Below are 55,301 nucleotides of genomic sequence, written 5' to 3'. Positions count from 1 at the left end.
GCGCGCGCGAGCCTTCCGGCACTTTCGTGGAACTGTTGTGCGGGCAGCCGGAGCAGAAGAACGGCGTGCGGTCCTTTTGCGGATCGGGTTTCACGCTGATGGCCTTGAGGACGTTTTCCTTCGCTTCCAGGTAGGCGATGCGTTCCTTCACGCGCTGCTCGACGGGGTGGCCCGCGTAGTAGCGCGAAATACGGCTGGCGATGGCGCGGGCGATCATGGCCGGGTTCAGTTCATACGTGGCCGGCAGCAGCCAGTCGCCGTGACCGGTGCCCTTCTGGTTGCTCCACTCGCCCGTGTCGTCGAACTTGCCGACCACGCGCGGACGCTCGCCGTCTTTGAGGTTGTAGAGTTCTTCCTTCAGCGCGTATTCGAGGATTTGCCGCTTTTCTTCCACCACGAGGATTTCATCGAGGCCCTTGGCGAATTCGTGCACGCCGTCCGCTTCCAGCGGCCAGGTCATGCCGATCTTGTACAGGCGGATGCCGATGTCGGACGCCGTCTGCTCGTCGATGCCCAGGTCGGCCAGCGCCTGGCGCGTGTCCAGGTAGGATTTGCCGGCCGTGATGATGCCGATGCGCGCCTTCGGGCTGTCCCAGATGATTTTATTGAGCTTGTTGGCACGCGCATATGCCAGCGCCGCATACCATTTGTAGCTGTTCATGCGCACTTCTTGTTCCAGCACCGTGTCGGGCCAGCGGATGTTCAAGCCGCCGGCCGGCATCTCGAAGTCGGTCGGCAGGGTGATCTGTACGCGGTCCGGGTCGAAATCGACGGCGGCGCCCGACTCGATGATGTCGGTCACGCATTTCATCGACACCCACAAGCCCGTGTAGCGGCTCATGGCCCATGCATGCAAGCCGTAATCGATGTATTCCTGCACCGACGACGGGTACAGCACGGGGATGCCGCAGGCATTCAGGATATGGTCGGACTGGTGCGCCGTGGACGAGGATTTCGCCGCATGGTCGTCGCCGGCCAGCACCAGCACGCCGCCGTGCTTGGCGGAACCGGCGTTATTCGCGTGCTTGAAGACGTCGCCGCAGCGGTCGACGCCGGGGCCCTTGCCGTACCACATGCCGAACACGCCGTCGTATTTCGCGTCTTCGAACAGATTCGTTTGCTGCGTGCCCCAGACGGCCGTAGCGGCCAGGTCTTCGTTCAGGCCCGGGTGGAATTTGACGTGGTGTTCATCGAGGTATTTCTTGGCCTTGATCGCCGTCATGTCGACGGACGTCACAGGCGAACCGCGGTAGCCGGTGATGTAGCCGGCCGTATTCAGGCCAGCTTTTACATCGCGCTCGCGCTGCAGCATGGGCAGGCGGATCAGCGCTTGCGTGCCCGTCATGAAGGCGCGGCCACGCTCCAAGGTGTATTTGTCGTTCAGGGAAATTTCGGACGCGTGCGCGCCCGGCTCAAGACTCGAGCCCTTGATTGGTGCATTCATTACTTGTCTCCATTATTCTCTGTGCTACGCGTGCAAAGTCGGTTGAACTCACACGTACCGGCCGCGCTTTGTGAGCATGCCGGTGCGGAAAAATGACTTGTTTGTCGTAGACTACCACAGGAAGGCGCGCAGTTCTTTGCTGCGCTGCACTCCCGGGCCGGTACTTTTTTTACTACTATTTATTACAAAGCAACATTACGCCGCGTTCGTATCTTTCAGCACGCCGCGCTTGATCTGGTCCAGCTCGATCGATTCGAACAGGGCGCGGAAGTTGCCTTCGCCGAAGCCCTGGTCGCCCTTGCGCTGGATGATCTCGAAGAAGATCGGGCCGATCACCGTCTGCGTGAAGATTTGCAGCAGCAGTTCGCGTTCGTTTTCCGTGCTGTGGCCATCGATCAGGATGCGCAGGCGGCGCAGTTCTTCCAGCTGCTCGCCGTGGTTCGGCAGGCGGCGGTTGACCAGCTCATAGTAAGTTTCAATCGTATCCTGGAAATCGATACCCGTATCGCGCATGCCTTGCACGGACGCGTAGATATTGTCCGTACCCAGCGCGATGTGCTGGATGCCTTCGCCGTGGTACTGATCCAGGTATTCGGCGATCTGCGACTTGTCATCCGACGATTCATTGATCGGGATACGGATCTTGCCGCATGGCGAAGTCATGGCCTTCGATTTGAGGCCCGTATGCTTGCCTTCAATATCGAAGTAGCGCACTTCGCGGAAGTTGAACAGGTTTTCATAGAAGCTCGCCCATTCCTTCATGCGGCCACGGTGCACATTGTGCGTCAGGTGGTCGATGTAGGTCAGGCCATGGCCGACCGGGTTGGCGACGGCGCCGGGAATGGCGACGAAATCGACGTCATAGATGCTGATGTCGCCGATGCCGCCCGGCGCGGCCGCGTCCGGCTTGTCGGCGCCCTTGCCGCGCCAGCGGTCGACAAAGTACAGCAGCGAATCGCCCACGCCCTTGATGGCGGGAATATTCAGCTCCATCGGCCCCGTCTTATTGTCGAAACCCCAGGCGCCCAGTTCCAGCGCGCGACGGTAGACGAAGGCCGCGTCGTCGACGCGGATGGCGATGGCGCACACGGACGGGCCGTGATGACGGGCAAAACGCTGCGCGAACGAATCTTGTTCGGCATTGATGATGAAATTGATGTCGCCCTGACGGTACAGGGTCACATCCTTGTGGCGGTGGCGCGCGATGGCCGTGAAGCCCATGTTCTCGAACAGCTTGCCCAATGCTTTTGGGTCTGGTGCTGCATACTCGACGAACTCGAAACCATCGGTACCCATCGGGTTGTCCCAAGGCTGAAATTGCATGATGTCTCCTCCAAGAAGTAGCGCACAGTATAGGCGTGGGTCACGGGCATTAAATGCCAAAGATCTCCCGAACAATCATGATTTGCGCAATAATATTGCGTGAAACAAGAACCACCGGAGGAAGCATGAGCAAAATTACGCTGGATAAAACGGATCGCAAGATCCTCTCCGTCCTGCAGGCCGATGGCCGCCTGTCGAATCAGGACGTGGCCGAGCAGGTCAGCCTGTCGCCGTCGCCATGCTTGCGCCGCGTCAAAAGGCTGGAAGAAGCGGGCGTGATCCGCCAGTACGTGGCCCTGCTGGACCCGGAAAAGATCGGCCTGGGCTTGCTCGCCTACGTCAATGTGCGGCTGGAAAAGCACAGCGACGCCACGGCCCACAGCACGGCGCGCGTACTCGCGCCGAATCTGGTGACGAACACGTCGCCGCGCGCCGACTTCGCCGTGGCCGTGGCGCAATGGCCGGAAGTGGTGGCCTGCTATGCCATGACGGGCGAAATGGATTATCTGTTGCGCGTGCACGTGGAAGACATGGAGCATTTCTCGCGCTTCATGATGGCCACCCTGCTGCGCCACCCGGCCGTGCTGGACGTCAAGTCGAGCTTCGCCTTGCAGCGCATCAAGGATACGACGGCCCTGCCCTTATTGTGATGGCGGCCCGGGCTGCTTCTTGCGCCCTGGCAAGCGCTCGAACAGTTTGCTGGCGGCGCGCGCATTCGCCTTGAATGTGTAGTCGAACATGGCGAACTGCTCCTGCACGGCTTCCTGCAGCATGCTCGTCGGGTTCGGCGGCAATAGTTTTAGGTAGGCATCGGCTTCGCCATAGTCGCGCTGGATTTCCATGCCCGCCTTCTTGGCGATATGCATCATCGTCTTGTTGGACGACAAACAATGCATGTACAGGGTATCGACATCGTTGTTGCGGCAGTGAATCGCCGCCCGCTCGAACAGTTTCGAACCGACGCCCATGCCGCGCATCGATTTCGACACGGATACGCCAAACTCGGCCACCTGCTCCTTGTCCGTCACCACGCTTTTCGCCGGCGACTGGTCCTTCGGCGCGAACGCCAGATGGCCCACGCCCACCAGTTTGAACAGGCTGTTGTAGACGCCGTAGATCATGTCGCGCGAGAAATCCATCTTTTGCACGTACTGCGCGACGAGTTCATCGGGCAAGGCGCTGCCGAAGCGCAGCAGACGGTCGCTTTTCTCGAGCGACAGGAAATGCTTCATCATGCGGCGCCGGTCGCGCTCGTGCAACTGCTTGACGAGCACGGTCGGACGCCCGCCTCCGCTACGGCTGAGCCAGCGGCGAAACGGGTTTTGAAACAGCTTGGGTAAGGTCACGTCGACTCCTGGGGGCGGTGCTGCGGCACGTCAGGCCGTTATTGTGCAGTGCAACATCATGGCGCCATTGTAGCCTATCCGCGCCATTCAAGCCTGGGCCAGGAAGGCCGCCACGGCCGCCACCCGCGCCGCATGGATGACTTCAGGGATGCGTTTCGGCTCCGCACAGCCTTGCGCCAGCGCACCCGCATGCACGCCGCGCGCCGCGTCCAGCCCGCCCTGCAGCCGCGCCGCCTGGGGAAAGTCGCCGGTGACCAGTCCGTCGCAGGCGACGGCTTGCAGCAGTTGCACGAAGCGCTGCGGCTTGCGCAAGCCGTCGCAGCGTTCGCACAGGGCGACGATGGCTTCGGCGCCCAAGTCCAGCGCGCCATTGATATGGTCCCGCTCGCGCGCCGCCATGACGGCCAGTTCGCGGCACTCGTTGGGCACGCGCAGGCGCTCGCTCAACTGCTCGATGGCATCCTTGCTCATATGCAGCGTCAAGGCGGCGAAGCGCACGGGCAAGTCAAGGCCTTGCGCGGCGGCATGGTCGATGACCTGCAGCAAGCGCTCGCTCAACGTGATTTCCCCCATGATGCGCGCCAGGGCGCCGCATTCGTGCAGCACCGTCAGCATGCGCGAAGGCCGCGCTTCCATCAATCCTCTCGCCACTTCCTGCCACACGCGCTCGGCCACCAGGGCGTCGACTTCGCCGTCCTGCACCATCTCGCGCATCAGTTCCATGGTCGCGGGCGCGACAGTGAAAGTATGAAAGCGGGCGGCAAAGCGGGCCAGGCGCAAGATGCGCACGGGGTCCTCGCCAAAGGCGTCGGAAACGTGGCGGAAGATCTTGTTCCGGATATCCTCGACGCCGCCGAACGGGTCGGTCAACGTCCCGTCCTCGGCCCGGGCGATGGCGTTGATGGTCAGATCGCGGCGCACCAGGTCGTCTTCCAGGGTGACATCGGGCGCCGTGTGGAAGACAAAGCCCCGGTAGCCGGGCGCCGTCTTGCGTTCCGTGCGGGCCAAGGCGTATTCTTCCTGCGTCTTCGGGTGCAAAAACACGGGGAAATCCTTGCCGACGGGGCGGAAGCCCTGACGCAGCATGTCTTCCGGCGTGGCGCCCACGACGACGTGGTCGTGATCTTTCACGGGCAAGCCCAGCAGTTGGTCGCGCACCGCGCCACCGACCGTGTATATCTTCATAACACTCTTTTCTTAATCAGGCAATTCCGCGTCGTGCTTGGCAGCAATTTCCGTCTCCGCCAGCGCTTCCGCGATCCAGCGCGCGACGGCCGGGTGCGCCTGGACGCGCTCGCAGTAGGCGTTCAGCGCCGGCGCCAGCGACACGCCATAGGTGCGGAAACGCATGACGACGGGGGCAAAGTACGCGTCGGCGATGGAAAAGTCGCCGAACAGGAACTGGTGGTGGCCAAAGCGCGACAGGCACTCTTCCCAGATTTCGCTGATGCGGCCGATGTCCGCCTGCGCGGCGGCCGTGCGGCCACGGCCAGGCAGCTTCGCCTTGATATTCATCGACATGTCCGTGCGCAAGCCGGTAAAGCCCGAATGCATTTCCGCGCAGACACAGCGCGCCATGGCGCGCGCGGCCACGTCTTGCGGCCACATGTGTTTGTCAGGAAACTGCTCGGCCAGGTATTCGCAGATGGCCAGGCTGTCCCAGATCGTCATTTCTCCCGCCAGCAGCACGGGCACCCGGCCGCAGGCCGAATATTCGGCGATTTTCGTCGCCGTGTCGCTCTGGTCGAGCAGCACGCGCACTTCCTGGAACGGGATGCCGAAGGCCGTCATGGCCACCCACGGGCGCATCGACCACGACGAGTAATTCTTGTTGCCGATGATCAGGGTCAGGCCCGGCTCGCGCGCGGCGGCCAGGGTTTGCGTCAGGCTGGGGTCAAGGATGGTGGTTTGCATGGTCAGCGATCTTTAATTGGATGATGGCAAATCGGCCGCGACGGCGCTGTTTTTCGGTCCCACGGTGCCCAGGCGCGCTTTCAGCGACTGCGGGCTCTTCTCGAACAGGGCCGCGTAATAGGTGGCGTTGGCCATCACGTTCTTCACGTAGCCGCGCGTTTCCGTGTACGGAATGATCTCGGCAAAGACGGCGCCTTCCAGCGGACGCGTCATGGTGGCGCGCCAGATGCGCAGGCGCCCCGGTCCCGCGTTGTAGGCGGCGCTGGCCAGTACTTGCGAACCGTCCAGGCCGCCGAGCACCATGTTCAGGTAATTCGTGCCCAGCAAGACGTTGGTGCGCACGTCGCTCAAGGTTTCCGTCACAAAATCGGTGAGACCGATCTTCTTGGCGACATAGCGGGCCGTCGACGGCATGACCTGCATCAAGCCGGATGCGCCGACGTGCGACTGCGCATCCATGATGAAGCGCGATTCCTGGCGGATCAGGCCGTACACCCAGGCCTTATCCAGACCCAGGGTTTGCGTGGCCGGATGCATGACGTCGTCGTGCGGCGTCGGATAGCGTTGCGTATAGTCCACCTCCAGGCGCGTGCGGTCCGAGGTGTTGACCATGCGGTCAAGCACATTGTTCTGGCGCGCAAATTCCGCAGCGGCCAGATGTTGCCTGTCCGTCATCGAACGCAATTCCCAGTTCCACTCGCGCGTGCCCTCGAAGCGCAAGCGCATGTTGAAGAATTTCAAGGCACGCTGCAGTCCCGGATTGGCGGCCATGGCGGCGATTTCCGTCGGCGTGACGGGTTGGCCCGGCGGCGGCAAGACCAAGTGGTTGCCCAGCTCTTCATTGGCCAACAAGCCGTAGAAATTCGATTGCTCGGAAATCGTGCGGTACAGGGCATCGGCCTGCGCATTCGGGCGGCCCGGCGTTTCCGCCTGCTGCGCGCGCGCCAGCCAGTAGACCCAGGTCGGGTCCGCGCGCAGGGAGGCCGGCATGGCCTGGATCGCCGTCTTCACCTGGGGCCAGTTGCCTTCACGCAAGGCGATACGCGCCTTCCACTGCATCTGCTCCTGGGTCAACGGTGCGCCATTGGTTTTCTGCCAATACTCGAACGCTTCCGGTGCCAGTGAATACGACGCCTGCAAGGCCAGGCTGGCCCAGCCGATGGCCTGTTCCTGCGCCGTCAGCTGCGCGCTGGCCTTTTGCAGCGCCACCACGCCCAGTTTCAAGGTGCTTTTCGCCATGCGGCCGACGGCCACCAGGTACATCTCGTGGTCGGCGCGACTTAGACCGGGCCCCTTGGCCAGCACCAGCGCCGGCAAATCGATCGCTTGCGCCATCTTCGCGTCGGAGGCACCCAGCAGCAGCGCGATGCGGCGCGCCGGGCCCGTGGCGTTGGTCTGGCCCGCCAGACGGATCTGCGCCCACAGGTCGTTCGTGTCGAACTGGCCGTTTTGCGCCAATGCGGCGATCAGGCTGCCGCACGCTTCGCCATAGCCGGGCGGCGAGACGAGCAGGTTGCGCGCCTCGGACGCCACGTTCTGGCCCTTGGCGGCGCGCGACATCAGCGCATAGCACTTGAGCTGGGTGTCGTCATCGAGGGCGAATTGCGGATATTGCTCGTCGAACACGACCCAGTCGCGCTTGCGGCCCAGCTCCAGCAGCCAGTCGTTGCGGAAGCGGTCGGCGATGGCGCTGCCCTTGTAGCGGTTCAGGTAATCGCGAAATTGCGCTTCGGTCAGCAGTTTGATGCGCGGTTTCAGCCGATAATAGTCAACATACGAGGGAATCTGGTAATTCGTCAGGCGCCCCGCATAAAAGTCGGCTTTTTCGACGTCATCCTTGCGCGCGGCGTCGCGCAGCAGCAAGAAGGCATCGTCCTCGCTGCGCGTGTCGGGGGCGGCTGGGGAGACGGTGGTCGATACCTGGGCCAGGGCGGCCAGGGGAGACAAGGCCGATGCAACACACAGCATCGTGCCGGCAATCCATTTCAGTGGGGAAATCAATGTACGACTCTCAATCTTAACTTGATGGTGATATGAATAGCGACCCTAGAATAACATGCGATCCGGCTGCACGGCCACCCATTGCGCCACAGGAAAAAGCCGGCTTGCGCAAAGCCTTGCTGGCGGCCCGCCGCGCCCTGCCCGACGCCACGCGCACGGGGTGGGATGCGGCCATCGCGCAGCGCCTGCTGGACTGGTGCGCGCAAGAAAACGTCAAGGAACTGGGCGTGTACTGGCCCCTGCACGGCGAGCCGGACTTGCACGGCGCGTATGCGCAGCTGACCGCGCGCGGCGTGCAATTAAGCTTGCCGGTGGTGCTGGAAAAGCATGCGCCGCTGGCATTTTCCGACTGGACGCCGGGCGAGCCCATGGTGAAGGATGGTATGGGCGTGGCCGTGCCCGCGCAATTGCGCCTGCGTCCGGCACCTGCCACCCTGCTGGTGCCCTGCCTGGGTTTTAACCAGGAACGCTTTCGCCTCGGCTATGGCGGCGGCTATTACGACCGCACCCTGGCGGCCACGCCCCGTCCGCGCACGCTCGGCGTCGCCTATGCCTGCCTGGCGGCAAGTTTTCCCAACGGCGAATACGACATCGCCCTCGATCACATCGTGACCGAGGGCGATCTGTTTTAACGCGTCAAAACGGTTTATTTCACCAGGCGCTGCCACAGTGCCGTCGTGGGCGCCGCCTGGTTCATGCTATAGAAATGCAAGCCTGGCGCGCCGCCTTCCAGCAAACGCTCGCACAAGCCCGTCACCACGTCCAGGCCAAAAGCCTTGATGGATGCGCTGTCGTCGCCGAAACTGGCCAGTTTCAGACGCACCCAGCGTGGAATTTCCGCGCCGCACATGTCCGAAAAGCGCATCAGCTGCGTGTAGTTCGTGATCGGCATGATGCCGGCCACGATGGGCACGTTGATGCCCATCTTCTGCGTCTGCTCGACAAACTGAAAATACGCGTCGGCATTGTAGAAGTACTGGGTGATGGCGGCATTGGCGCCGGCCTGCACCTTGCGCGCGAACGCGTTCAGGTCGTCCTGCGGCGAACGGGCTTGCGGGTGCACTTCCGGATAGGCGGCCACTTCGATATGGAAATGGTCGCCCGTCTCGGCGCGGATGAATTCCACCAGCTCGTTGGCGTAACGGAACTCGCCCGAAGCGCCGTAGCCGCTCGGCAAGTCGCCGCGCAAGGCCACGATGCGGCGCACGCCGGCCGCCTTGAAGTCGGCCAGCACGGCGCGGATCGATGCACGCGAACCGCCCACGCAAGACAAATGGGGTGCGGCCTGTTCGCCAGCCGCCAGGATTTCGCGCACGGTGTCCAGGGTGCCCTGCTGCGTGGTGCCGCCCGCGCCGAACGTCACCGAGAAATACTTCGGATGCAACTCAGACAATTTGACGCGCGTGGCGCGCAGCTTTTCCGCCCCTTCCGGGGTTTTCGGCGGGAAAAACTCAATACTGAAGTTATGCTTTTCCATCGTCGTTACTCAAAAGTAAGGTCGACAGGGCCCAGGAAATGATGCTGTACAGAATGGCACCGCCCACGGCCGACCAGAAACTGGCGACATGGAAACCATCGATCACCTGCGCCACCAGCCAGAACAGGAAGCCGTTGATGATCAAAATGAACAGGCCCAGCGACAGGAACGTCACGGGCAGGGTCAAGAGGATCAGCAGCGGGCGGATCAAGGCATTGACCAGCCCCAGCACGGCAGCGGCCAGCAGCGCGGTCCAGCCGCTGCTCATCGTCACCGAGTGCATCAAATACGGGACGGCAAACAGGGCTGCCGCATTGATAAACCAAATCAGTAGCAAGCGCATTTCTCTAGCCTGTCAAAAGTAGGGTCAGGCCGGCGGCAGGCGCCGGCCCTCAGAGGGTGAGTTACAGCCCCGGACTACCGATTAATAACGGTAGTGCTCTGGCTTATAAGGGCCTTCTTGACGCACGCCAATGTAGTCGGCTTGCTCTTGCGTCAGTTCCGTCAGCTGCGCATTCAACTTTTTGAGTTGCAGGCGGGCGACTTTTTCATCGAGGTGTTTTGGCAAGGTGTACACGCCGACCGGGTAGTTGGCCGTGTTGGCGTACAGCTCGATCTGGGCGATCGTCTGGTTGGCGAACGACGAGCTCATCACGTACGACGGATGGCCCGTGCCGCAACCGAGGTTGACCAGACGGCCTTCGGCCAGCAGGATGATGCGGCGGCCCGACGGGAAGATGATGTGGTCGACTTGCGGCTTGATGTTTTCCCACTCGTATTGTTTCAACGAAGCGACGTCGATTTCATTGTCGAAGTGACCAATGTTGCAGACGATGGCCTGGTCTTTCATGCGCGTCAGGTGATCGTGCGTCAGGATGTGATAGTTGCCCGTGCAAGTGACGAAGATGTCGCCGTGTTCGCACGCGTAATCCATCGTCACCACGCGGTAGCCTTCCATCGCCGCCTGCAGTGCGCAGATCGGGTCGACTTCCGTCACCCACACTTGCGCCGACAGGGCGCGCATGGCTTGCGCCGAACCTTTACCGACGTCACCGTAACCGGCGATGACGGCCACTTTACCGGCGATCATCACGTCGGTGGCGCGCTTGATGCCGTCAACCAGCGACTCGCGGCAGCCATACAGGTTGTCGAACTTCGATTTCGTGACGGAATCGTTGACGTTGATCGCAGGGAAAGCCAGCTTGCCTTCCTTGTGCATCTGGTACAAACGGTGCACGCCGGTCGTCGTTTCTTCCGTCACGCCGAGGATTTCCGGCAGGCGCTTCGAGTACCAGGTCGGGTCGGCCAGCAAGTGCTTCTTGATCGAGTTGAACAGGCAAATTTCTTCTTCCGAACCCGGGTTGGCCAGCACCGACAGGTCGGTTTCCGCGCGCACGCCCAGGTGCAGCAGCAGGGTTGCGTCGCCGCCATCGTCGAGGATCATGTTCGAGTAGACAGCCTTGCCGTCCACGTTCGGCCATTCGAAGATGCGGTGCGTGTATTCCCAGTAATCGTCCAGCGACTCGCCCTTGACGGCGAACACGGGCGTGCCGGCGGCGGCGATGGCGGCGGCGGCGTGATCTTGCGTGGAGTAAATGTTGCACGATGCCCAACGCACTTGCGCGCCCAGTGCTTCCAGGGTCTGGATCAGCACGGCGGTCTGGATGGTCATGTGGATGGAACCGGTGATGCGCGCGCCCTTCAAAGGCTGCGCTGCCGCGAATTCTTCGCGGATGGCCATCAGGCCAGGCATTTCCGTTTCAGCAATCTTGATTTCTTTGTCGCCCCATGCGGCCAAGGTGATATCGGCGATGGTGTAGTCGTGTTGCGATTTGAGTACGGCGTTCATCACGCCCTCCTTTCAGTTGAAAAAGGTACGTGAGCGCGGTTGCAGGATATTCCGAGCCTGGCGAATTTCTTCGTCGCAACGCTCCTCGGACGGGGGATTTTAACATTGTCAAGGCTGGCGCGCCAGCTTGTTCGCCATACATTGCCACGTAACAACACATAAAAAAAGCGCCCGCAGCCATGAGGCCGGGGCGCTTTTCTTGCACATCCGACCAGATTACTTCAGGCCGGCGGCGTCGCGCAGCAGGGCGACCTTGTCCGTGCGCTCCCACGTGAATTCCGGCTCTTCGCGGCCGAAATGGCCGTAGGCGGCGCTCTTCTGATAGATCGGGCGCAGCAGGTCGAGCATTTGCACGATGCCTTTTGGACGCAAATCAAAGTGCGCCAGTACCAGCTTGGCGATTTCCGTGTCGGGAATCACGCCCGTGCCTTCCGTGTAGACGGTGATGTTGATCGGCTTGGCCACGCCGATGGCGTAGCTGACCTGCACCTGGCATTGGCGCGCCAGGCCGGCCGCGACGATGTTTTTCGCCACGTAGCGGGCCGCGTAGGCTGCCGAACGGTCGACTTTCGACGGGTCCTTGCCCGAGAACGCGCCGCCGCCGTGCGGGGCTGCGCCGCCGTAGGTATCGACGATGATCTTGCGCCCGGTCAAGCCGCAATCGCCTTGCGGACCGCCGATGACGAAACGGCCCGTCGGGTTGACGAGGAATTTGGTTTCCGTCAGCCATTCGCGCGGCAAGATGGGCTTGATGATTTCTTCGATGACGGCTTCTTCGATCTGCTTGTGCGAGATTTCCGGCGCATGCTGGGTCGACAGCACGACCGTGTGCACGCCGACGGGGCGGCCGTCGACGTAGCGCAGCGTCACTTGCGATTTCGCATCCGGACGCAGCCATGGCAGACGGCCATCCTTGCGCAGCTGCGACTGGCGCTCGACCAGGCGGTGCGCGTAGTGGATGGCGGCAGGCATCAGCTCGGCCGTTTCATCGCAGGCGTAGCCGAACATCAGGCCCTGATCGCCGGCGCCTTGATCCAGGTCAATGCCCGCACCTTCATCGACGCCTTGCGCGATGTCCGGCGACTGCTTGTCGTAGGCCACCAGCACGGCGCAGCCCTTGTAGTCGATGCCGTATTCCGTGTTGTCGTAGCCGATACGTTTGATGGTTTCGCGCGCAACTTGAATATAATCCACATTGGCGTGCGTGGTAATCTCGCCAGCCAGCACCACCAGACCCGTGTTGCACAGGGTTTCGGCAGCCACGCGGGCGCTCGGATCCTGGGTCAGGATGGCGTCAAGGATGGCGTCGGAAATTTGATCGGCAACCTTGTCGGGATGGCCTTCCGAAACGGATTCGGAAGTGAAGAGATAGTCGTTTGACATTGCAAGCTCCTGTTTACTATGTGAATGTTCTGTCGCAGTAAAGAGGATTTTGCCTGCGACGCTTTAGCGAGATTTATATTCCGCATCGCAAGTTGTCTATTAACTCAGCGGTTACTGCATACGTGGTATTTTACGCTTCTTAAAAAATTTTGGCACGGCAACACGCCATTCCTGGAAACAGCTTATACATGTTAGTCCCAATTTTCCGCTTCCTGTCCCTCTTTCCACTGCCCGTCCTGCATGGCCTTGGCGCTGCGCTGGGATGGGTGATTTACGCCATTTCGCCGTCCTACCGGCGCCGCATGCGCGAGAACATGCAAGGTGCGGGGTTTTCGCAACACTTGCACACGGCCGTGGCCGAAGCGGGCAAGAGCGTGCTGGAACTGCCCTTCATCTGGTGCGCGCCGGCCGAACGCGTGGCGCGCCATGCGACGGTGGAAAACTGGGAACTGGTGGAAAAAGCGCTGCAGCACGGCCGCGGCATCGTCTTCCTCACGCCGCACCTGGGCTGCTTTGAAATCGTCGCCCAGCAGATCGCCCTGCGCACGCCGCTCACCGTGATGTACCGCCCGCCCAAGCGCGCCGCCCTGAAACCGCTGATCGAAGGCGCGCGCGCGCGCGAAAACCTGATGCTGGCGCCGGCGAACATGTCGGGCGTGCGCATCTTCGCCAAGTGCCTGAAAAAGGGACAACCGATCGGTCTGCTGCCCGACCAGGTGCCGCAGGAAGGCGAAGGCGTGTGGGCCGATTTCTTCGGCCGCCCCGCCTACACCATGACCCTGCCCGCCAAGCTGGCGCAGATGGGCGGCGCCGAAGTCATCATCACCTACGCGGAACGCCTGCCGGGCGGACGCGGCTACGTCGTGCATTTCGTGCCGTTCACCGAATCCCTCGACAGTACCTCGGCCGAGCAGGCGCGCACCATCAATGCGGCCATGGAACAATTGATCGCGCGCAGCCCCGCGCAATACCTGTGGAGCTACAATCGCTACAAGGTGCCGCGCGGTGCGCCGCCGCCCACGCCAGCGACGCCCGAGGCCGCCAAGGAGCAGGCATGAGACTGCTGATCGCCTTCATGTGGCTGCTGCACTGGCTGCCCTTGCCCATCCTCGGCCGCTTCGGCGTGGCCGTCGGCAGCCTGCTGTTCATCGCCATGCCCACGCGGCGCAGGATCGCCCTGACGAATCTGCGCCTGTGCATGCCGGAATTGACGGAAGCCGAGCGCGTGGCGCTGGCGCGCCAGCATTTCCAGGCCTACTCGCGCAGCGTGTGGGAACGCAGCATCCTGTGGTGGTCGTCGGAAGCGCGATTGAACCGCCTGATCAAAAAAGTGCCCGCCTTCCCGGGCCAGCAGATCGCCGCCAAGCCCACCATTTTGCTGTGCCCGCACTTCGTCTGCCTCGACGTGGCCGGCGCCGCCACGGCCATGGAAATTTCCGCTTCGTCGATGTACGTGCAGCAAAAGAATGCCGCCTTCGACCAGGCCTTGCGCAACGGCCGCTCGCGCTTCAAGCCGCCCAAGCTGTTTACGCGCCAGGACGGCATCAAGACGATTCTGCGCGCGCTGCGCGACGGCTTGCCCTACTTTATGTTGCCGGACATGGATTTCGGCGAAAAGGATGCGGAATTCGTGCCCTTCTTCGGCGTGCCGGCCGCCACCCTGACGGCCACGGCGCGCCTGGCGCTGGCCGCCAAGGCGCAGGTGATTCCCGTCATCGCCACTTTTTTGCCCAACTACCAGGGCTGGCAAGTGACCTATTACCCGGCCTGGGACGATTATCCCGGCGACGACATCACGGCCGCCACGCGCCGCATGAACGAGTTCATTGAGGAAAGAGTGCGCGAAGCACCGGCCGAGTATTTCTGGACGCATAAACGCTTCAAGACGCGTCCGGAAGGCGAAGCCTCGTTCTATAACCAGCACAAGTGATACGGCAGAACATGAAACTCCACTTTACCAAGATGCATGGCGCAGGCAATGACTTCATCGTCATCGACGCCATCAATCAGGACATCGACTTTACGCCGGCCCAGTGGCAGCGCCTGGCCGACCGCCGTTTCGGCATCGGCGCCGACCAGATCCTCGTGGTGGAAAAGCCGCGTCTGCCCGGCTGCGACTTCCGCTACCGCATCTACAACAACGATGGCGGCGAAGTGGAACAGTGCGGCAACGGCGCGCGCGCCTTCGTCAAGTTCGTCAGCGAAAAAGGCTTGTCAAACAAGGCCAGCATCCGCGTGGAAACCATGGCCGGCGTCATCGCGCCGCGCCTGGAACCTGATGGCAGTATCACGGTCGACATGGGCGCGCCCGTGCTCGAACCCGCGCTGGTGCCGTTCGACGCCAGCGGCCTGGACGGCGTGGCGGAAGGCAGCGGCACCCTGTGGCCGCTGGACCTGGCGTTGCCGGGCGAGAACGCCCCCGTACTGGTGTCCGTCGTTTCGATGGGCAACCCGCATGCCGTGCAAGTGGTCGACGACGTCGACGCGCAAGACCTGGAACAGTCGGGCCCGCGCATCGAGCACCACCCGCGCTTTCCCCGCCGGGTCAACGCCGGCTACATGCAGGTCGTCGACCGCCAGCACGTGAAACTGCGCGTGTATGAGCGGGGCGCGGGCGAAACGCTCGCCTGCGGCACGGGCGCCTGCGCCGCCGCCGTGGCCGGCATCCTGCGCGGCCGGCTCGATTCCCCCGTGCGCATCAGCGCGCGCGGCGGCGAACTGTCGATCGCCTGGCAAGGCCCCGGCCACCCCGTCCTGATGACGGGCCCGGCCGTGACCGTGTTCGAAGGCACGATCGAGCTGTAGACGGGTGAAGGTCAGAAGTAAAGGTCAGGCCGCCAGGAACTGCTGTTCCTGTGCGACACCGAGTTCGGCCAGGTAGCACTTCAGGCGGTACAAACGCTGCCGGTAATTGCCTTCCGGCCCCGCCACGCCGCAATCGACGCGCTCGAACAGGCGCACCACCTGATCGAGCAGCTGGCGCTCCTGCGCCGTGCGGATCAATGCCAGACGCCGCTTGCCGCGGCCATGCGTGGCGCTGATATCGATCAGCAAACAATGCCCCTGGTCGGCCGCATGGATATCGAGCAGCAGCGCCTCGGCACGCGACAGATGGAAGCAGCGCGCCAGTTCCAGGCGCGCCGCCAGCAGGGGGTGGCTCTGGCCCAGCTGGCGCAGCGGCTCATCGGCGTGCAGGGCGGCGCACTGGCCCCAGTCGCCGGGCTCGCCGCGCGGCGCGATGCGCGCCAGCGCCGCCTCCGCTTCACGGCTGCCTTGCGCCTGCGCCTGCAGCAGCCAGTACACGGCGCGCACATCGTTGTTGACGCCGTCGCGGCGATTACGCCAGGCATGCATGCCGCATTCGAGCTGGGCCGGGCCATGCCCCAGGTCGGCGGCACGCTCGAGGCAGAAATGCGCTTCGACCACATTGCGCTGGGAAAATTCCGGTTTCGTGTAGATGCGTGAGAGCACGAACCAGGCTTCGGCCAGTCCCTGCTCGCCCGCCTGCGTCAGCCAGCGCACGGCACGCTTGAAATTGGCCGCGCCATTGCGCGTGGCCAGCCGCTGGCCATGCGCATCCATGCGCGCATAGCCGAGTCCCAGCTCCAGCTGCGCCGTGCGGTCGCCGCCATGCGCGGCCAGCTCGCAGCACTGCCAGCCCTCCGCATCGCCGCCAGGCGCCAATGCCTGGGCGCAACGCGACAGCAACAGCACCTGCTGCGCGTCGAGGGCGATCGTGCGCGCACCGGCCGCCGCCTGGCGCTGCAGCAGCGCGCGCGCCAGCGGCAAGCCTTGCGACAGAAATCCCGCATGGTTGCCCTGGCTCCATGCCTGCTCCAGCCAGGCGTGCAGCGGCGCATCGCCATCGGGGGCTGGCTCGCCGGCGAGGCTGGCGTCCGGCCCGGACGCTACGGATGATCCTTCTTGCAGGGACAACAACCATTGCGCATCGGGCAAGCCGGCACGCACGGCGGCGTCCAGCGCCACGCGCGCCTTGGCGCGCAAGGCTTCACTGTGGCTGGCGGCGTTGCCCAGCACCAGTTGCGCCAGCACCAGGCCCGCCTGCACCAGGCCCGCATCGAACGCCTGCGCGTAATACGGGATCAGCGCCTTGGCTGCCGGTTGCGCCACGTCGAACGGCACGTGCGTGCCAATCAGCAAGCACGCTTCCTGGCTATCCTCCTGGGCCGCCCGCGCCAGCCAGTGCAAGGCAGTCGGCAGGCTTTGCGGCACCCCCTGTCCAAACAGGTACACCCGTCCCAACGCCAGCTGGCAAGCGACATCGCCAGCCCGTGCGCCCTTGATCAATCCTAATGTTTCGCGATTTGCCATCGATTCTCGATATTGAGTCAATGATTCTAATAATTAGTGGTCAGCCATCTCCAGGCCCATCGGTTCAGGCCCGCCCTTAGTGTAACGTCCTTGTGTCGTAAATCCGCCAAAGCGGCCTCAGGAACTTGATTCAGCGCAACAATGTCCTGGCCAAAACATGCAAATATCACAATACGCCGCTACGGTGGCGATGGGAAAACGCGTGCCATCGGTGCGGGACTGGCGGAAACCGCGCGTTACAAAAATACAACAGGGGCATGCAGTTATGCCGCTTTTCACCAATCTTTTCACGCACATTTGACCAATCCCGCACGTCTTGCGCGCCGACGAATTAAGGTTCATTCATCGAAACGCGACAGTTAGCGCATTTCAATCTGCTCGGATCTCGGACGGAACTCACTTTTAATAGGGAATAAGACATGAAAAAATCACTCGTTGCCCTCGCACTCTTCGGCGCCTTTGCCGCAACCGCACAAGCGCAGTCGTCCGTCCAAATCTACGGCACGATCGATGCAGGCCTGGGCAAAGCGACTGGTTCGACCACCGCCGTCACCAAGCGCGACAACAACAAACTGGGTTTCAAGGGTACGGAAGATCTGGGCAATGGCTTGAAAGCTATTTTCCAACTGGAAATTCGCTATGAATCCGATACCGGCACCGTAGAAAACACCTCGGGCGCCAATTCGCGTCCGCTGTTCCAGGGTCAAAGCCGCGTCGGCCTGCAAGGCGACTTCGGTACCGTGCGCCTGGGCCGTGGCCTGACCGCGTTCCAGGAAACGAGCACCGGTTTCGAACCATGGTCGGGCATGCCTACGCCAGCCGGTTTCCAGACCGACCTGACCGTGGCCGGCTACACCAGCGATCCGCTGAGCGCGCCAGGCAACTCGCGTAACCGCTTCTCGAATGCCGTGTTCTACAACTCGCCAGTCATCAGCGGCTTCCAGTTCAACGCCACCGTGGCCGCCAAGGAAGCGAACAACAATAATGCCTTCCTGGCCACCGCACCGAACGCAACGACGAATGCCTCCGGCAACTTCGGCGTGCCAGCCAATGTGGCGCCTGCATCGAATCCATACTCGGTATCCGTGACGTACGCCTCGCCAGGATTTGCCGCCATGGCCGCCTACGAGCGCAATGGCTTGCAAGCCAAGCTGTGGTCGGTCGGTGCGTCGGTCAATCCGATTCCTGAGCTGAAAGTCATGCTGTCGATCCAACACCAGAAAGATGACGACTTCAAGATCATCAATACCGGCACCAAATCGTGGGTACTGGGCGCCAACTACGACGTCGGCCCAGGCAAGGTCCGCGCTGGCTACGGTCAGAAAACGCCGGATGGCGTAGTCAAAACCAAGCAGGCATCGCTGGGCTACGACTACAATCTGTCGAAGCGTACTTACCTGTACGCAGATATTTCGAACAAGAAAGCAGCCAGCACGACCAACTACAACGTTTCGACTACGACCAACTACATCGGTCTGGGCGTGCACCACAACTTCTAATGCCTCGCCTGTCACCCTTCGCGGGTGATTGCTGAGCAACGAATACAAAGCGGCATGGGCAACCATGCCGCTTTTTTCATGGGCGCGCGGAAAATGCACGGGCGCCGCGCCCTTTGCGCCTATGCCGCCGCACTCTCGGTTAGAATGAAGCGTTCAACTTTCACTGACAGATATTCTCAATGACCGCCACACTCGATTCCAGCACCGTCGCCCAGTACCTGAGCGAGCATCCGACGTTCTTCGAAGAGCATACCGCGCTGCTCGGCGAGGTCAAGCTGAGCAGCCCGCTGACGGGACGCACCATCTCGCTGCAGGAGCGGCAGATGGAAGTGATGCGCGACAAGTACAAGGCGCTGGAGTTGCGCATGTCCAAGCTGAGTCGCCTGGCCGAGGAAAATGGCGACATCGCCAGCAAGTTCCACGGCTGGAACCAGGCCATGCTGCAAGTACGCCACGATGCGGACATGCCGCGCGTGCTGGTCGATGCCTTGCAAAGCAATTTCGACGTGCCCTACGTCAGCCTGCGCCTGTGGCAAGTGCTGCCGGAACACGCTGACGGCTGGTTCACGGAAGATGTCACGGCCGACGTGCGCATGTTCGCCAACAGCCTGCAAACGCCGTACTGCGGCAGCAACCGCGATTTCGAAGCCGTGCACTGGTTGCAGGCGGACAAGATCGAATCGACCGTCATGATCGCCCTGCGCGCCCCGAACACCACGGGCACCTTCGGCTTGCTGGTGCTGGGCTCGCCCGACAGCGAACGCTTTACGTCGAGCATGGGCACCGATTTCCTCGTGCATATCGGCGCCACGGCCAGCGCCGCCCTGGCCGCGCTGCGCGCCGGTTCGCCTGCCTGAGTCAGCCATGGGAGAGGCGCGCGGCAAGGCCGAGTGGCTCGACGCCTACCTGGCGCAGCTGGCCACGCAGCGCAAGCTGTCGCCGCATACCCTGGACGCCTACGGGCGCGACCTGCGCGCCCTGCTGGAACTGAGCGGCAATACGCCGTGGACGGCGCTGGCGCACAACGAAGTGCGCCGCTACACGGCCAAGCTGCATGCCGGCGGCCTGGACCCGCGTTCGATCGCCCGCAAGCTGTCGTCGTGGCGCGGCTTCTTCAACTGGCTCAGCGGTGAAACGGCGCTCGACGCCAATCCCGTCGACGGCATCCGCGCCCCCAAGCGGGCCAAGACCTTGCCGAAAGCCCTGTCAGTGGACGACGCCGTGCGCCTCGTGGCGCCCGCGCAACACCAGCAAGGCGCTGCCGAGCCGGAGCAACTGTGCAACCGCGCCATGTTCGAGCTGCTGTATTCGAGCGGCTTGCGCGTCTCCGAACTGACCAGCCTGGACACCCATTACTGCAAGGCCGAGAATGGCCAGCCCGCCTCGCTGGGCTGGCTCGACATGGCCAGCTTCGAAGTCATCGTCACGGGCAAGGGCAGCAAGATGCGCAAGGTGCCGGTCGGCAAGGCAGCCCTCGTCGCCCTGACTGCCTGGCTGGCCGTGCGCCCGCCTGCGGCCGATGGCAGCGCCGCCTTGTTTCTCAGCACGCGCGGCACGCGCATCTCGCCCCGCGTGCTGCAGCTGCGCCTGAAGGCGCATGCGCTGACGACGGAAATCCCCGCCAACGTGCACCCGCACGTGCTGCGCCACTCGTTCGCCTCGCACGTGCTGCAATCGTCGGGCGACTTGCGCGCCGTGCAGGAAATGCTGGGCCATTCCAGCATCACCTCGACCCAGGTCTACACGGCCCTCGATTTCCAGCATCTGGCCCACGTGTACGACCAGGCGCACCCCCGCGCCAAGGCGAAGTAGACAGCCGCGCCCGTTGGCCGGCCTGATCCATATCAAGCGGATGGGCGCGCATTTGCAAGCTTTTGCAAAATTCCGGCATAATCGTCCGCATTCTTCCGCTTGCGCGGCGGCACCACCGATTACAGCATAGGCATCTCATGGCACTGATTCCAACCACCATCCTCACCGGTTTCCTGGGCGCAGGCAAAACCACCTTGCTCAACCGCATACTGCAGGAAGACCATGGCATGCGCATCGCCGTGATCGAAAACGAGTTTGGCCAGGAAAACATCGACAATGACATCCTGGTGCAGGATAGCAACGAACACATCATCGAGATGAACAACGGCTGCATCTGCTGCACCGTGCGCGGCGACCTGATCGTCGGCCTGTCGGAACTGGCGCGCAAGCGCGACGCCGGCCTGCTGGCGTTCGACCGCGTCGTCATCGAAACGACGGGCCTGGCCAATCCCGGCCCCGTGGCGCAGACCTTCTTTGTCGATGAGGAAGTGGGCAGCCACTACATGCTCGACGCCATCATCACGGTGGTCGATGCCCGTCATGCCATGAAGCAACTCGATGAATACGAGGAAGCCCAGCGGCAAGTGGGCTTTGCCGACAAGCTGCTGCTGTCGAAAACCGACCTCGTCAGTGAAGACGACGTGGCCGTCCTGACGCGCCGCCTGAAGCGCATCAATCCCCGCGCGCCCATCGCCAAGGTCGATTTTGGCCGCGCGCCGCTGGCCGAGGTGCTCGACATCCGCGGTTTCAACCTGAATGAAAAACTGGAACTGGACCCGGATTTCCTGGAGACAGAGACGGCGCACGTCCACGATCACGACCACGCGCACGACCACGCGCACGGCCACGAGCACGCACATGCACACGGCAATGAGCACGGCAATGAGCACGGCCATGAGCACGCGCATGAGCACAGCGACGCCTGTGCCGCCGATTGCGGCCATGCCGACCATCACCATGCGCAGCACAGCGACGATATCGCCGCCTTTGTTTTCAAGAGCACGCAACCGTTCGACAGCGCCAAGCTCGACGAGTTCCTCGGCGGCCTGGTGCAAGTGTATGGCCCGCGCATGCTGCGCTATAAGGGCGTGCTGCTGATGCAGGGCGCAGAACGCAAGGTGGTCTTCCAGGGCGTGCACCAGCTGATGGGCAGCGACCTGGGCGCCAAATGGGGCGAAAACGAAGTGCGCGGCAGCAAAATGGTGTTTATTGGCAAAAATCTACCAAAAGACATTTTTATTCGCGGACTCGAACAATGTTTGGTATAAACTAGCCGGGTTTTGCAAAATACCCGTTGCAAAGCAGAAACAAAAGGGAAAGTTAAGCACGCTTTCCCGCTGTCCGACATCCATCTTGCTGGTATAAACCAACAAGTAGCCGTCTCTGATCGGCTAGTCAACAAATCGGGATGGCAATATAAGGCAAAGCGTGCCAAAATCAGCGACGAAAACGGCCCATGTCGTTCGCCTGTCATGAAATGCTGGCAAACTGCCGCTGGCCGCATGCCAGGCATGCAAGCGATCCACCCAACACGCCCGTTGACGCGCGCATAGCGCGACAGGCATAGAGCGGTAAAAAGTTATCAACATGGCACCATGGCCGGCCGGTAGTCCTGGCTTTCGCCGGCAAGCCAAGGTCGCACGCAGTACAGCGGGACAGCAATGCCAAGCGGAACCTGTACAGTTGCTCGGTATCGCCGCATCAACTGATCAATTTGAAAACTCTGTCGTATCGAAGGTAAGCGAAGTTATGACCAAAACTAATAAATCGACCCCGGCCGCCAACCAAGACATCCCTCTCATCAGCGAAGACCAAATTCGCGCCATGAGCGAAGATGACTACATGAATCCGGCACAACTGGCATTCTTCAAGGCGCGCCTGCAGCAGCTCGAAAAAGACCTGCTGAAAAACGCCGGCGAAACCACGGAACACTTGCGTGAAACCGTGCTCGTACCGGACCCGGCCGACCGCGCCACCATCGAGGAAGAGCATGCGCTGGAACTGCGCACGCGCGACCGCGAACGCAAATTGCTGAAGAAAGTGCAGCAATCGATCGCCAGCATCGACGCCGGCGACTATGGCTGGTGCGAAGAAACGGGCGAGCCTATCGGCATCCCGCGCCTGATCGCCCGTCCGACCGCCACCCTGTCGCTGGAAGCCCAGCAACGGCGCGAACTGAAGCAAAAGCTGTACGGCGACTGATCGTCCCGCCCCTTGCGCGGCCGCCCCGGCGGTCCCGCGATGGCGAATAAAAAAGCACACAACCCAGGTTGCGTGCTTTTTTTTCGCCCCGCGCCGGCCTACACTGAAGCAAGCACGGCAGTGGCACATGCCGCTTGCAATTGCCTTTTCCATCCCCACTTTTGCAGCATGGGCGCGCAATCGCATGGCCTTGCACGCATCGGCACGAATCTTTTGAGGTCACTATGGAACAATTTCACGGCACCACCATCCTCTGCGTCCGGCGCGGCAAGCAAGTCGCCCTGGGCGGCGACGGCCAGGTAACGCTCGGCAACATCGTCATGAAGGGCACGGCCCGTAAAGTGCGTAAGTTGTATCAGGGCAAGGTCCTGGTCGGCTTTGCCGGCGGCACCGCCGACGCTTTTACCCTGCTCGACCGATTTGAAGGCAAGCTGGAAAAACACCAGGGCAATCTGCTGCGCGCCTCCGTCGAACTGGCCAAGGACTGGCGCACCGACCGCGTGCTGCGCCGCCTGGAAGCGATGCTGCTGGTGGCCGACAGCGAGTCGACCCTGGTCATCACGGGCAATGGCGACGTGCTGGAACCGGAAGACGGCATCGGCGCCATCGGCTCGGGCGGCACCTACGCCCAATCCGCCGCCAAGGCGCTGCAGGAAAACACGGACTTGTCGCCGGCCGACGTGGTCAAGAAATCGCTGACCATCGCCGCGGAACTGTGTATTTATACGAATATGTCGCACATTATCGAGACCTTGGACTAAGAGTCCCCGAGAAAACGCCCATGGCTGCGTTGCATGGCCTGGGCGTACAAAAAGGTACTGCCTGCGGCCACGCGCCTTGCCCTGAACGTTTTTCGGGCACTCTACGCAAAAGAAAGATAGAAAGCCAACTATGATCATGAACATGACCCCGTCGGAAATCGTCACCGAACTCGACAAACACGTGGTGGGCCAGGCCAAGGCCAAGCGCGCCGTCGCCATCGCCCTGCGCAACCGCTGGCGCCGCCAGCAGGTGGCCGAACCCCTGCGCCATGAAATCACGCCCAAGAACATCCTCATGATCGGCCCCACGGGCGTCGGCAAGACGGAAATCGCGCGCCGCCTGGCCAAGCTGGCCGAGGCGCCGTTCATCAAGATCGAAGCGACCAAATTTACCGAAGTCGGTTATGTGGGGCGCGACGTCGACACCATCATCCGCGACCTGATCGACATCGGCATCAAGCAGACGCGCGCGCTGGAAATGAAGAAGGTGCGCGCGCGCGCCGAAGATGCGGCCGAAGACCGCGTCATCGACATCCTCGTGCCGCCGGCGCGCGACTTCGGCTTCACGCCGAATACGGCAGCGGCCGTGGACACGGGCAGCGGCGACAGCACGCGCCAGACCTTCCGCAAGCGCTTGCGCCAGGGCGAGCTCGATGACAAGGAAATCGAGATCGAGCTGGCCGAGGCGGGTCCGCAGATGGAAATCATGGCGCCGCCGGGCATGGAGGAAATGACGGAGCAGATCAAGTCCATGTTCTCGGGCGTCGGCGGGCAGCGCAAGAAGGCGCGCAAGGTCAAGATCAAGGAAGCCTTGAAACTGCTGGTCGAGGAAGAAGCGGCCAAGCTGCTCAACGAAGATGAGCTGAAACAGAAGGCCATCCAGAACGTCGAGCAGAACGGCATCGTGTTTTTGGACGAAATCGACAAGATCGCCTCGCGCTCGGAGTCCGGCGGCGCCGACGTCTCGCGCGCCGGCGTGCAGCGCGACCTGCTGCCGCTGGTCGAGGGCACGACCGTCAACACGAAATATGGCATGATCCGCACGGACCACATCCTGTTCATCGCCTCCGGCGCCTTCCATCTGTCGAAGCCGTCGGACCTGATCCCGGAACTGCAGGGGCGCTTCCCCATCCGCGTGGAGCTGGAATCGCTGTCGATTGCGGACTTCGAGCGCATTCTCACCAGCACCGACGCCTGCCTGACGATGCAGTACGAAGCCTTGCTGGCGACGGAAAACCTGAAACTGCAATTCGCGCCGGAAGGCATCACGCGCCTGGCGGAAATCGCCTACTCGGTCAACGAGCGCACGGAAAACATCGGCGCGCGCCGGCTGCACACGGTGATGGAAAAGCTGCTGGAAGAAGTGTCGTTTACGGCCAGCGAAGGCAGCAGCACGACGGAAAACCTGCTGCTGATCGATGCCGCGTACGTCAACGAACGCCTGGAAGCGCTGTCGGTCAACGAGGACCTGTCGCGCTACGTGCTGTAAGAAAGAAGGGGGAAACCGATGGCAAACAAGGCCTTGGCGACGCGGCAGAAAATGCAGTTCCGCGTCGAACCCTCGCAAAAACCGCGCAACCCCGTCGCCACTGCAGCCCTGCAGCGCGCCGCCGGGGCGCACGTGAAAACCGTGTCAGGCCAGCGCCAGCAGGAAAAACGCCTGCTGGCGAAACTGCTGTTGAAAGTAGAAACGGACAAATAGGCCGCCCGCGGACACCCCGTTCCGGGGCGTCCGCCATCAGGCCACTCTCTGCCGCAGCATCATCCCCTTAGAAACGGTAGGACGCGCCCAGCGAAAACATGTCGACCTTGGTCGTTTGCTTGCTGCTGTACTTGACCGGCACGCGGTCCCAGTCCAGGTGCAGCGACCAGTTCCGGTTCAGCGCATACGCCGCGCCGATGCCGTAGGTCAGGCCGATCTTGTCCTTCTTGTCCGAACCGCCGCCCAGATAATCGACCTTGCCCTGCGTGTACGCGGCACCGGCGCGCCCGCTCAGGGTAAAGGCGTCAAACTGGTAGCCGAGCACGCCCTGTATGCCGAGGCCCGTGAACTTGCCGCGGCCAGCACGCTTGCCGGCGCCCGTGTCGAAGCCGGACTTGACCTCGCCGCCCATGTACCCCACCAGCTCAACCGAAGGCAGGGCCACGCCGCCCTGAAACGGCAACGCGTCGAAACTGTAACCCAGGTAGGCCTTGCCATTGCGCTTGCTGCTCTTGTCGCAATCGCCTTGTCCGGCGATGCAATCGAGGCCCGTGCTGGCGCGAAAGCCATAGCTGGCGCCCGCATAGATGGAACCTGGCGCCGGTTCGGCGGCGGCGGCATGCAAGGGAGCGATGGCGACCAGCGCCAGCAGCGCTGCGGGGAAACGGAAAGATGGAAACATGGATAACCTCTACAAGTGGATGGATTGCCTGGTTGTAGCGCGCTGCGCGAGCCACAAGCGGGAGTGTCATCGCTTTCGCCGAAAAGTACTATCATCTTGTGCAAAGTGCCATTAACGGCTACATTCGGTACCGTCAACCGCTACCAAACTTGCATAAAGGAACTATCGTGAGTTCACCTGAACTGGTTTTGCGCGTGCTGCGCACCCAACTGCGCGCCGCCGGCATCACCTACAAGGTATTGGCCGAGCGCATCGGCATGAGCGAGTCGAGCGTCAAGCGCATGTTTGGCCAGCACGACATGTCGCTGTCGCGCCTGGCCCTGATCTGCAAGGCTTCCGGCATCGCCATGGAGGATGTGCTGCGCGGCGCGGCCGACATCACGCCGCATGCCGACACGCTCACCCTGGTGCAGGAAAAGTCGCTGGTGGCGCATCCGCGCCTGCTGCTGGTGGCGATCTGCTGCCTCGGCCACTGGAGCCTGGAACAGGTGGTGGAAACGTATGCGCTGACGCAGGCCGAATGCATCGGCTGCCTGGCCGAACTGGACCGGCTGGGCTTGATCGAACTCAAGCCGCTGAACCGCTACAGCCTGCGCGTCTCGAACGCCTTCCACTGGCTGGCCGACGGCCCGGTGCAGCTGTACTTCCGCGAACACGTGGTGGCCGATTATTTCAGCGGGCATTTCGACGGCGCCGGTGAAACCCTGATGTGCATCCCGGCGCGCCTGTCGCTGTCGAGCGCACAGGAGCTGGTGCAAAAGATCCGCCAGCTGGCCGAAGAACTGGCGCGCCTGCACCAGAACGACCGCCGCCTGGGGCCGCAGGAACGCGACGGCTTTACCCTGCTGCTGGGCTTTCGCTCATGGGAATTTGCCGCCTTCACGGCCCTGCGCCGCAGCACGGCGCCCGCCGCGCCGGGCACCCCTTACCAGACAGGGCCCAGGAACAGATAGAGCGTGCTCTCGCCGCCCTTCGATGCGCCCGAGGCCACGTACACGGGACCGAAGCGCGTATCGACCGAAATGAAGGCGCTGCTCGCCTGCGTGAACTTGGTGGCTTTCCAGCGCTCGCTCTGATCGAAGCCGCCGCCCATTTCCAGCGAAAAGCCGGCCCGCACGGCGCCGCCCAGGGTGCTGGGCAGGGAACCGATGCGGCGCGCCATCACGAAGCGCGCCAGGGCCACGCTGCGCCCCGTCACCGACTCGAACTGCGTGCCGGACAGGCGCAGGAAGCCGCCCAGGCTGAGCGGCGCCTCGCCCCGCTGCGCGCGCGCCCATTCGCCATACACGTGGCCGGCCCAGTTGCCGCGCCCAAACGCCTTCAGGCCCGTGATGGCGGAGCGCCCCAGGCCCGATTCGCCCGTACCGGTGGTCGCGGAGCGCGTCCAGGTGGCGTCGAACAGCACGCCGCGCGTGGGGAAACCGGGCGAATCGAGCGTGTCGACGCGGAACTGGACGAACTGGTTGGTGCCCAGTGCCCGCTCCTTGGGGTAGGCCGGGTCGGCGGGGATGCTGATGTCCGCCTTGACTTCGCTGCGCGTGATGCCGAACTGCAGATCGCCCCAGAAACCGAACTGGCGCCCCAGCACCAGGCTGGCGCCCTGGCCGCTGTAAGCGACGCGCGCATTGCGCCGGCCCTTGTCGAACAGGTCGACCGCCTGGGAAGTGTACTGCAGCGATGGCGCGATATACCACGGGTTGCCGGCACCGAGCGGCTGCCAGTACTGCACCCCGAAGTTGCGCGCGGTGCCGATCTGCACCATGCTGCGCAATTCGCCGCCCCAGCTGTTCAGATTCGAGCGCACGTGCAGCAGCTTCAGGGCAAAGGTATTGCTGTCCCTGAAATCGCTGGCCATTTCCAGGCCCACGCGCAGGCGGCTGCTGGCCCACGGCGCCTCGACCGCCTTGATGGTGACGGCGCGCTGGTCGCCCGCATCGACCACCTCCGTCTCCACGCGCGCCACGTCGCCGCGGCCATACAGCTTGGCCGCCGCCTTGAGCACATCTTCCTGGCTGACCGACTGCCCTTCCACCAGGCCCGATTGCGCCTGCAGGATGCGCGGATTGATATCGCCTTCGCTTTCCACGGCCAGACGCGTGAGCGGCAGGGCCACGTCCAGCAGCGCCGGCGCCGCCAGACGCAGCTGCTCGCGCGCCGCATACTGTTCCGGCGGCAGGGCCAGCGGAGCCAGGCGGGCGGCCAGCGCCTGCGCCGCCTGTTCGCCGGCGCGCATGGCGCGCGCATAGTTTTCAAAGTCGAGGAAGCTGACGCCCGTCAAGTCCGGCGCCACCAGGATGTCCTGCGGCTGCAGCTCCTTGAGCGAGCGCTGCACGTTCTGCTCCGTGAGAATCTGCAGCATCTGCTGCGCCACGCCGATGGCGCTGCCCAGCTCTTTTTCCGGCGCCAGCGGCGTGCCCACGTTGACGGCGATGATGATGTCGGCGCCCATGGCGCGCGCCATGTCGACGGGCAGGTTGCGCACCAGGCCCCCATCGACCACCAGCCGGTTGTTCACGCGCACGGGAGCAAACACGCCCGGCACGGCCAGCGAGGCGCGCATCGACAGGAACAGGGGCGTGTCGACCAGTTCCACCAGCTCGCCATTGACCAGGTCCGAGGCCACCGAGCGGAAAGGCAGCGGCAGCTGGCTGGCGGGACGGTCGCGCATGCCGGCCGGCAGCAGCCGGTTCAAGGCCATTTCCAGCGCCGCATTGCTGGCCGCCGCCGGCGGCGTGGAAATGCCGTTGCGGCTGGTGCCGAACTCGATGCGCGACGGCAGCAATAAGTCTTCCTCGCGGCGGCGGAACGCCAGTTCGTCGCGTGGCGGCCGGTCGGCCACCACGCGCGCCCAGTTGGTATCGCGCGCCATCTTTTCCAGGTCCGCCACGGAAGCGCCGGCCGCGTACGCGCCGCCCACCACGCCGCCCATGCTGGTGCCGACCACCATGTCGATCGGCACATGCAGCTCCTGCAGCACTTTCAATACGCCGATATGCGCGAGACCGCGCGCGCCGCCGCCCGACAGCACCAGGGCAATGCGCGGGCGCGCCGGCACGGGCGCAGGAACGGCCAGGGGAGGAACGGAAGTTGCGGCAGCAGCGGGGACGTCAGCGGCGGCGGCTTGCGGCAAGGCGCACAGCGCCGCCACGCAGCCCGCCAGGACGGCACGGATCGAGAACATGAAGACTCCTGTGGCAATGGCGGCACGGCGCCATCGGCAAAATACGATAAGAACGGCGTTAATTCGACGGTGGCGGCACGCTGCCGCTCACCTGCGGCGGCGCCGGCATCACGGTCGCCGGACGCTGCTGCTCCATCGGCAGCGGCGGCGGCACCAGGTTCGTTGCCGGCGCGGGGGCCGGCCCCGGCGCCGGGGTGGCGGACACGGGCCCCGGCAAGGCCAGCGCCTTGTCATCGGCCACCAGGTCGATGCGCTTGCTCACGCCGCCATCGCGCAGCAGCACATGGCGCGCATGCACTTCCAGCACCGTCACGCCGGGCACCACCTCGGCGCCCTCGGGCAAGGCCACGGACGGCTTGCCATCGGTCGAGATGATGGCCACGCTGCCGCGGCCATTGCTGGCGGCGACCACGCCCTTGAGCTGGTAGTTGCTGGCCGTAGCCACGCTGACCTGGCCGCCGAACAGCGAAGCGCCCGCCTCCACGCTGGCATCCTGCACCACCGGCACGGCGGGTGGATTGATGGGGCGCTGCGGCGCCTTGAACAGCTGCATGGCCCAGTAGGCCAGCGACACGGACAGCGCCACGACGGCGAGCAAGCTTACAAGTTGTGGCAAACGCTTCATGGTTTCCTTGATATTTCTCTTAACGCACCAGCTGATTAATCTCGATAATCGGCATCAGCACGGCCAGCACGATCAACAGCACCACCACGCCCATGGCCAGGATCAGGGCCGGCTCCAGCAGGCCCGCAATGGTGAGCGTGCGGCGTTCCAGGTCCTGCTCCTGCGCGCTGGCGGCGCGTTCCAGCATGGCCGGCAGCTCGCCCGTGATTTCGCCCGCGCGTATCATGTGGATCAACATGGGCGGAAAATGCTTTTGCGCCGACAGCGCGCGCGCCAGGCTGACGCCCTCGCGCACGGCGCCGCTGGCGTCAGCCACCAGTTCCTGCATCGCCACATTGGTGAGCGTGTCGCGGCTGGTGTCGAGCGCGCGCAGGATCGGCACGCCGGACCCCGTGGTGATGGCCAGCGTGCTGGCAAAACGCGCCGTATTCAGGCTGCGCTCGAATTTCCCGTACAGGGGCGCCGTCAGCAGCCAGGTATGCCAGCGCCGCTTCAACGCCGGCTGCTGCAGCGCGCGGCGCCAGGCGAACCAGGCGCCGGCGAGGACGATCGCCACGACGATGCCATAGTGGCGCACGAAGTCCGACAGCGCCAGCATGATCACCGTCAGCATGGGCAGCTTTTGCTTGGTATTGGCGAATACGGAAACGATCTGCGGCACCACATAGGTGAGCAGGAAAATGACGATGGAAAACGCCACCACGGTGACGATGGCCGGATAGGTAAACGCCAGCTTGACCTTCTGCACCAGCGCATTGCGCCGTTCGATATAGTCGGCCAGGCGCGAGAGCACGCGCGACAAATGGCCGATCTGCTCGCCCGACGCCACCAGCGCCCGGTAGATTTCCGCGAAATCGCGCGGATGGCGGGCCAGCACGTCGGAAAACGCGGCGCCGCCGATCACTTCCGAGCGGATCGAGGCGATCAGGTCGCGCAGATACGGCCGCTCGGCCTGTTCCAGCAGCGCGGAAAAGGCCTGCTCCAGCGGCAGGCCCGCTTCCAGCAAACTGGCCAGCTGGCGCGTAAACAGGGCCAGCTCGGTGCTGGACAGGCGCTCGCCGAAGCCGCGCCGCTTGGTCACGCCGGCGGCGTCGACCTGCGCGGCGATCGGCTCGACGGCCAGCGGCACCAGGCCTTGCACGCGCAGCTCGGCGCGCGCGGAACGGGGACTGTCGGCATTGAGCACGCCCTTGCGGGTGGCGCCCTGGGCGTCGACGGCTTCATAACGGAATGCGGGCATGGTGGCGGGCCTAGTCTTTGGTCACGCGCAGCAATTCGGCCTGCGTGGTGGTGCCGTCGCGCAGCCAGCGTTCGCCGTCGTCGCGCATGCTCGTCATGCCGTCCTGCAGGGCCACGGCGCGCACTTCCGCTTCCGACGCGCGGTTATGGATCTGCGCGCGGATCTGCTCCGTCGTGCGCAGCAGTTCATACACGCCCACGCGGCCCTGGTAGCCCGTCTGGCCGCACTGCTCGCAGCCGACCGCCTGCCAGTACTGCCCGTCGAAGGTCTTGCAGGAACCGCACAATTTGCGCACCAGCCGCTGCGCCAATACGCCCAGCAGGGACGACGACAGCAGGAATGGTTCGATGCCCATGTCAAGCAAGCGCGTGACGGCCGCCGAGGCGTCGTTGGTGTGCAGGGTCGCCAGCACCAGATGGCCCGTCAGCGACGCCTGCACGGCGATCTGCGCCGTTTCCAGGTCGCGGATCTCGCCGATCATGATCACATCGGGATCTTGCCGCAAAATCGCCCGCAGCGCCTTGGCAAATGTCATGTCGATGCGCGGATTGACCTGCGTCTGGCCCACGCCGGCCAGGTCGTACTCGATCGGGTCTTCCACCGTCAGGATATTCGTGGTGGTGGCGTTGAGCATCGACAGCGCCGCGTATAACGTCGTCGTCTTGCCCGAACCGGTGGGACCCGTGACGAGCACGATGCCGTGCGGCTGCGTGATCAGGCCATCGAACTGCCCCAGCATGGGCGCGCTCATGCCCAGGTGCTGCAGGTCGAGACGGCCCGCTTCCTTGTCCAGCAAGCGCAATACGGCCCGTTCACCATGCCCGGTAGGCAGGGTCGAGACGCGCACGTCGACAGGCTTGCCGCCCACGCGCAGGGTGATGCGGCCGTCCTGCGGCAAGCGTTTTTCCGCGATATCGAGCTGCGCCATGATCTTGATGCGCGAAATCAGCGAGCCGTGGATGGCTTTGCGGGGACGCACCACGTCGCGCAGGCTGCCGTCGATGCGGAAGCGCACGACGGAGGTCTGCTCGAACGGCTCGATGTGGATATCGGAGGCGCCTTCGCGCAGCGCCTGCGTCAGCAGCGCGTTGATCATGCGGATGACGGGCGCGTCGTCGGACGATTCGAGCAAGTCCTCGATGGCCGGCACGTCCTGCAGCAGCTTGGTGAGATCGAGGTCGGCGTCGAATTCATCGGCCATCTGCGACGCATCGCCGCCGCCGCCCGCGTAGGCGCCGGCAATCGCCGCATCGAGTTCGGCGCGCGGCAGCACCGTCAACTGGATCTGGCCGAAACGGCGCGACACCTCGGCAATCGCCGCCGGCGCCGTCGAAGCGGCCACCAGTACCTCGACGGGGGCGCCTTCAAGGGCGCCGGGCCGTGCCAGCAAGCCGAAATCGCGCGCGTAGGCGTAGGGAAGCAGATTGCTCATGACTGTCCCATCACTTCTGCGGCTGCTGCTGGTATTGCTGCAGCAGCGGCTGCGGCGGCGTGGCGGCGTTGGCCGGCGCGCCTGGCGGCGGCGTCGGTGCCGGCGGCACGGGACGCGTCACCATGCTGCCGCCCACGGGCTGGCCATCCTGCAGGGCCGGCAGCACGGGCGTGCCCAGGTCCTTCAGCATCAGGTTGCCCGTGGCCGGCACGGCGGCCGTCTCGGCCGAGCGCATGTAATCGTAGCGGTCGGCCGCCAGGCTGCCGCTCTGCTCCTTGTTGCGCACGATGACAGGGCGCAGGAAGATCATCAGATTGGTTTTCTTGCGCTCGCGCGTCTGGTACTTGAACAGGTTGCCGATCAGGGGAATGTCGCCCAGGCCGCGCACTTTTTCCGCATTGTCGCCCGTGCTGTCCTCGATCAGGCCACCGAGCACGATGATCTGGCCATCGTCGGCCAGCACATTGTTTTCGATCACGCGGTTGTTGATGGTGATGCCGCTGACGGCCGTCGACGTGGATTTGTCCACGCTCGACGTCTCGTGATAGATGCCCAGCTTGATCGTGCCGCCCTCGGAAATCTGCGGGCGCACCTTCAGCGTCAGGCCCACTTCCTTGCGGTCGATGGTCTGGAAGGGATTCGTGTTGGTGCCGGCCGTGCTGGTGTACTGGCCCGTCAGGATAGGCACGTTCTGGCCCACCTTGATGGTCGCCAGTTCATTATCCAGGGTGATCAGGTTCGGCGTCGACAGGATGTTGGCGTTGCCGTCCGATTCCAGCGCATGCGCCACGGCACCCAGGCCCAGCGCGCCGTTGATCTGCTTGAAGATGCCCAGGGTCAGGCCGCCCGTGGGCAGGGTCTTGCCACCACCGGTGGCGATGGCGGCGATATTGTTGTTGGTGCCGCCGGCGAACGACTGCAGCGCGCCCACGCGGTAGTTGCTGGTGCTGTCGCCGGAAAGCCCCAGCCACTGCACGCCGAACTCGGACGCCTTGGCCGACGTCACTTCGACGATCAGCGCCTCGATGTAGACCTGGGCGCGGCGCACGTCGAGCTGGTCGATCACGGCGCGCAGGTTGCGGTAGACGGCTTCGTTGCAGGTCAGGATCAGGGTGTTGGTGGAAGCGTCGGCCTGGATGAAGCCGGCCGCGCCGCCGGACGACAGCTGCTGCGGCCCGTTGTTCAGCGAAGCGCCGCCCGTGGTGCCGCTTTGCGTATTGCCGCCCAGGCCAGTGCTGTTCATGCCGCTGTTGTTCTGGCTGATCTGGTTGTTCGTGCTCTGGCTGCTGGTGCCCTGCTGCGCCGAAGCGGCCGTGCCGTCCGACGTCACCACCGAGCGCAGGGTCTGCGCCAGCTTGGTGGCATCTGCATTTTTCAGGTACACCACGTGCACGTTGCCCAGCTGCGTGGTGGGCTGGTCCAGCTTCGAGATCAGCGACTTGGCCAGGTTGGCGCGCGCCGCCGACGGCGCGCGCAGCACCAGCGAATTGGTGCGCGGGTCGGCCAGCACGGACACCTTGCCCGTATCGCCGGCCGCGCCGGCGCCCGCATTCCCGCCCTCCATCAGTTTATTGACCATCGAGGCCAGGTCGGAGGCGATGGCGTAGCGCACGGGGATCACGTCCAGGTCCGTCGAGGCGGGCACGTCGAGCGCGGCGATGATCTTCGCCAGGCGCTTGAGGTTATCCGCATAATCGGTGATCACCAGCGAGTTGTTGCCCGGGTTGGCATTGATCGTGTTGTTCGGCGAAATCAGGGGACGCAGCACGGCCAGCAGGTTGGCCGACGATTCGTAGTTCAGGTAAAACACCTGGGTGGCGATCTGGTCGCCCTTCACCTGACTGGCGCCGTTGCCCACCTGGGTCGGCACGGATTGCAGCTTGGCGTCCGCTTCCGGCACCACCTTGGCATAGCCGTCGCCGGAGACCACCGCGTAGCCCTGCAGGCGCAAGGCCGAGGCCAGCAGCCCGAACGCCTGCGTCTTGCTGATCGATTTCTCCGACACCAGGGTGATCGTGCCCTTGACGCGCGGGTCGATGACGAAATTGATGTTGGTGTAATGGCCCACCGCCTTGATCACCGATTCGATGTCGGCGCCGACGAAATTGAGCGCCGCCTCATCGCCGGGCGCGGCCCAGACGGGCGCCGGCATGCCGGCCACGGAACAGCACAGCAAGGCGGCGGCCGACAGGCGGCGCAGCGAGAAGGAGGAGGTAATTGGGCTCACGGATGGTTTTTTCATTGTCTGAACTCTAAGGCGATGATGTTTTTTTCGCTATTGCTACGGCGCTGTCCCAGCAAATTCAACAAACTCGCCAAGGTCTCTTCATATCCTGCTGCGGCCTGGGCCTGGCCGGAAAACTGCATGCGCCCCTGTTGCAGGCTGCCGCTGCCGTCGAGCAGCAGCGGTCCCTTGATGGAGCGCAAGGTCAACGTCGCCTGCTGCCCCTGCCAATCGAAATCGAGTTCGTAGCTGCCCAGCGGACGCAAGGACGACAGGCGCGAGGCCATGTCCGTCATCTGCAGGGTGGTGCGGCCGACGGCGGAAAACTGCCGCTGCTCCAGGGCCAGCTGCAAGGTACTCCACGACAGGCGCATGCTGCCCGTCGGCGCCACGGTGTTTAACGGCGCACCGAGACCGCCGAGGCCATCGGCCGGCAGCAGCAGGGCCGCCGGGCTGACCTGCCAGTGCGACCACGAGCCGCGCAGGTTCACCGGCTGCGACAGCGCCTGCGGATTCTGCAGTTCCACGTCCGCCGATCCCCACAGCACCGAGGGCGAAATGCGCCAGCTGAAACGCCCCGGCAGCAGGGGCGTCACGGCGCCATTCGCGCTGGCCGCCCCGCCGATAAAGGCCGAGCCGCGCCACAGGGTACCTTGCGCGTCGCCCAAGGTCAAACGTCCGCCCGTCTGCTTCTCCACGATACTGGCCACCCAGCTGGCCGGGAAAAACACCAGCAGGGTGACGCAGACGCTGACGATGATGGCCAGCAGCCAGCCAAGCAGGCGCATCATCGTGCCGCGCCCGGGCTCTGGTGCAGGGTCAGGCTGGCGTCGACCAGGCCCGCCACCGCCTTGTCCTGCACCGTCTGCGCCGTGATCTTCGCTTCCTGCACCGCCACGCGGCCTTCGCGGCGCAAGCCGTCCAGCCACAGCATGACGCTGGCGAACGGCACGCCGTTCAACTGCACGCGCGCGTATTCTCCCGTCAGCGACAGCGATTGCGGCGCCAGGCCGCGCGCCTTCAGCGAGGCCTCGAGGCTGTCGCGGCTCATGGGCGCCACCTGCACGGGCGCCTGGCGCGCCAGTTCGCCCGCCTCACGCGCCAGCGCCTGCAGCTGGGCCGCATTCTGGCGCAGCTCGGGCAAGCTCTTTTGCAAGGCGATGCGTCCCGTCCAGGCCGGCTCGAAAAACACGGCGTAGACGAGGGCCAGCCCCGCCACCACGCCGCCGATGCTCAAAAGCTTGCGCTCCTGCTGCGTGCGCTCGGCCCAGAAGGCCAGCACGGCCTGCTGCCGGCCCACCAGCGCGGCGCGCGCCTTGTTCACTGCTGCACTCATGCTTTTGCTCCCGTGGCCGGCGTGATCTTCCACACGCCCGGCGCCGTTTCATTCAAGGCCAGCTTGCGCGCGGCCAGGCCGTCGCGCACCTGTGCCTGGGCGCTGGCGTCGACCATGTCCGGCTTCAGCTTGACGATCAGGGCGCGCTCGCGGTATTCCAGCGAGGCCACCACGCCGCGCCCGGCCAGGCCGCCCAGCGCCTCGCCCAGCGCCGCGCTCATGCTGGTGAAGTCATCCATGCTCGCCTGCCCGCCCTGCAGGCGGGCGGCGGCGATATTGCGCCGCATCTGTTCCGCTTCCAGCCCGTACACGGGCGCCTCGTTCGGATACGCAGCCTTGAAGGTTTGCTGCATCGAGGTGCGCACGGTGGCCGCCTCGCGCTTCAAACGCATCCATTCGATATTCATGCCGGCCAGGTTGACGATCACGGCCAGCAGCGCCAGACGGATGGGCCAGCGCCAGCGGCGCCACTCGGTGGCCGATCCCGTGGCCGTGCCCAGGGCAGGGGCCAGATCCATCCCCGCCCCTCTGGCGCCGGCGATCCAGTGCGCCCAGTGGTCGGGCTCCACCGTCACGCCGTGCATGCCGGCGGCCAGCTGTTGATACTGCGCCAGCTCGGCCTGCGCCACGTAGACCGTCAGGGGCACGTCGCCGGCAAACGCGCGCGTCGTCAGCAGCGCCTGCTGCGGCTGGGCCGGCAAGACCAGGCCCAGCCCCTCCTGCGGCGCCTGGCGCAAGGCCAGTTCCAGGCTGTCGCCGGCCGCGTGCAGGGCGGCCGTCACGCTGCCCGGCTGCAAGGGCAGGCATAGCTGCGACGGCAGCAGCGCCACCTTGCGCGCGCCCTGCGCCAGCAAAGCTTTTACCAACACCTCGGCCCAGGCGCGCTGCGCCACGGCCACCGTGCGCATGCCGGCCGCATCGGGCGCGCCAGCGGCCAGCAGGCAATCCTGGGCGTCGCCGAGGATGTGTTCTTCCACCAGGCCCGGCAAGGCCGCGCGCAAACGGGCGCCGGCCAGCGGCGGGGTTTTCAGGCGCAGCAGGGTCACGTCGGCCGCCGCCAGCAGCAGCACCACCTGCTTCGCGCCGGCGATCAGCTGGCCCAGGCTGCCCAGCGGCGCGCTGCCTTGCTGCAGCAGAGTGCCGCCGTCGCCGGCCAGCACGAAGGAGCAGGCGGGCGCGCTATCGGTGGACGCCTTGGCCGGGTGACGGATATACAATATTGTCAAAGTGACTCGCTTTCAGCTGTTAATTTTCCCGCAGCCAGACCAGGCTGGTGGTGCGCTGCGGATCCGTTTTTCGATTGACGAGCGCCACGGCATCCAGGGCGGCGCGGTCCAGCCGCACGCGGATGACGGTGAGAAAGTAGCGGCTCTTCACGTCAAGCTCGACGCCCTCAATCACATTGCCACTAATATTATTCTTGAAGTTTGCAAAATCGACAAACTTTTTACGCGGATTGCTCAAGGTCAGGGCGCTGGCCTCGGACAGCGACATCATCGTCACGGCCGCCAGCACCTCGGCCGGGGCCGTATTCACGTTGATCGGCGTGAGTTCCGGCAGGATGATGACGACATCGCGCAGCTGCTCGATCATCTGCGGCGTATAGCCGGGCACGGCCAGCAGATCCTCGACCTGCGTGAACGCCACCGGTTCGCTGCCGCCGCTCGTGGCGGGCTTGGCGGCGGGCGTCTTGCCGTCGGCGCCGCTGCTGCGCGGTTTCGGCTTGGCGCGCAGCACGGCATCGGCCGTCGCTTGCGCCAGGCCACTGTCGAGCTTCATATTTGACAATAATCGCTGGTAGGCCAGCACCTGCTTCGGATTGACGGTGCCCGTGGCGTCGACCAGGTTGGTAATATTGAAACGCGCCTGCGCATCGAGTGCGCGGCCCGAGACGGTGGCGTCGAATTTTTCCGTATCGACCTTTTCGCGGTCCACATAATCGTCGAGCCGCGCTTCCTCGATCGGCGTGGCCCAGACGCCATCGGCGGCCGTCAGCATGGGATTGTCCTGGCGCAGCCAGAAGCGGGCAAAGTCGACCATGCCGCGCATGGCCCACTGCGTCTGCAGGCGCAGGCGCTGGTTTTCCATCGAGCGCACCTGCACCTGCTGCTGCCAGAACAGGCTGGCGACGACCGTGATGGCCAGCGCCGTCAGCAGCAAGGCCGTGATGACGGCCACGCCGCGCTGGCGCACGGGGCGAGTAAACGGCTTCATCCCGGCCCCAATAAAAAGACTTTGGACAGGCCCGCATCCTGGCCCGGCATCTGCAAGGTCACTTCCAGGCCCGGCACTTGCGTGGAGATGGCGGCGCCGGCCGTCAGCACGTTCCAGGCGCCATTGTTCCAGCCGCGCATGACCATGCTGTCGACGCCGCGCATCAGGGCCACGTCGGCGCTGGAGGTATCGGTATCGTCGCGCGCCGCCTGCCACAGGGTGTCGAGCACGGCCAGGTCGCGCGTGCCGTTCGACTCGCGCCGCGTCAGCACGCCGCCGCGCAGGCGGTAAGTGACCACTTGCAACTGCTGCGGCTCCTGCTCCGACGCGGCCAGGCGCACCAGGGTCAGGCGGTCGTTTTCCGCCGTCAGGTTGATGCGGCCATTCAGCAGATTGTTGTTCTGCCCTGCACCGGCCAGGTGGTCGCAATCGCTTTGCATCTGGGCAAACGCCAGCTGCATGCCGCGCGCCTGCTCCAGCTGGCTGGTCAGCACTTCGCGCGAACGCATGATGCTGTCCAGGCCGCGCCAGCCCAATACGGCGACCATGGCCAGGATGCCGATCGCCACGAGCAGCTCGATCAGCGTGAAACCACCAGCAGGGACGGGGCGGCGCGCCATCAGTCGTTAAAGGAAAGCAAGACCAGGCGCACGATGCGGCGGGCCGGATATTGCACGTCGTACACGTTGACGCGCACCTGGCGGATACGGGGATTCGGCGTGGCCACCACTTCCTCTTCACAGATCAGCTTCAGGTCGCCCTGCGGGCAATCGACCGTGCGCTTGCCCGTCTGCGGGAACGTCTTCGCCAGGCGCAGGCGCACCAGGTGGTTTTCCGCCGACCAGGTGGCCATCATGGCGCTGCGCAAGCCATCGCTGTTCTGCGTCAGGCTGCCGACGGCGCGCAGCGAGGCGCCCAGGGCCGTGCCGACGATGACGAGGGCGACCAGGACTTCCAGCAAAGTGAAGCCAAGCTGGCGGCGAAATGAGCGCCGCATCATTGCTCGACCGTGAAGTGGCCGATGCCGTCGGCGCGGATGGCCACGCTGCGCTCGCCGCTGGCCAGGGTCAGCACGAAAGGCTTGTCGACCGGTTCGCGGCCGAAGATGATGCGCAGCGGCTGGGCCACGCTGCTCGACGGCTGCACGCTGAGCAGCATGGGGGTATTCGCAAACGCGCGCTCGCGCAGCAAATCGTCCTGCGTCACGGGTTGCCACAGCTTTTCATTGAGGACCAGGAAACGGTATTGATTTTCGTCCGCCTCGAACGCCACTTGCCGGCTGCGCACGATGGCTTCATCGCGCGCCAGCTGCAGCAGCAGGGCGATGCGCTCGGCTTCCTTTTGCAGCGCCTGCTGGCCATTCGGCATGGCGTTCAGCGACACCAGGCCCAGGGTGACGCCGATGATGACCATCACCACCAGCAATTCGATCAGCGTGAAGCCGCTGGCGCGTGGCCGGGGCAGTGCGCGACCGGTGGTCATGGCAGGCATGCAATGGAAAACTTACAGTTCCCAGGAGCCGATATCGGCATCGTCGCCGCTACCGCCAGGCTGGCCGTCGGCGCCCAGCGAGATGATATCAACTTCGCCCTTCACGCCCGGCGACAGGAACTGGTACGGGTTGCCCCATGGATCCTTCGGCATCTTTTCCAGGTAGCCGCCCGCTTTCCAGCCATTCGCGGCCGGGCCCGTGGTCGGTTTTTCGATCAGCGCCTGCAAGCCCTGCTCGGTGGTCGGGTAGCGCTGGTTATCCAGGCGGTACAGTTTCAAGGCTTGCATCACGGTGGCGATGTCGACTTTCGCCGCCGCCACTTTCGACTCGCCCGTGCGGGCGATCAGCTTGGGCACCACCAGCGAGGCGAGGATGCCCATGATCACCACCACGACCATGATTTCGATCAAAGTGAAGCCGCGCGCGCGGCGCTGGCGTATCGGATGGTTTGCTGCGTTTTGCATAAGAAAGAGAGAAGAAGGTGAGTAATGAGAGCAGAGTATAAAGCGGAAATATGACAAAGCTTGTCATATGGGGAAAAATTTGTGCGGCGGCCGTCAGGCGGGCAAGACCACTTTGCCGCAAACGGCGCAGCCGGGATCGCGCGCGACGCGCATGCTGCTCCATTCCATGTGCAAACCGTCGAGCAGCAGCAGGCGCCCGGCCAGAGATTCGCCCGCACCCATGATGAGTTTCAAGGCCTCGGCCGCCTGCATGGCGCCCACCACGCCCACCAGCGGCGCGAACACGCCCATGGTCGAGCACGCCTCGTCCGTGAACTGCTGCTCCTGCGGAAACAGGCAGGAATAACAGGGCTGCGTGCCCGTGCGCGGGTCGAACACGCTCACTTGCCCGTCGAAACGGATCACGGCGCCCGACACCAGCGGCACCCTGGCCGCCACGCAGGCGCGGTTGACGGCGTGGCGCGTGGCGAAGTTGTCGGTGCAGTCGAGCACCACCGTGGCGGACAAGACCAGTTCGGCCAGGCGCGCACCGTCCAGACGCTCCTGCAAGGCGATGATGGCTATCTCGGGATTGATGCCGGTCAAGGTTTCGCGCGCCGACAGCACTTTCGGCTGGCCCACGCGCTGCGTGGTGTGGGCGATCTGGCGCTGCAGATTGGTCAGATCGACCGTATCGTCGTCGACCAGGGTCAGCTTGCCGACGCCGCTGGCGGCCAGGTACATGGCGGCCGGCGAACCGAGTCCGCCGGCGCCGATCACCAGCACATGCGCGTCGAGCAAGGCTTGCTGGCCTTCGATGCCGATCTCGTCTAACAGGATGTGGCGCGAATAGCGCAGCAGTTGAGCGTCGTTCATGGCGGCGACTACGGTTTTCGCACGGGAATCTTCTTGTCGTCCGCCTTGATGTCGGAAGCGATTTCCGGCTTGGCGCCGATCTTCTCCACCTTCGGGTCGACCTTGGCCAGCTGTACCGGCAAGCCCTGGAAATGGTTCAAGGCTTGCTGCAGCTGGAAATCGTCCTTGGCGCCGTATTCGAGCGGCTTGCGTTTTTTCGCCGTGGCGATCAGGCGCTGCTCTTCTTCCAGCTGATCCTGCATGCCTTCCATCGTCGGCTTGGCCGCTTCCGGCTTGCCATCGTCGCTGCTCAGGTGTTTTTCCAGGTCCGCCTCGCGCACGCGCAGGCTGTTCCAGCCGTCGCCTTCGGCCGTTTCATCGACCAGCAGGTCGGGCACGATGCCGCGCGCCTGGATGGCGCGGCCTTTCGGCGTGTAGTAGCGGGCCGTCGTCAGCTTGACGGCCGTGTCGGCCGTGATCTGGCGCAAGGTTTGCACGGAACCCTTGCCGAACGTTTGCGTGCCGATGACGGTGGCGCGCTGGTAATCCTGCAAGGCGCCGGCGACGATTTCCGAGGCGGAAGCGGAACCGGCATTGACCAGCACCACCAGCGGCACGGTTTTCAGCGCGGCCGGCAGCTTGGCCAGCGGGTCGGCCTTGGCGCCCGGCGGCGCATAGAATTCGCGGCGGCCATAAAACACCTGTTTCGACTCAGGCAGCTGGCCCTTGGTGGAAACGATCACGGAGTTACCCGGAAGAAATGCTGTCGCCACGCCGATGGCGCCCGGCACGACGCCGCCGGGATCGTTGCGCAAGTCCAGCACCAGGCCCTTGAGCTTGGGGTCTTGCGCATACAGCGCGTTGATCTTTTTGACCATGTCGTCGACGGTCGGTTCCTGGAACTGGGCGATGCGCAGCCAGGCATAGCCGGGCGCGACCATCTTGGCCTTCACGCTTTGCACGCGGATTTCCTCGCGCACGATGGGGAAGACCAGCGGCTTGCTTTCGCCCTTGCGCGACATCGTCAGCACCAGCTTGCTGCCAGGCTGGCCGCGCATCTTCTTGATGACCTCTTCCAGTTGCAGGCCTTTCAGCGGAATGTTGTCGAGACGGGTGATCAGGTCGCCCGCCAGGATGCCGGCCTTGGCGGCCGGGCTGTCCTCGATGGGCGAGACGACTTTCACGTAGCCGTCTTCCATGCTCACTTCGATGCCGATGCCGACAAACTTGCCCTGCACGCTTTCGCGCATTTCCTTGAAGGCATTTTTATCCAGGTAGACGGAATGCGGGTCCAGCGACGAGACCATGCCGGAGATGGCTTCCGTCAAGAGTTTCTTGTCTTCCACCTTCTCGACATAATCGGTCTTGATCAGGCCGAAGACGTCGGACAGCTGGCGCAGCTCGTCGAGCGGCAGCGGGGCATTCGTGATTTTCTGCGCCACGGCCGGGTACTGCAGCGACATGCCGATGCCGGCCAGGACGCCCAGACCGATCAGGCCGATACTTTTGACTTTGATACCCATGAATTCTTCGCAATCTACAATTTCGCTGCCGCAGCAATGGTGGGAACTTAAAACTTCACCCAGGTGGCGGGGTCGAAGGCGCGGCCCTGATGACGCAGTTCAAAGTATAGCCCTGATTCCTCGTTGCCGCCGCTGTTGCCCGCGCTGGCAATGGCGTCGCCGCCCTTGACGGCATCGCCCACGCGTTTCAGCAGGGATTGGTTATTGCCATAAATACTCATGTACTGGCCGCCATGGTCGACGATGATCAAATTGCCGAAACCGCGCAGCCAGTCGGAAAACACGACCCGGCCGCCGGCGATGGCGTGGATTTCGCTGCCTTCGCCCGTGCGGATGAACACGCCCTTCCAGCTGGGGCCGTCACCGCGCTTGCTGCCGAAGCGGGCGGCGATCTTGCCCGCCACGGGCGCGCGCAGCTGCCCTTTCATGCTGGCAAAGGCGCCGGCCGGCGCGGCCGGCCCCAGGCTTGGGCGTTCCGGCTCCGGTTCCGGCTTCGGCTCGGGTTTCGGCGCCACCTTGGCCACTTGCGGCGGCTCGTCGTCGTCGATCGGTTCGAGCTTCACGGGCGGCGCTGGCGGCGTCTGCGGCTTGATCTTGCCCGATTTGTTTTGTTGCTCTTTCGCCAGGCGTTCGCGTTCGGCCTGTGCCTGGGCGGCCTTGGCGCGCGCGGCCAGCAGGCGTTCGCGCTTTTCCGCGGCGATCCTGGCGTCGGCGGCCGCTTTCGCGGCGGCGCGCTGCTCGGCCAGCAATTGCTGGCGTTTCTTTTCGGCCGCCGCGGCGGCGGCCTGCTCTTCGATCAGTTTCGCCAGCTTGTCGACCAGGTTGCCCATGCGCTGTTCGTCGCGCTCGACATTGCCCACTTCCTTGCGCTGCGCCACCAGGCGCTGCGACAAACTCGTCAGCAAGGCGGCGCGGCGCGCCTTCTCCTGCACCAGCAAAGCCTTCTGGTCGCGCTCTTCCTGCGCGATTTCTTCCAGCTCATCCTTGGCGTTCTGCACGTCCGCCTGGTTTTTCTCCACGGCCAGCAAGTTGGCGCGCAAGGCTTCCAGCAGGCGCGCCTGCGCCTGCGACACATACGCCATCAATTGCAGGTCGCGGTTGATGCGGTTCGGATTGTCGCCCGACAAGAGCAGCTTGATGCGGTCTTCGTTGCCGGCGACATATTGTTCACGCAGCAATTTCGACAGCTGCGTCTTTTGTTTTTCGACGGTGGCCGTCAGCTGCTGGTGCTCCTGCCCCAGCGCCGTCAGCTTCACGCTCGTCTCGCCTTGTTCCTGCGCCAGGTCGCGCAAGGCGCGGTTGGCGTTGGAAATGGCCTCTTCCGACTCGGCCAGGGTATCGGCCGCGTCATCCTTGGCGCTTTCCGTGCGGCTGATGTCGCGCTTGAGCGCCGTCAGCTTTTGTTGCAATCCAGCACGTTGTGCTTCCGCGGCCGCCTTCTGCTTGCTGCGTTCGGTGGGCTTGGCACCCTGTGCGGCACCGCTCGACAAGAGCAGCGCTGCGCACAGCATGGCGCCGGCGCGCCACGCCGGCAGGGGTCGTTCAGCAGAGGGGGCGATCGCTGTGCCGCGGAAGAAAGACAACAAGTTACTTGGCCTTCCCTTGGTTCGCCACGGCCGCTTGCGCTGCCGCAATCGCCGCCGGGTCGCCCAGGTAGTAATGACGGATCGGTTTCAGGTCGGCATCCAGTTCATACACGAGCGGCTGGCCGTTCGGGATGTTCAGGCCGACGATATCGCTGTCGCTGATGCCATCGAGCATCTTGATCAGCGCGCGCAGGCTGTTGCCGTGGGCCGAAATGATGATTTTCTTGCCGGCGCGGATGGCCGGAGCGATTTCCTCATCCCAGGCCGGCATCACGCGCGCCACGGTGTCTTTCAGGCATTCGGTCAGCGGGATAGCCGCTTTCGGCAAGCCGGCATAGCGCGGATCGTTGTACGAGGCGCGGTCATCGTTCGCTTCCAGCGGCGGCGGCGGCGTGTCGTAGCTGCGGCGCCAGACCAGTACTTGCTCGTCGCCATACTTGGCGGCCGTCTCGCCCTTGTCCAGGCCTTGCAGGGCGCCATAGTGGCGCTCGTTCAAGCGCCAGTCATTCTTGATCGGCAAATACATCATGTCCATCTCGTCGAGCGCCAGCCACAGGGTGCGGATGGCGCGCTTCAGGACGGAAGTGTAGGCCACGTCGAACGTAAAACCTTCCTGCTTGAGGATCTGGCCGGCGGCCTTGGCTTCGTTGACGCCCTTTTCCGTCAGATCGACGTCGGTCCAGCCGGTGAAGCGGTTATCGAGGTTCCAGGTGGACTCGCCGTGACGCATGAAAACGATTTTGTACATAGTTCTATCTTCTCAAGGGGTTCAAATCAAAAAAGCAAAACGTAAAAAGACCTCGTCCAGCTTCTATTTTATAATGCGCGGATTGACTTAAACCATTGGACCCTACGTGAAATTCATTATCGACCACATTTTTCTGTTTGCCATCGTCATTATTTCCGGCGGCGCCCTCCTCTGGCCACTGCTGTCGATGCGCGGCAAGCGCGCGACCGTGCTGGAAGTCACGCAACTGATCAACCGTGGCAAGACCATCATCGTCGACGTGCGCAGCGCGGAAGAATTCGCCACGGGCCACTTGCCTGACGCAAAAAATATTCCGCTGCCGGAACTGGCAAAACGCATGGGCGAGCTGGAAAAATTCAAAACGCGCCCCATTGTAGTGGTTTGCCAGAAAGGTTCGCGTTCGGCAACCGCCGTCGGCCTGCTGGGCAAAGCCGGTTTCGCTGAGGCAACAAGCCTGGAAGGCGGCCTCGACGAATGGAAAAAGCAGGGTTTGCCATTGAAAACCCTGTCGCTGGCGAAGTAAGCCGGCATTTAACTAGAAGGAATCATCATGACCGTCCCCGTAATTGTGTATAGCACCGCCGTGTGCCCGTATTGCGTGCGCGCCGAGCGCCTGTTGGAAGCCAAGGGTGTCGCCGTGCAAAAGATCCGCGTCGACCTCGACCCGGAAGAGCGCATCAAGATGATGGAACGCACGGGCCGCCGCACGGTGCCGCAGATCTATGTGGGCGATACCCACGTGGGCGGATTCGACGATTTGTATGCGCTTGATCAAGCTGGCAAGCTCGACCCCTTGTTAAACGGCACGGCAGCCTGATATAAAGCGGGTTCGAGAAATTGCTTGGTTTTTTGTCGTATTGTTTTGATACAATTGCCCTCGCACCTGATCTGGCCGCGCCTACCCGGCGCGGTTTGAATACCGCAAGCACCATATTTGAACGGTGTGCCGTTCTTGTCCCTTACAACGAAAGCGTTCCATGTCTGACGAAAATCTGCAACCAGTCTTCCAAATCCAACGCGTCTACCTGAAAGACATGTCGCTGGAACAACCAAATTCCCCAGCTATTTTCCTGGAACAAGAAGCCCCAGCGATCGAAGTCGCTCTGGACGTGGGCGCTGCGCCTCTGGCCGACGGCATCTTCGAAGCCACCGTGACCATCACCGTGACCGCCAAGGTCGGCGAAAAAGTCGCTTTCCTGGTTGAAGGCAAGCAAGCCGGTATCTTCGAAGCACGCAACATTCCTGCCGATCAACTCGATCCGCTGCTGGGAATCGGCTGCCCGAACATCATCTACCCTTACCTGCGCGCCAACATCGCCGACGTGATCACCCGTGCCGGCTTCCCGCCAGTGCACCTGGCCGAGATCAACTTCGAAGTGTTCTACCAACAACGTCTGCAAGCCATCGCCGACGCTGCCGCCGCTGCTCCAGCAGGCGACGCGACGACGCACTAAGCTGCAGGCAAGACCCCGCCGGCCCCTTGGGGCTGGCCTGACACGGCGGCCTGGCCGCCGTGTTTCGTTAAGGTTCAAAAAATATCATGTTGAAAAGTGCGCTCTTGAGCAAGTTCCGCTGGATGGCCGGCGCCGTGCTGCTGCTGGCCACCGCCGCCAGCCACGCCGTCGATTTCAAGACGGTGGGCGCGACCCCCGTCATCCTGTATGACGCGCCGTCCTCCAAGGGCGGCAAGCTGTACGTGGCGCCACGCGGCATGCCGCTGGAAGTCGTGCTCAGCTACGGCGAATGGGTCAAGGTGCGCGACGCCAGCGGCGAAATGGCCTGGACGGAAGCCAAGGGCCTGTCGGCCAAGCGCAACGTCGTGGCGCGCGCCGCGAATCTCAAGGTTCGCGCCAGCCCCGACGACAACGCCTCCGCCATCATCCTCGTCGACAAGGGCGTGCTGCTGGAAATGAGCGAACAACCGAGCTCCGGCTGGGTCAAGGTACGCCACAAGGATGGCCAGAGCGGCTACGTCAAGACCAGCGAAGTGTGGGGCCTGTAAGCACCGCCCTGCGCACCGGGCGACCGGCCCGCGCGCCGTACCCGTTTCTTCCGCCCCACTGAGGTTGCATGCAAGTTTCTCCAGATACATCTCCCGCCGCCAAGGCCCTGCCCCGCAAGATCACCATCCTCGGCGCAGGCGCCTGGGGCACGGCCGTGGCCATGGCCCTGGCCGGCCGCCACGACGTGCTGCTGTGGGGCCGCAACGGCGAAGCCATGGCCGCCATGGCCGCCAGCGGCGAAAACAGCTATTTACCGGGCTTCCCTTTGCCGCCGCAGCTGCGCATCGGCGCCGATTTCGACGCCGCCGTCGCGCATGCCAGCGGCGAACACGGCCTCCTGATCGCCGCCTGCCCCGTGGCGGGCCTGCGCCCCATGCTGCACCAGCTGAAAGGCAAGGCCATCGGCAAGCTGGTGTGGCTATGCAAGGGATTTGAAGGCGGCACGGGCCTGCTGCCGCACCAGATCGTGCAGGAAGTTCTGGGCGACAATATCCCCGGCGGCGCCCTGTCCGGCCCCTCGTTCGCGCAGGAAGTGGCGCGCGGCTTGCCGTGCGCGCTGACCATCGCTTCGCACAGCGCGCCATTGCGCGGCGCCGTCGTCTCGGCCTTGCATGGCGGCACCATCCGCGTGTATGCGAGCGAAGACCTGGTGGGCGTGGAAGTGGGCGGCGCCGTGAAGAACGTGCTGGCCATTGCCACCGGCGTGGCCGACGGCCTGGGCCTGGGCTTGAATGCGCGCGCCGCGCTGATCACGCGTGGCCTGGCGGAAATCACGCGCCTGGGCACTGCCCTGGGTGGCCAGACGGAAACGTTCATGGGCTTGACGGGCATGGGCGACTTGATTCTGACGTGCACGGGCGACCTGTCGCGCAACCGCCGCGTCGGCCTGGGCCTGGCGCAAGGCAAGGCCCTCGACACCATCGTGGCCGAACTCGGTCACGTGGCCGAAGGCGTACCCTGCGCCAAGGCCGTGCGCGAACTGGCGCGCCGCATGGGCGTCGACATGCCGATCACCAACGCGGTGGCCGGCGTGCTGTTCGATGGGGATTTGCCGCACGTGATGGTGCAGCAGCTGCTGTCGCGCGATCCGCGCGCCGAGGCGGCCTGACAGGAAAACCCTAGCGGCCCGCCTTGTGCATGAGTATGGTGAGCAGCAATAAACTGTCTGCGCGCGCTTCCAGCGCGTGCGCCTGGCCGCCGAGCAAATACAGCATCTGCCCCGGCCCCAGCAGGTGCACGCCGCCATGCGCTTCCACCGCCACCTGCCCTTGCAGGCACAGCAGGGTGATTTCACCGAGGACATGATGCTCGGGCATGGTCTTGCCCTTGGGCATGCACATGCGGATCAATTCCAGTTCATCCGTCCTGGCCAGCGCGATGGCGGAAAACTGCGACAGGTCGTCGCCATCCCTGCGCAGCACCTCGATCACCTGTCCTGAACTTGCGTGCTCCAGCGCCATCATGTGCTCCTTCGGCAATTACTCGGTGACTTCCTCGGGCTCTTTCGCGCCGCGCATCCACTCGACCAGCGGCCACGCATCCTTCAAGCCTTCCGCCAGGGTCGGCAGCAGTTTTTCCGGTGCGTTGACGGGCAGCGGCACTTCGGTCCAGACAAAAAAGCTCTTCAGCTTGATGAATTCGATATGTTCGGCGTCCGCCTCGAAGCCCTTGGGCGGGCGCTGCAACTTGCCCTCGTTCTGGATGGTGCCGAAACGGGCCTTTAAACGCTTATTTTTCAGCACTTTGGAAAAACCTGGCGCGTCGTTGAGCATATGCTCGCGCAGCGCCTTCAGGCGGCCAGGCGGCGGCATGTATTCGCCGGCGCCGAACAGCAGATTGCCCTGGCCATCGATCTGCAGATAATACGTGGGACCGCCCGCCTTGCTGGGACGGCGCATGTCGTTCGGCGCGATGGCGGCCGAAAAGCGCGTTTTATAGGGGCTCTTGTCGTGCGCGAAACGCACGTCGCGGTTGATGCGGAACAAGGCCTTCTTCGGATTGCAGTATTTCACGGCCGGATCGAACTTGCCGAGTTCAGCAATGAGTGCAGTCACCAAGGCGAGGAACTCCTCGCGCAGGATGTCGTAGCGGGGCTTGTTCATGACAAACCAGGGACGGTTGTTGTTGTCGCTCAGCTCACGTAAAAATTGGGTCAAATCACGCACATGCATGTGTCAAATTCCGATCAACAACTATTTGGAAAGCTCTTTCGGGATGGGGCGCTTGCCCACCATCACGTCGAGTGCCGCTTCGCGATTCTTGCGCAGCACCGTCATTTTAGCTTTTTCGCCGGGCGGCAGTTGGGCGATCAGGTTCAGCATTTCCGTCGTGTCGCCGACAGGCTTGCCTTGCACCGTCAGCAGGATGTCGCCCGGCACGATGCCCGCCTTGTCGGCCGGGCCGTTGCGCACCACGCCGGCGATGATGGCGCCGCTGGTGCGCTGCAGGTTGAAGCTTTGCGCCAGCTCGGGCGTGATGTCCTGCGTTTCCACGCCGATCCAACCGCGCACCACGTGGCCATCCTTGATGATGGCTTCCATCACGGTCTTGGCCGTCGAGACGGGAATGGCGAAGCCGATGCCGACGGAGCCGCCGCTTTGCGAATAAATCGCCGTATTGATGCCGATCAGATTGCCGCGCGTATCGACCAGGGCGCCGCCCGAATTGCCGAAGTTAATCGCCGCATCCGTCTGGATGAAGTTTTCAAAGCTGTTGATGTGCAGGTTGTTGCGGCCCAGGGCGGAAATGATGCCCATGGTCACCGTCTGGCCCACGCCGAACGGATTGCCGATGGCCAGCACCACGTCACCCACGCGCGCCAGTTCCGACTGGCCCAGCACGATGACGGGCAGCTTGTCGAGGTTGATCTTGATGACGGCCAGGTCCGTTTCCGGGTCCAGGCCCACCACCTTGGCGGGCGCCTTGCGGCCATCGGTCAGCACCACTTCGATTTCGTCGGCGCCTTCGACCACGTGGTTATTCGTCAGCACATAGCCTTCATGGCTGACGATGACGCCCGAGCCGAGGCTGTTTTTCAAGTCTTCGTCATCTTCGCCGTCCGGGTCGCGGTCACCGAAGAAACGTTTAAAGAAGGGATCGCGCGCCAGCGGATGGGCGCCGCGCTTGGGCACTTGCAGGGTGAGGATGTTGACGACGGCGGGCATGGCGCGCGCCGCCGCGTCGCGGTAGGAACCGGGCGCCAGGCTGCTCGACGCCGTTTCCACCACGGGCACCGGCTTGGCGGGAGAGCCCAGCTGCTGTACCCGGCTGGCCGGGCGCAGCGCGCCGTACACAAAGTACAGCGCCAACGCGATCGTCACGGTTTGCGCAAACAATAACCAGAATCGTCGCATACAGTTCTCTGCCCAGGTCAGCCGGCCGGTGCCGGAACGGCTTATTTTGCCAGATTGTTGCTGTTGCGTGCGTTCTGCTGCAGGGAGTCGCGGATTTCGCGCAGCAGCACGATGTCTTCCGGCGTGGCCGGTACCGGGGCTGGCGCGACCGGTTCGCTGCGGCGGGCCTTGTTCATCAGGCGCACCATCTGGAAGATGATGAAGGCGAGAATGACGAAATTGAGCAAGATGGTCAGGAAGTTACCGTAGGCCAGCACGGCGCCCGCCTTTTTCGCTTCCACCAGGGTCATCGTCGTCGCCTGGCCATTCAGGGGCAGGTAGTAATTGGCGAAATCGAGGCCGCCGAAAATGCGGCCGATGGGCGGCATGATCACGTCTTGCACCAGGGAATCGACAATCTTGCCGAAGGCGCCACCGATAATGACACCGACCGCCAGATCGACGACGTTACCCTTCATTGCAAATTCTTTAAATTCTTGCATCATTGCCATGAATTTCTCCTTCGGATATGTATAAAAAACATGCCGATCATACTATTGATTCCCAGTGCCACCAACTTGTGGTTGTCGGCAGGACCATTTCGTGCACAGCCGGACGCATCTAGTTCGAAAGAACTAGCCACCTCCTGCAAAAGTATATAAATTATGGTACAAGCAACGTTTTTGTTTGATTCGTTGTTTGCTTCACTTATAATTTGCGGTTGCCAGAAGTGGCTTTTTCACTTCCGGATAATCAACAAGAAACTGGCACGGGCTGCGCCATAGTCCGAAGTTCCGCAGGGATGTTGCCACTTTACCGTACAAAGATGCGGGTTGCGGCAATCAGTGGGATAGAGCTTCGGCGACGGGTTTTTCGCGGCTGCCACTCATAATAAAGATTCGCATTTTGACTGATTGGGGTTTGCATGAGTAACGAAAAGCAGGTCGATTCAGGCCGTCGCGGCTTGCTCGTCGCCACGTGCGCGGCGGGCAGTGTAGTTGGATTGGCAACCGCGGGAGCCTTGGTAAGCACCTTCCAGCCGTCGGAGCGCGCGAAAGCGGCTGGCGCGCCGGTCGAAGTAGACATCACCACCTTGCAACCCGGCGAAATGCGCACCGTCGAATGGCGCGGCAAGCCGGTCTGGATCCTGAAGCGCACGCCGGAAATGATCGCGTCGCTGAAAAAGACCGACGGCAAAGTCGCCGATGCCAATTCCCAGCGCAATCCCGCCGAATTCACGCCGGAATACTGCATGAACGAGGCGCGCTCGATCAAGCCTGAAATTCTCGTCGCCGTCGGCATCTGCACCCACCTGGGCTGCTCCCCTTCCTCGAAATTTGCCCCCGGCCCGCAACCGTCGCTGCCCGATGACTGGGAAGGCGGCTTCCTCTGCCCTTGCCACGGCTCCACCTTCGACATGGCAGGCCGCGTGTTCAAGAACAAGCCGGCGCCGGACAACCTGCAAGTGCCGCGCCATATGTACCTGAGCGACACCAAATTGCTGATAGGTAAAGACGAGAAAGGCGAGGCTTGATCATGGCTGCTTTCAAAGAAACGAAGTTCCCGGCAGACGCTCCCGCCGCCGAAAAAGCGCTGGGCTGGGTCGATGACCGCTTTCCCCTGACCAAGCTGTGGAACGACCAATGGGGCAAGTACTACGCCCCGAAAAACTTCAATTTCTGGTACATCTTCGGCTCGCTGGCCATGCTGGTGCTGGTCTTGCAGATCGTCACCGGCATCTTCCTGACCATGCACTACAAACCGGATGCGGCCCTGGCCTTCAATTCCGTCGAGTACATCATGCGCGAAGTACCGTGGGGCTGGCTGGTGCGCTACATGCACTCGACGGGCGCCTCCGCCTTCTTCATCATCGTCTACCTGCACATGACGCGCGGCCTGCTGTACGGCTCGTACCGCAAGCCACGTGAGCTGATCTGGCTGTTCGGTTTCGCCATCTTCCTGTGCCTGATGGCCGAAGCGTTCTTCGGCTACCTGCTGCCATGGGGCCAGATGTCGTACTGGGGCGCGCAAGTGATCGTCAACCTGTTCGGCGCCATCCCCTTCATCGGCCCTGACCTGTCGCTGTGGATCCGCGGCGACTACGTCGTGTCCGACGCGACCCTGAACCGCTTCTTCGCCTTCCACGTGATCGCCATCCCGCTGGTCCTGCTGGGCCTGGTTGCAGCGCACTTGATCGCCCTGCATGAAGTCGGCTCCAGCAATCCGGACGGCATCGAAGTGAAGGAAAACCTGGGCGCCGATGGCCACCCCGTCGATTCGATCCCATCGCATCCGTACTACACCGTGCATGACCTGTTCGGCGTCTCGATCTTCCTCGTCATTTTCAGCGCCGTCGTCTTCTTCGCGCCGGAAATGGGCGGTTATTTCCTGGAATACAACAACTTCCTGCCCGGCGATTCGCTGAAGACCCCGCTGCACATCGCGCCAACCTGGTACTTCACGCCGTTCTACTCGGTGCTGCGCGCCACCACGGCCGACTTCATGTACGTGCTGATGGGTGTCGTGGCCGCCTACGTGGTGTTCATCTGGCTCAAGTCGCGCCTGTCGACGACGGTCAAGTCGATCATCGCCGGCATCGCCATCGTCGCCATCATCGGCATGCTGCCGCAGGTGCTCGATGCGAAATTCTGGGGCGTGGTGTTCTTCGGCGGTTCCGTCGTGATCCTGGCGTTCCTGCCATGGCTCGACCATTCGCCAGTGAAATCGATCCGCTACCGTCCGACTTGGCACAAATACATCTATGCCATCTTCGGCCTGTCGTTCCTGATCCTCGGCTACCTCGGGACCCAGGCGCCAACGGATGCGAAAACCATCGTGTCGCAAGTGTGCACCCTGATTTACTTCAGCTTCTTCCTGCTGATGCCATGGTGGAGTGCCATGGGCAAGTTCAAGACCGTGCCGTCGCGTGTGACGTTTCACCCGCACTAAGCCGCTCTCACGCCACGCTCAAAGGACATACATCATATGAAGATTGCAAAAAAACTGCTCGCCATCCTGGCCTTCGTGCCTGCCATGGCTCTCGCCAGCGAAGGCGGCTTTCCGCTGGACAAGGCACCTGACCGCCAGACCAACATGGCAGCGCTGCAGCATGGCGCCAAATTGTTCGTCAATTATTGCTTGAATTGCCACGCCGCCGTGTCGATGCGCTACAACCGCCTGCGCGACCTGGGCTTGACGGAAGACCAGATCAAGAAGAATCTGTTGTTCTCCGGCGATAAAGTCGGCGACCTGATGACGACTTCCCTGGCACCGCAGGACGCCAAGGCCTTCTTTGGCGTCGTACCGCCCGATTTGTCGGTAATTTCGCGCGCGAAATCATCTTCCGCTGGCACTGGCGGCGACTACCTGTATACTTACCTGCGTACGTTCTATAAAGACGACACTCGTCCGACCGGCTGGAACAACATGGTCGTGCCGAATGTTGCCATGCCGCATGTATTATGGGAATTGCAAGGTGTCCAGACTGCCAAGTTCGTGGAAGAGAATGATCCGCACGAAGCTGGCAAGAAGATCCACAAATTTGCCGGCTTCGAGCAGGTCAAGCCAGGTACGTTGAACAAGATCGAGTACGACAATGCGGTAGCCGACCTGGTCGGCTACATGGAGTGGATGGCCGAACCGGCACAGCAGACACGCAAGCGCCTGGGCGTCTGGGTACTGCTGTTCCTGTCGGTCTTTGCTCTGCTGGCATGGCGCCTTAACGCGTCGTTCTGGAAGGAAGTCAAATAAGTGAGGCGCCGGCCATAGGCCGGTTTATGCCTGTTTCTGCGTTGTCCGCATGAGTGGACAAGCGACCTGGGGTGAGCCGTTCGCGGCTTCACCCCCTTTGTTTCTAAGGAACTATAAAAAATGATGGTTCTCTATTCGGGTACAACCTGCCCATTTTCGCAACGCTGCCGCCTGGTCCTGTTTGAAAAAGGCATGGACTTCGAAGTGCGCGACGTCGACCTGTTCAACAAACCGGAAGACATTTCGACCATGAACCCGTATGGCCAGGTGCCGATCCTGGTCGAACGCGAACTGATCCTGTATGAATCGAACATCATCAACGAGTACATCGATGAGCGCTTCCCGCATCCGCAACTGATGCCGGCCGATCCGCTGATGCGCGCCCGCGCGCGCCTGATGCTGTTCAATTTCGAAAAAGAACTGTTCGTGCACGTGCACGTGCTGGAAAGCGAACGCGCCAAGAGCAACGACAAGGCCCACGACAAGGCACGCGCGGAAATCCGCGACCGCCTGACGACCCTGGCGCCACTGTTCCTGAAAAACAAGTACATGCTGGGCGACGAATTCTCGATGCTCGACGTGGCTGTCGCGCCGCTGCTGTGGCGCCTGGACCACTACGGCATCGAACTGTCGAAGACGGCCGCACCGCTGATGAAATACGCCGAACGCATCTTCTCGCGTCCCGCGTATATCGAGGCATTGACCCCTTCCGAAAAGGTCATGCGCCGCTAAAAGATATCCCCATAAAGCTGCTGCGCAGCCCGCTCTCGACTTGGCGTTACTCGCCGTACTCAAGTACGGCTGCGTTACTCAAGCCGATATCGGGCTTGCTCGCGACGCTTTCTGGGGCATCTTGGATTCTTTCCAGTTGCTCTGTTTCATTGAACTACCGGTGCGCCCGCCATTTGTTGCCGGCGGCGCTCCCGCCTCACAGTGCCTACCATGTCTGAAATCTCAACCAAACCTTATATGCTGCGCGCCATCTACGAGTGGTGCACCGACAGCGGCTACACGCCTTATCTCGCGGTCAAAGTCGATTCGCGCACCACGGTACCGATGGAATACGTGAAAAAGGGCGAAATCGTGCTCAACATCAGCTTCGGCGCCACCAGCGGCCTGAAGATGGACAACGACGCCATCCGCTTCCACGCCCGCTTTGGCGGCGTCTCGCGCGAAATCTATGTGCCGGTCGACAACGTGATGGCCATCTACGCCAACGAAAACGGTCAGGGCATGGCCTTCGAGCCCGTGCTGGGCAACGATGATCCCGACGCGCAACCGACGGACAGCCCCGCCTCCGCCGACGTCCCGCCGCCCGTGCTCGCCCCTGCTACCAGCGGCCCGACCCTGTCGTCCGTGCCGGCCAGCTCCCCCGAACAACGCGACAACGCCACGCCCGGCGACGACGAGCCACCAAAAAAAGGCGGCCGCCCGACCCTGACACGTATTAAATAGCGTATAATTCGCAACGCGCAGTTTTTGCCGACTTAGCTCATTTGGTAGAGCAGTTGATTTGTAATCATCAGGTGGCCAGTTCGAAACCGGCAGTCGGCACCAAGAATATCAAGGGCTTACAGAAATGTAAGCCCT

General features: G+C 63.2%; 57 protein-coding genes, 1 tRNA gene and 1 riboswitch (1 of these 59 running past the window's edge). Of the genes, 25 read left to right on the top strand and 33 right to left on the bottom strand.

Features of this window, described 5'->3' with window-relative positions:
- Positions 1-1,444 carry the start of an indolepyruvate ferredoxin oxidoreductase family protein gene (locus tag AC0V2Y_RS16955; protein ID WP_475415893.1) on the bottom strand. It extends 2,150 nt beyond the left edge of the window, so 1,444 of the gene's 3,594 nt are visible here — the first part of the coding sequence; its start codon is at positions 1,442-1,444; its stop codon lies off the left edge, out of view.
- 195 nt (positions 1,445-1,639) lie between these two features.
- On the bottom strand, positions 1,640-2,767 hold the full coding sequence (hppD, locus tag AC0V2Y_RS16950) for a 4-hydroxyphenylpyruvate dioxygenase (RefSeq protein ID WP_475415892.1): 1,128 nt from the start codon (positions 2,765-2,767) through the stop codon (positions 1,640-1,642).
- 125 nt (positions 2,768-2,892) lie between these two features.
- Between hppD and AC0V2Y_RS16945 the strand changes: the two genes are divergently transcribed.
- Complete coding sequence (locus AC0V2Y_RS16945; protein WP_034783525.1) at positions 2,893-3,417, top strand: Lrp/AsnC family transcriptional regulator; 525 nt, start codon at positions 2,893-2,895, stop codon at positions 3,415-3,417.
- Here AC0V2Y_RS16945 and AC0V2Y_RS16940 read toward each other — a convergent pair.
- From AC0V2Y_RS16940 to AC0V2Y_RS16925, 4 genes are all read right to left on the bottom strand, one after another.
- The gene (locus AC0V2Y_RS16940) at positions 3,409-4,113 is read right to left on the bottom strand and encodes a GNAT family N-acetyltransferase (protein ID WP_070220830.1); all 705 of its coding nucleotides are present in this window, start codon (positions 4,111-4,113) and stop codon (positions 3,409-3,411) included. The two genes, AC0V2Y_RS16945 and AC0V2Y_RS16940, sit on opposite strands and share 9 nt — an antisense overlap.
- A gap of 87 nt (positions 4,114-4,200) precedes the next feature.
- A complete protein-coding gene (locus AC0V2Y_RS16935; protein WP_475415891.1) occupies positions 4,201-5,298 on the bottom strand; it encodes a tRNA nucleotidyltransferase/poly(A) polymerase-related protein in 1,098 nt (365 codons plus the stop codon).
- 12 nt (positions 5,299-5,310) lie between these two features.
- Entirely contained in the window at positions 5,311-6,027 is a 717-nt protein-coding gene (locus AC0V2Y_RS16930) for a glutathione S-transferase family protein (protein WP_475415890.1), read from the bottom strand.
- Positions 6,028-6,039: 12 nt separating this feature from the next.
- Complete coding sequence (locus AC0V2Y_RS16925) at positions 6,040-7,995, bottom strand: lytic transglycosylase domain-containing protein (RefSeq protein WP_475418352.1); 1,956 nt, start codon at positions 7,993-7,995, stop codon at positions 6,040-6,042.
- Between the two features lie 137 nt (positions 7,996-8,132).
- Between AC0V2Y_RS16925 and AC0V2Y_RS16920 the strand changes: the two genes are divergently transcribed.
- Complete coding sequence (locus AC0V2Y_RS16920; protein WP_475415888.1) at positions 8,133-8,660, top strand: 5-formyltetrahydrofolate cyclo-ligase; 528 nt, start codon at positions 8,133-8,135, stop codon at positions 8,658-8,660.
- A 14-nt stretch (positions 8,661-8,674) separates the two neighbouring features.
- On the opposite strand, the gene metF is transcribed toward AC0V2Y_RS16920, so the two are convergent.
- From metF to metK, 4 genes are all read right to left on the bottom strand, one after another.
- Positions 8,675-9,505: a methylenetetrahydrofolate reductase [NAD(P)H] gene (gene metF / locus AC0V2Y_RS16915; RefSeq protein WP_475415887.1), complete on the bottom strand. Its 831-nt coding sequence runs from the start codon at positions 9,503-9,505 to the stop codon at positions 8,675-8,677.
- Entirely contained in the window at positions 9,492-9,848 is a 357-nt protein-coding gene (locus AC0V2Y_RS16910; protein ID WP_034783534.1) for a phage holin family protein, read from the bottom strand. The genes metF and AC0V2Y_RS16910 overlap by 14 nt, the downstream gene beginning before the upstream one ends.
- An 81-nt stretch (positions 9,849-9,929) precedes the next feature.
- Positions 9,930-11,354, bottom strand: a complete 1,425-nt coding sequence (gene ahcY / locus AC0V2Y_RS16905) for an adenosylhomocysteinase (protein ID WP_475415886.1) — start codon at positions 11,352-11,354, stop codon at positions 9,930-9,932.
- A gap of 24 nt (positions 11,355-11,378) precedes the next feature.
- A riboswitch (S-adenosyl-L-homocysteine riboswitch) is annotated at positions 11,379-11,447 on the bottom strand.
- Between the two features lie 123 nt (positions 11,448-11,570).
- Positions 11,571-12,737: a methionine adenosyltransferase gene (metK, locus tag AC0V2Y_RS16900; RefSeq protein ID WP_436497882.1), complete on the bottom strand. Its 1,167-nt coding sequence runs from the start codon at positions 12,735-12,737 to the stop codon at positions 11,571-11,573.
- A 188-nt stretch (positions 12,738-12,925) separates the two neighbouring features.
- Between metK and AC0V2Y_RS16895 the strand changes: the two genes are divergently transcribed.
- From AC0V2Y_RS16895 to dapF, 3 genes are read left to right on the top strand one after another with little or no spacing between them, the layout of a single operon-like run.
- Positions 12,926-13,795: a lysophospholipid acyltransferase family protein gene (locus AC0V2Y_RS16895; protein WP_475415885.1), complete on the top strand. Its 870-nt coding sequence runs from the start codon at positions 12,926-12,928 to the stop codon at positions 13,793-13,795.
- Positions 13,792-14,667 carry an LpxL/LpxP family acyltransferase gene (locus tag AC0V2Y_RS16890; protein WP_475415884.1) on the top strand — a complete coding sequence of 292 codons (876 nt, stop codon included), beginning with the start codon at positions 13,792-13,794 and terminating at the stop codon, positions 14,665-14,667. Before AC0V2Y_RS16895 ends, AC0V2Y_RS16890 begins: the two co-directional genes overlap by 4 nt.
- 11 nt (positions 14,668-14,678) lie before the next feature.
- The gene (dapF, locus tag AC0V2Y_RS16885) at positions 14,679-15,542 is read left to right on the top strand and encodes a diaminopimelate epimerase (protein WP_475415883.1); all 864 of its coding nucleotides are present in this window, start codon (positions 14,679-14,681) and stop codon (positions 15,540-15,542) included.
- A 24-nt stretch (positions 15,543-15,566) separates the two neighbouring features.
- Here the strand turns inward: dapF and AC0V2Y_RS16880 are convergent, their stop codons facing one another.
- Positions 15,567-17,069: a tetratricopeptide repeat protein gene (locus AC0V2Y_RS16880; protein WP_475415882.1), complete on the bottom strand. Its 1,503-nt coding sequence runs from the start codon at positions 17,067-17,069 to the stop codon at positions 15,567-15,569.
- A gap of 419 nt (positions 17,070-17,488) precedes the next feature.
- On the opposite strand from AC0V2Y_RS16880, the gene AC0V2Y_RS16875 reads away from it, so the two are divergent.
- The 8 genes from AC0V2Y_RS16875 (at position 17,489) to AC0V2Y_RS16840 (ending at position 25,045) form a co-directional block, all read left to right on the top strand.
- Positions 17,489-18,568 carry a porin gene (locus tag AC0V2Y_RS16875; RefSeq protein WP_475415881.1) on the top strand — a complete coding sequence of 360 codons (1,080 nt, stop codon included), beginning with the start codon at positions 17,489-17,491 and terminating at the stop codon, positions 18,566-18,568.
- A gap of 179 nt (positions 18,569-18,747) precedes the next feature.
- The gene (locus AC0V2Y_RS16870; protein ID WP_475415880.1) at positions 18,748-19,425 is read left to right on the top strand and encodes a DUF484 family protein; all 678 of its coding nucleotides are present in this window, start codon (positions 18,748-18,750) and stop codon (positions 19,423-19,425) included.
- A gap of 7 nt (positions 19,426-19,432) precedes the next feature.
- Positions 19,433-20,380 carry a tyrosine recombinase XerC gene (locus tag AC0V2Y_RS16865; RefSeq protein ID WP_475415879.1) on the top strand — a complete coding sequence of 316 codons (948 nt, stop codon included), beginning with the start codon at positions 19,433-19,435 and terminating at the stop codon, positions 20,378-20,380.
- A 137-nt stretch (positions 20,381-20,517) separates the two neighbouring features.
- Positions 20,518-21,648 (top strand): CobW family GTP-binding protein, encoded by a 1,131-nt coding sequence (locus AC0V2Y_RS16860; protein ID WP_475415878.1) that lies wholly within the window; start codon positions 20,518-20,520, stop codon positions 21,646-21,648.
- Positions 21,649-22,129: 481 nt separating this feature from the next.
- On the top strand, positions 22,130-22,582 hold the full coding sequence (gene dksA, locus AC0V2Y_RS16855) for an RNA polymerase-binding protein DksA (RefSeq protein WP_034753066.1): 453 nt from the start codon (positions 22,130-22,132) through the stop codon (positions 22,580-22,582).
- 224 nt (positions 22,583-22,806) lie between these two features.
- On the top strand, positions 22,807-23,343 hold the full coding sequence (hslV, locus tag AC0V2Y_RS16850) for an ATP-dependent protease subunit HslV (protein ID WP_034753065.1): 537 nt from the start codon (positions 22,807-22,809) through the stop codon (positions 23,341-23,343).
- A 136-nt stretch (positions 23,344-23,479) separates the two neighbouring features.
- Complete coding sequence (hslU, locus tag AC0V2Y_RS16845; RefSeq protein WP_475415877.1) at positions 23,480-24,832, top strand: ATP-dependent protease ATPase subunit HslU; 1,353 nt, start codon at positions 23,480-23,482, stop codon at positions 24,830-24,832.
- An 18-nt stretch (positions 24,833-24,850) separates the two neighbouring features.
- Entirely contained in the window at positions 24,851-25,045 is a 195-nt protein-coding gene (locus AC0V2Y_RS16840) for a hypothetical protein (protein ID WP_034753063.1), read from the top strand.
- Positions 25,046-25,112: 67 nt separating this feature from the next.
- Here the strand turns inward: AC0V2Y_RS16840 and AC0V2Y_RS16835 are convergent, their stop codons facing one another.
- Positions 25,113-25,727 (bottom strand): outer membrane protein, encoded by a 615-nt coding sequence (locus tag AC0V2Y_RS16835; RefSeq protein WP_475415876.1) that lies wholly within the window; start codon positions 25,725-25,727, stop codon positions 25,113-25,115.
- Between the two features lie 167 nt (positions 25,728-25,894).
- On the opposite strand from AC0V2Y_RS16835, the gene AC0V2Y_RS16830 reads away from it, so the two are divergent.
- Positions 25,895-26,680: a helix-turn-helix domain-containing protein gene (locus AC0V2Y_RS16830; protein WP_475415875.1), complete on the top strand. Its 786-nt coding sequence runs from the start codon at positions 25,895-25,897 to the stop codon at positions 26,678-26,680.
- Here the strand turns inward: AC0V2Y_RS16830 and AC0V2Y_RS16825 are convergent.
- From AC0V2Y_RS16825 to gpmA, 17 genes are all read right to left on the bottom strand, one after another.
- Positions 26,653-28,908: a patatin-like phospholipase family protein gene (locus AC0V2Y_RS16825; protein WP_475415874.1), complete on the bottom strand. Its 2,256-nt coding sequence runs from the start codon at positions 28,906-28,908 to the stop codon at positions 26,653-26,655. The genes AC0V2Y_RS16830 and AC0V2Y_RS16825 overlap by 28 nt on opposite strands.
- Before the next feature lie 58 nt (positions 28,909-28,966).
- On the bottom strand, positions 28,967-29,533 hold the full coding sequence (locus tag AC0V2Y_RS16820) for a type II secretion system protein N (protein ID WP_475415873.1): 567 nt from the start codon (positions 29,531-29,533) through the stop codon (positions 28,967-28,969).
- Between the two features lie 19 nt (positions 29,534-29,552).
- Complete coding sequence (gene gspF / locus AC0V2Y_RS16815; RefSeq protein WP_475415872.1) at positions 29,553-30,773, bottom strand: type II secretion system inner membrane protein GspF; 1,221 nt, start codon at positions 30,771-30,773, stop codon at positions 29,553-29,555.
- 10 nt (positions 30,774-30,783) lie between these two features.
- Entirely contained in the window at positions 30,784-32,205 is a 1,422-nt protein-coding gene (gene gspE / locus AC0V2Y_RS16810; protein ID WP_475415871.1) for a type II secretion system ATPase GspE, read from the bottom strand.
- A 10-nt stretch (positions 32,206-32,215) separates the two neighbouring features.
- A complete protein-coding gene (gspD, locus tag AC0V2Y_RS16805) occupies positions 32,216-34,447 on the bottom strand; it encodes a type II secretion system secretin GspD (protein ID WP_475415870.1) in 2,232 nt (743 codons plus the stop codon).
- Entirely contained in the window at positions 34,444-35,220 is a 777-nt protein-coding gene (locus tag AC0V2Y_RS16800; protein WP_475415869.1) for a type II secretion system protein N, read from the bottom strand. The genes gspD and AC0V2Y_RS16800 overlap by 4 nt, the downstream gene beginning before the upstream one ends.
- Positions 35,217-35,765, bottom strand: a complete 549-nt coding sequence (gene gspM, locus AC0V2Y_RS16795; RefSeq protein WP_475415868.1) for a type II secretion system protein GspM — start codon at positions 35,763-35,765, stop codon at positions 35,217-35,219. Before gspM ends, AC0V2Y_RS16800 begins: the two co-directional genes overlap by 4 nt.
- Positions 35,762-36,991: a type II secretion system protein GspL gene (gspL, locus tag AC0V2Y_RS16790; RefSeq protein ID WP_475415867.1), complete on the bottom strand. Its 1,230-nt coding sequence runs from the start codon at positions 36,989-36,991 to the stop codon at positions 35,762-35,764. Before gspL ends, gspM begins: the two co-directional genes overlap by 4 nt.
- 19 nt (positions 36,992-37,010) lie before the next feature.
- A complete protein-coding gene (gene gspK / locus AC0V2Y_RS16785; RefSeq protein WP_475415866.1) occupies positions 37,011-37,979 on the bottom strand; it encodes a type II secretion system minor pseudopilin GspK in 969 nt (322 codons plus the stop codon).
- Entirely contained in the window at positions 37,976-38,599 is a 624-nt protein-coding gene (locus AC0V2Y_RS16780; RefSeq protein WP_475415865.1) for a PulJ/GspJ family protein, read from the bottom strand. Before AC0V2Y_RS16780 ends, gspK begins: the two co-directional genes overlap by 4 nt.
- Positions 38,599-38,976, bottom strand: coding sequence for a type II secretion system minor pseudopilin GspI (gene gspI, locus AC0V2Y_RS16775; protein WP_475415864.1), 378 nt, complete (start codon positions 38,974-38,976; stop codon positions 38,599-38,601). The genes AC0V2Y_RS16780 and gspI overlap by 1 nt, the downstream gene beginning before the upstream one ends.
- Entirely contained in the window at positions 38,976-39,470 is a 495-nt protein-coding gene (locus tag AC0V2Y_RS16770; protein WP_051991350.1) for a GspH/FimT family pseudopilin, read from the bottom strand. Before AC0V2Y_RS16770 ends, gspI begins: the two co-directional genes overlap by 1 nt.
- A 12-nt stretch (positions 39,471-39,482) precedes the next feature.
- Positions 39,483-39,935 (bottom strand): type II secretion system major pseudopilin GspG, encoded by a 453-nt coding sequence (gspG, locus tag AC0V2Y_RS16765; RefSeq protein WP_035823835.1) that lies wholly within the window; start codon positions 39,933-39,935, stop codon positions 39,483-39,485.
- A 93-nt stretch (positions 39,936-40,028) separates the two neighbouring features.
- Positions 40,029-40,790, bottom strand: coding sequence for a HesA/MoeB/ThiF family protein (locus AC0V2Y_RS16760; protein ID WP_475415863.1), 762 nt, complete (start codon positions 40,788-40,790; stop codon positions 40,029-40,031).
- A gap of 8 nt (positions 40,791-40,798) precedes the next feature.
- The gene (locus AC0V2Y_RS16755) at positions 40,799-42,292 is read right to left on the bottom strand and encodes a S41 family peptidase (RefSeq protein ID WP_475415862.1); all 1,494 of its coding nucleotides are present in this window, start codon (positions 42,290-42,292) and stop codon (positions 40,799-40,801) included.
- Between the two features lie 47 nt (positions 42,293-42,339).
- Entirely contained in the window at positions 42,340-43,803 is a 1,464-nt protein-coding gene (locus tag AC0V2Y_RS16750) for a murein hydrolase activator EnvC family protein (RefSeq protein WP_475415908.1), read from the bottom strand.
- A 76-nt stretch (positions 43,804-43,879) separates the two neighbouring features.
- Positions 43,880-44,626, bottom strand: a complete 747-nt coding sequence (gpmA, locus tag AC0V2Y_RS16745) for a 2,3-diphosphoglycerate-dependent phosphoglycerate mutase (RefSeq protein ID WP_070313039.1) — start codon at positions 44,624-44,626, stop codon at positions 43,880-43,882.
- Positions 44,627-44,732: 106 nt separating this feature from the next.
- Between gpmA and AC0V2Y_RS16740 the strand changes: the two genes are divergently transcribed.
- The 5 genes from AC0V2Y_RS16740 to AC0V2Y_RS16720 all read left to right on the top strand — a co-directional run bounded on the left by AC0V2Y_RS16740 (position 44,733) and on the right by AC0V2Y_RS16720 (position 47,737).
- Positions 44,733-45,149 (top strand): rhodanese-like domain-containing protein, encoded by a 417-nt coding sequence (locus AC0V2Y_RS16740; protein WP_070220898.1) that lies wholly within the window; start codon positions 44,733-44,735, stop codon positions 45,147-45,149.
- Positions 45,150-45,176: 27 nt separating this feature from the next.
- Positions 45,177-45,443, top strand: coding sequence for a glutaredoxin 3 (grxC, locus tag AC0V2Y_RS16735; RefSeq protein ID WP_070220900.1), 267 nt, complete (start codon positions 45,177-45,179; stop codon positions 45,441-45,443).
- Positions 45,444-45,603: 160 nt separating this feature from the next.
- Positions 45,604-46,080, top strand: a complete 477-nt coding sequence (gene secB / locus AC0V2Y_RS16730; RefSeq protein ID WP_076565035.1) for a protein-export chaperone SecB — start codon at positions 45,604-45,606, stop codon at positions 46,078-46,080.
- Positions 46,081-46,166: 86 nt separating this feature from the next.
- Positions 46,167-46,628, top strand: a complete 462-nt coding sequence (locus AC0V2Y_RS16725) for an SH3 domain-containing protein (protein ID WP_475415861.1) — start codon at positions 46,167-46,169, stop codon at positions 46,626-46,628.
- Between the two features lie 68 nt (positions 46,629-46,696).
- Complete coding sequence (locus AC0V2Y_RS16720) at positions 46,697-47,737, top strand: NAD(P)H-dependent glycerol-3-phosphate dehydrogenase (protein ID WP_475415860.1); 1,041 nt, start codon at positions 46,697-46,699, stop codon at positions 47,735-47,737.
- A gap of 10 nt (positions 47,738-47,747) precedes the next feature.
- On the opposite strand, the gene AC0V2Y_RS16715 is transcribed toward AC0V2Y_RS16720, so the two are convergent.
- From AC0V2Y_RS16715 to mscL, 4 genes are read right to left on the bottom strand one after another with little or no spacing between them, the layout of a single operon-like run.
- Positions 47,748-48,092, bottom strand: coding sequence for a cupin domain-containing protein (locus AC0V2Y_RS16715; RefSeq protein ID WP_475415859.1), 345 nt, complete (start codon positions 48,090-48,092; stop codon positions 47,748-47,750).
- A 15-nt stretch (positions 48,093-48,107) separates the two neighbouring features.
- A complete protein-coding gene (locus AC0V2Y_RS16710) occupies positions 48,108-48,800 on the bottom strand; it encodes a DUF2461 domain-containing protein (RefSeq protein WP_475415858.1) in 693 nt (230 codons plus the stop codon).
- 21 nt (positions 48,801-48,821) lie between these two features.
- Positions 48,822-49,982 carry a Do family serine endopeptidase gene (locus tag AC0V2Y_RS16705; RefSeq protein WP_071650259.1) on the bottom strand — a complete coding sequence of 387 codons (1,161 nt, stop codon included), beginning with the start codon at positions 49,980-49,982 and terminating at the stop codon, positions 48,822-48,824.
- 41 nt (positions 49,983-50,023) lie between these two features.
- A complete protein-coding gene (gene mscL / locus AC0V2Y_RS16700) occupies positions 50,024-50,473 on the bottom strand; it encodes a large conductance mechanosensitive channel protein MscL (protein ID WP_475415857.1) in 450 nt (149 codons plus the stop codon).
- 413 nt (positions 50,474-50,886) lie between these two features.
- On the opposite strand from mscL, the gene petA reads away from it, so the two are divergent.
- From petA to AC0V2Y_RS16670, 6 genes are all read left to right on the top strand, one after another.
- Positions 50,887-51,495: a ubiquinol-cytochrome c reductase iron-sulfur subunit gene (gene petA / locus AC0V2Y_RS16695; protein ID WP_034753009.1), complete on the top strand. Its 609-nt coding sequence runs from the start codon at positions 50,887-50,889 to the stop codon at positions 51,493-51,495.
- 2 nt (positions 51,496-51,497) lie between these two features.
- A complete protein-coding gene (locus AC0V2Y_RS16690; protein ID WP_475415856.1) occupies positions 51,498-52,910 on the top strand; it encodes a cytochrome b in 1,413 nt (470 codons plus the stop codon).
- Positions 52,911-52,946: 36 nt separating this feature from the next.
- Positions 52,947-53,711: a cytochrome c1 gene (locus AC0V2Y_RS16685; RefSeq protein ID WP_326457741.1), complete on the top strand. Its 765-nt coding sequence runs from the start codon at positions 52,947-52,949 to the stop codon at positions 53,709-53,711.
- Positions 53,712-53,831: 120 nt separating this feature from the next.
- On the top strand, positions 53,832-54,443 hold the full coding sequence (locus tag AC0V2Y_RS16680; RefSeq protein WP_010394154.1) for a glutathione S-transferase N-terminal domain-containing protein: 612 nt from the start codon (positions 53,832-53,834) through the stop codon (positions 54,441-54,443).
- A 210-nt stretch (positions 54,444-54,653) separates the two neighbouring features.
- A complete protein-coding gene (locus AC0V2Y_RS16675) occupies positions 54,654-55,166 on the top strand; it encodes a ClpXP protease specificity-enhancing factor (protein WP_070289470.1) in 513 nt (170 codons plus the stop codon).
- 26 nt (positions 55,167-55,192) lie between these two features.
- Positions 55,193-55,268: transfer RNA gene (locus AC0V2Y_RS16670), tRNA-Thr, on the top strand.
- Positions 55,269-55,301: the final 33 nt, after the last annotated feature.

It is taken from the genome of Janthinobacterium sp. BHSEK (assembly GCF_056174685.1).
This window is presented reverse-complemented; position numbering and strand designations above follow the sequence as displayed.

What these genes read in the sequence shown, in the direction of transcription:
- AC0V2Y_RS16925 (WP_475418352.1), bottom strand. Translation starts at nt 7,995, where the DNA reads ATGCTGTGTGTTGCATCGGCCTTGTCTCCCCTGGCCGCCCTGGCCCAG.
- metF (WP_475415887.1), bottom strand. Translation starts at nt 9,505, where the DNA reads ATGGAAAAGCATAACTTCAGTATTGAGTTTTTCCCGCCGAAAACCCCG.
- AC0V2Y_RS16675 (WP_070289470.1), top strand. Translation starts at nt 54,654, where the DNA reads ATGTCTGAAATCTCAACCAAACCTTATATGCTGCGCGCCATCTACGAG.
- AC0V2Y_RS16860 (WP_475415878.1), top strand. Translation starts at nt 20,518, where the DNA reads ATGGCACTGATTCCAACCACCATCCTCACCGGTTTCCTGGGCGCAGGC.
- AC0V2Y_RS16835 (WP_475415876.1), bottom strand. Translation starts at nt 25,727, where the DNA reads ATGTTTCCATCTTTCCGTTTCCCCGCAGCGCTGCTGGCGCTGGTCGCC.
- hslU (WP_475415877.1), top strand. Translation starts at nt 23,480, where the DNA reads ATGAACATGACCCCGTCGGAAATCGTCACCGAACTCGACAAACACGTG.
- grxC (WP_070220900.1), top strand. Translation starts at nt 45,177, where the DNA reads ATGACCGTCCCCGTAATTGTGTATAGCACCGCCGTGTGCCCGTATTGC.
- AC0V2Y_RS16825 (WP_475415874.1), bottom strand. Translation starts at nt 28,908, where the DNA reads ATGTTCTCGATCCGTGCCGTCCTGGCGGGCTGCGTGGCGGCGCTGTGC.
- AC0V2Y_RS16710 (WP_475415858.1), bottom strand. Translation starts at nt 48,800, where the DNA reads ATGCATGTGCGTGATTTGACCCAATTTTTACGTGAGCTGAGCGACAAC.
- hslV (WP_034753065.1), top strand. Translation starts at nt 22,807, where the DNA reads ATGGAACAATTTCACGGCACCACCATCCTCTGCGTCCGGCGCGGCAAG.
- secB (WP_076565035.1), top strand. Translation starts at nt 45,604, where the DNA reads ATGTCTGACGAAAATCTGCAACCAGTCTTCCAAATCCAACGCGTCTAC.
- gspF (WP_475415872.1), bottom strand. Translation starts at nt 30,773, where the DNA reads ATGCCCGCATTCCGTTATGAAGCCGTCGACGCCCAGGGCGCCACCCGC.
- AC0V2Y_RS16725 (WP_475415861.1), top strand. Translation starts at nt 46,167, where the DNA reads ATGTTGAAAAGTGCGCTCTTGAGCAAGTTCCGCTGGATGGCCGGCGCC.
- gspI (WP_475415864.1), bottom strand. Translation starts at nt 38,976, where the DNA reads ATGCGGCGCTCATTTCGCCGCCAGCTTGGCTTCACTTTGCTGGAAGTC.
- AC0V2Y_RS16840 (WP_034753063.1), top strand. Translation starts at nt 24,851, where the DNA reads ATGGCAAACAAGGCCTTGGCGACGCGGCAGAAAATGCAGTTCCGCGTC.
- AC0V2Y_RS16880 (WP_475415882.1), bottom strand. Translation starts at nt 17,069, where the DNA reads ATGGCAAATCGCGAAACATTAGGATTGATCAAGGGCGCACGGGCTGGC.
- AC0V2Y_RS16760 (WP_475415863.1), bottom strand. Translation starts at nt 40,790, where the DNA reads ATGAACGACGCTCAACTGCTGCGCTATTCGCGCCACATCCTGTTAGAC.
- AC0V2Y_RS16755 (WP_475415862.1), bottom strand. Translation starts at nt 42,292, where the DNA reads ATGGGTATCAAAGTCAAAAGTATCGGCCTGATCGGTCTGGGCGTCCTG.
- AC0V2Y_RS16870 (WP_475415880.1), top strand. Translation starts at nt 18,748, where the DNA reads ATGACCGCCACACTCGATTCCAGCACCGTCGCCCAGTACCTGAGCGAG.
- AC0V2Y_RS16690 (WP_475415856.1), top strand. Translation starts at nt 51,498, where the DNA reads ATGGCTGCTTTCAAAGAAACGAAGTTCCCGGCAGACGCTCCCGCCGCC.
- hppD (WP_475415892.1), bottom strand. Translation starts at nt 2,767, where the DNA reads ATGCAATTTCAGCCTTGGGACAACCCGATGGGTACCGATGGTTTCGAG.
- AC0V2Y_RS16910 (WP_034783534.1), bottom strand. Translation starts at nt 9,848, where the DNA reads ATGCGCTTGCTACTGATTTGGTTTATCAATGCGGCAGCCCTGTTTGCC.
- AC0V2Y_RS16820 (WP_475415873.1), bottom strand. Translation starts at nt 29,533, where the DNA reads ATGAAGCGTTTGCCACAACTTGTAAGCTTGCTCGCCGTCGTGGCGCTG.
- AC0V2Y_RS16705 (WP_071650259.1), bottom strand. Translation starts at nt 49,982, where the DNA reads ATGCGACGATTCTGGTTATTGTTTGCGCAAACCGTGACGATCGCGTTG.
- AC0V2Y_RS16895 (WP_475415885.1), top strand. Translation starts at nt 12,926, where the DNA reads ATGTTAGTCCCAATTTTCCGCTTCCTGTCCCTCTTTCCACTGCCCGTC.
- AC0V2Y_RS16890 (WP_475415884.1), top strand. Translation starts at nt 13,792, where the DNA reads ATGAGACTGCTGATCGCCTTCATGTGGCTGCTGCACTGGCTGCCCTTG.
- AC0V2Y_RS16715 (WP_475415859.1), bottom strand. Translation starts at nt 48,092, where the DNA reads ATGATGGCGCTGGAGCACGCAAGTTCAGGACAGGTGATCGAGGTGCTG.
- mscL (WP_475415857.1), bottom strand. Translation starts at nt 50,473, where the DNA reads ATGGCAATGATGCAAGAATTTAAAGAATTTGCAATGAAGGGTAACGTC.
- ahcY (WP_475415886.1), bottom strand. Translation starts at nt 11,354, where the DNA reads ATGAACGCCGTACTCAAATCGCAACACGACTACACCATCGCCGATATC.
- gspM (WP_475415868.1), bottom strand. Translation starts at nt 35,765, where the DNA reads ATGAGTGCAGCAGTGAACAAGGCGCGCGCCGCGCTGGTGGGCCGGCAG.
- gpmA (WP_070313039.1), bottom strand. Translation starts at nt 44,626, where the DNA reads ATGTACAAAATCGTTTTCATGCGTCACGGCGAGTCCACCTGGAACCTC.
- petA (WP_034753009.1), top strand. Translation starts at nt 50,887, where the DNA reads ATGAGTAACGAAAAGCAGGTCGATTCAGGCCGTCGCGGCTTGCTCGTC.
- AC0V2Y_RS16685 (WP_326457741.1), top strand. Translation starts at nt 52,947, where the DNA reads ATGAAGATTGCAAAAAAACTGCTCGCCATCCTGGCCTTCGTGCCTGCC.
- AC0V2Y_RS16800 (WP_475415869.1), bottom strand. Translation starts at nt 35,220, where the DNA reads ATGATGCGCCTGCTTGGCTGGCTGCTGGCCATCATCGTCAGCGTCTGC.
- dapF (WP_475415883.1), top strand. Translation starts at nt 14,679, where the DNA reads ATGAAACTCCACTTTACCAAGATGCATGGCGCAGGCAATGACTTCATC.
- AC0V2Y_RS16875 (WP_475415881.1), top strand. Translation starts at nt 17,489, where the DNA reads ATGAAAAAATCACTCGTTGCCCTCGCACTCTTCGGCGCCTTTGCCGCA.
- gspD (WP_475415870.1), bottom strand. Translation starts at nt 34,447, where the DNA reads ATGAAAAAACCATCCGTGAGCCCAATTACCTCCTCCTTCTCGCTGCGC.
- AC0V2Y_RS16750 (WP_475415908.1), bottom strand. Translation starts at nt 43,803, where the DNA reads ATGCTGTGCGCAGCGCTGCTCTTGTCGAGCGGTGCCGCACAGGGTGCC.
- AC0V2Y_RS16780 (WP_475415865.1), bottom strand. Translation starts at nt 38,599, where the DNA reads ATGGCGCGCCGCCCCGTCCCTGCTGGTGGTTTCACGCTGATCGAGCTG.
- gspG (WP_035823835.1), bottom strand. Translation starts at nt 39,935, where the DNA reads ATGCAAAACGCAGCAAACCATCCGATACGCCAGCGCCGCGCGCGCGGC.
- AC0V2Y_RS16935 (WP_475415891.1), bottom strand. Translation starts at nt 5,298, where the DNA reads ATGAAGATATACACGGTCGGTGGCGCGGTGCGCGACCAACTGCTGGGC.
- AC0V2Y_RS16770 (WP_051991350.1), bottom strand. Translation starts at nt 39,470, where the DNA reads ATGCCTGCCATGACCACCGGTCGCGCACTGCCCCGGCCACGCGCCAGC.
- AC0V2Y_RS16930 (WP_475415890.1), bottom strand. Translation starts at nt 6,027, where the DNA reads ATGCAAACCACCATCCTTGACCCCAGCCTGACGCAAACCCTGGCCGCC.
- AC0V2Y_RS16720 (WP_475415860.1), top strand. Translation starts at nt 46,697, where the DNA reads ATGCAAGTTTCTCCAGATACATCTCCCGCCGCCAAGGCCCTGCCCCGC.
- AC0V2Y_RS16865 (WP_475415879.1), top strand. Translation starts at nt 19,433, where the DNA reads ATGGGAGAGGCGCGCGGCAAGGCCGAGTGGCTCGACGCCTACCTGGCG.
- gspE (WP_475415871.1), bottom strand. Translation starts at nt 32,205, where the DNA reads ATGAGCAATCTGCTTCCCTACGCCTACGCGCGCGATTTCGGCTTGCTG.
- gspK (WP_475415866.1), bottom strand. Translation starts at nt 37,979, where the DNA reads ATGAAGCCGTTTACTCGCCCCGTGCGCCAGCGCGGCGTGGCCGTCATC.
- dksA (WP_034753066.1), top strand. Translation starts at nt 22,130, where the DNA reads ATGACCAAAACTAATAAATCGACCCCGGCCGCCAACCAAGACATCCCT.
- AC0V2Y_RS16680 (WP_010394154.1), top strand. Translation starts at nt 53,832, where the DNA reads ATGATGGTTCTCTATTCGGGTACAACCTGCCCATTTTCGCAACGCTGC.
- AC0V2Y_RS16945 (WP_034783525.1), top strand. Translation starts at nt 2,893, where the DNA reads ATGAGCAAAATTACGCTGGATAAAACGGATCGCAAGATCCTCTCCGTC.
- metK (WP_436497882.1), bottom strand. Translation starts at nt 12,737, where the DNA reads ATGTCAAACGACTATCTCTTCACTTCCGAATCCGTTTCGGAAGGCCAT.